The sequence below is a fragment of the Thiomonas sp. SCN 64-16 genome, assembly GCF_001725585.1.
Taxonomy (GTDB): Bacteria; Pseudomonadota; Gammaproteobacteria; order Burkholderiales; family Burkholderiaceae_C; genus Thiomonas; species Thiomonas arsenitoxydans.
Window position 1 is genome coordinate 1 of the sequence record NZ_MEGQ01000009.1, and the last position, 54,586, is coordinate 54,586.

Consider the following 54,586-nt stretch of genomic DNA (forward strand, 5'->3'; position numbering starts at 1 on the left):
GGCGAAGGATGCCGTGCCCGCGGCTGTCGAGGCGCGCAACAGCGGCCTGCTCGACAGCCTGCAGGCGATGATGCAGGGCGCCCAGGCCGGAACGGCGGATGGTGGCGGATCGCCCGGCGCCCCGTCCATCGGGATGCAAGGCGCGGCGCCGGGCGGCGGTGCCGCATGAGCCGCAAGCGCTTTGCCCGACCTTCCGACGCCGGCGGCCCGCTCGCGGCGCGCGCGGCGCTGGCGAAAGCCTATGCGCGGGTCTTCTCCGGCGAGGACGGCGAAATGGTGCTGGCCGACCTGACGGCCACGACAGGCTACTACCGCCGCCCGTCCTATGGCGACTGGCTGGCGCGAACGAAGACGCCCGAGGGCTTCGAACTGCACAGCGCGCTGAGCAATGCCCGCGCCGAAGTGGTGCGGCACATCATGGATCAGTTGATGCTGGAGGACGGAGACCTGGCCGCGCTGGAGAAGGCGGCGCGGGCGGAGGAGAGGTGAGAGCGACGGGGCACTGCTTGGCTACAATTCGCTTAAATCCACGGTAAACCGCACCGGGCTCCGTTTGACTCCCTGAGGCCAGCACTTCCTGACCGATCTCGTACCGGCCTTCGGGGTCGAGCAACGCGTCGAGCCGCGCCCGTGCACCGATGCGCAGGTGGTGGCCGCACTTCGGACAGACGTTCTGGTTGAGCTCCAGATCCGATTTGTAGAGCACCGTTTCGCAAGACGGGCACTTGATCCACAGGCCTTCGGGCACCTGGCGCCGATCCTGCGGGCTGGTCTGTTGAATTTTGGGAGGGAGGAGCTTTTCCAGCCAACTCATAGGGTCTCCTTAAGCGTCGAGCGCCTGGCGAATGTCTTGGATGAAGCCGCGCGCAACCTCTACCGCCTGTTCTGCGGGCTGCGCCTCCATCAATTCGATCAGTCGCGAACCAATGACCACGGCATCGGCCAGCTGGCCGATCGCGCGCGCAGTCTGCGCATCGCGAATGCCGAATCCTACTCCCACGGGCACCTGCACATGAGCGCGGATGCGGGGCAGCATGGCCGCCACGGCTGAGGTGTCGAGATGGCCCGCGCCCGTCACGCCCTTGAGCGAGACGTAATACACATAGCCGCTGGCGATACGGCCCACATCGGCCATGCGCGCGTCCGTGCTGGTGGGAGCGAGCAGAAAAATGGGAGCGATGTCTGCGGCCTTGAGCGCCGCGGCAAACGTCTCGCTCTCCGCCGGCGGGTAATCGACGATGAGCACGCCATCCACGCCCGCCGTCTTGGCCGCAGCCACAAAGGCCTCCACGCCGTAGCGCTCCACCGGGTTGGCGTAACCCATCAGCACCACGGGGGTGACGGTATCGGTCTGGCGGAAATCGCGCACGAAATCGAGCACCTGGGGCAGCCCGATGCCTTTTGCAATGGCCCGCTCGGTGGCGCGCTGAATCACCGGGCCGTCGGCCATGGGATCGGAAAACGGCACGCCGAGTTCGATCACATCGGCGCCGCCCTGCACCAGGGCGTGCATCACCTCGACGGTCACCGAAGGCGCAGGGTCGCCTGCGGCGATGTAGGGAATGAGCGCCTTGCGATTCTGGGCGCGAAGCTGGGCGAAGCGTTGGTCGATGCGGTTCATGTCGGTTCCGCGCGGCCGCCCCGAAGGAACCGACACCCCCTCGGGGGGAGATGAGCGCAGCGAGTCAGAGGGCTGTTTCATTTTGTGGCTCCGGACTGGCGGGCGAACAGGGTGTCGAAGCTCACGCCTTCGCGCTCGGCCACGGTGTTGATGTCTTTGTCGCCGCGCCCCGAGAGATTGACCAGAATGATCTGGTCGGGACGCATTTGCGGCGCCAGCTTGATGGCATGCGCCAGAGCGTGGCTGGATTCCAGCGCCGGGATGATGCCCTCGATACGGCACAGTTCGTGGAAAGCCGCCAGAGCCTCGTCGTCGGTAATGCCGACATACTCGGCCCGCCCGAGATCTTTGAGCCAGGCATGCTCGGGGCCGACACCGGGATAGTCGAGCCCGGCGGACACGGAATGCGTTTCGATGATCTGACCGTTGGCGTCCTGCAGCAGATAAGTGCGGTTGCCGTGCAGCACACCCGGCGTGCCAGCGGACAGCGAGGCCGCGTGCTTACCCGTGTCCAGCCCCAGACCGGCGGCTTCAACCCCGATGAGCCGCACCGATTCATGGGGAATGTAGGGATAGAAAATGCCCATGGCGTTGCTGCCCCCACCCACGGCGGCGATCACCGCATCGGGCTGGCGGCCGGTCATCTCGGGCATCTGCTCCAGGCATTCGTCGCCGATGACCCGCTGGAAATCGCGCACCATCTGCGGGTAGGGATGCGGCCCCGCGACGGTGCCGATGATGTAGAAGGTGTCTTCGACATGCGTGACCCAGTCGCGCAGCGCTTCGTTAAGCGCATCCTTGAGCGTTTTGCTGCCTGACTCGACCGGCACCACGCGCGCGCCCAGCAGATTCATGCGATAGACATTGGGCGATTGGCGCTTGACGTCCTCGCTGCCCATATACACCACGCATTCCATGCCGTAACGCGCGGCAATAGTGGCCGTAGCCACGCCGTGCTGTCCCGCGCCGGTTTCGGCGATGACGCGCGGTTTGCCCATGCGACGCGCCAGCATGGCCTGGCCGATGGTGTTGTTGATTTTGTGCGCGCCGGTGTGATTGAGGTCTTCGCGTTTGAGGTAGATGCGCGCGCCGCCGAGCTTGTCGCTCAGGCGGGCGGCGTGATAAACCGGGCTGGGACGGCCGACGAAATGCTTGAGTTCGTAGCGGTATTCAGCCAGGAACTGCGGGTCGTTTTTGTAATGGTCGTAAGCCGCCTGGAGTTCTTCCAGCGCGTGGCTCAGGGTTTCGGCAATGAAGCTGCCGCCGTAGGGGCCGAAATGGCCGCTGGCGTCGGGATAGGCATAGTCAAACATGGTGGGGTCTCGTCTGGCGCCGGGCGGAAGCTGTGCCCGGGCGCGATCTACAGGTCTGCAGCGCGAACCGCGGCGATGAACTCGGCGATGCGCTGCGCGCTCTTGATGCCCTTGGACGCTTCGACGCCGGAACTGACGTCAACCGCCCACGGACGCACCTGCCGGATGGCATGCGTCACATTTGCAGCATGCAACCCACCAGACAAAACGAGGGGAAGCGCGACGTTTGCGGGAATGCGTGACCAATCGAAAACCTCGCCGCCCCCGCCGTATCCGGGCTGATCCGTGTCCAGAACGAGAGCTTGAGAAGTGGAAAAACGAGAAACGAAGTCTAACAAATCCAGCCCTTCTCGCATGCGCGCCGCGCGAATGTAGGGGTGGCGATAGCGGGCACAGTCTTGCGGGGTTTCATCGCCGTGGAACTGCAACAGTGCGGGACGAATTTGGTCGATCACCTCTTCGACAAGATCTGGCGCGGCATTCACAAACAGGGCGACGACCGAGACAAAAGGCGGCAGGCTGAACGCGATGTCACGCGCCTGCGCGACGCTCACGTTGCGCGGGCTGGGCGGATAAAACACCAGGCCGATGGCATCTGCGCCGCTGCTCGCGGCTGCCTGCGCGTCTTCCACCCGGGTAATGCCGCAGATTTTGATGCGGGTTCGGTGGCGCGGGGCGGGCGAGGGCGACAGCGGGGGCGGCGTTTCGGACATCGGAGATCAGATCGTCAGGCCGATCTGGGTAGGTGGCGAGGGTAGGTTGAATTCTGCCGGGTAATCCGGGCCGAGGAAATAAAGCCCGTCGGGCATGAAGGTCGGCGCCGCCAGGCGGCGGTCGCGGCTGGCCAGAACTTCGGCGAGCCAACTCACCGGCTTGGAGCCATTGCCCACGGCCAGCAGGCTACCCACGATATTGCGCACCATGTGGTGCAGGAAGGCGTTGGCACGCAGGTCGAGCACCAGGGTGTGACCATGACGCGCAATCTCAATCGCATGCAACGTCTTGACCGGGCTCAGCGCCTGGCATTCGCTGGAGCGAAATGCGCTGAAATCATGCTCACCGAGCAGGCACTGCGCAGCGGCGCGCAAAAGGTCGAGATCGAGCGGGCGATGCGTCCAGCCCACCCGCGCGTGATCGAGCGCCGGACGCACGGGATGGTTGCGCAGCACATAGCGATACCGGCGTTGGTAGGCACTGCGGCGGGCGTCAAAAGTCTGTGGCAGATCGGTTCGCGCCCATTGCACCGCCATGTCACGTGGCAGAAAGGCATTGACCCCGCGCCCCCAAGAGGACGGCTCACGCTGCAAAGGCGTATCGAGGTGCACCACCTGGCCGAGGGCATGCACTCCGGCGTCGGTGCGTCCGGCGCAGACGGTGCGAGTCGGAAAGCCCAGAAACTGCGCGAGCGCCCGCTCCAGAAAGTCCTGCACACCGCAGCCGCCCGGCTGGCTCTGCCAGCCGCAGTACGAGGTACCGCCGTAACTCAGGCCCAACGCGACTCGGAGCAGAGGACGCCCGACTTTCGGGCCGGAGGAGGCAGAGGACGAATCAGCGGCCAATCTTGTCCAGCATATCCTGCGCACGTTTCTTAAGTTGCGGGTCGCCTTCGGCAATCACCTCACCCAGCAGGTTGCGCGCCGACTCGTTATCGCCGATGGCCATGCTTTCTGCCGCGAGTTCCAGACGGAGATCGAGCGAGGGCCTGGACTCGCTGAACTGCGGCTCCAGCTTGGGCGGTTCGGTATGCGATTCCTCGAGCGATTTGACTTCGTTGTCCTGCAGGGAAATGCTGCTCAGATCGAACTCAAGTGCGTTGTCATGTACGGCAGCCTTCGTGGTCTCAGCGGCAGTCTCAGCGGCACCGAGCGTCGAGGCGGGCGAGCCAAAATCGGACGGCATATTGAAGTCCAGGCCGCCCGGCAATAAGAAATCAGCATCCGCAGCTTTGCCGGGCTCTTTTTCGGGCGTCGGCGGCGCGCTGGAGAATGCCGAGGGCACCTCGATTTCGGGCAGAGAAGGAACGGCGGCTGACGCAGTCGCCGCTGCAGGAGCCGGTTCGCCCATCGGCAAGCTCAGATCCAGGTCCAGATGCTCGGGCATCGGCGTCTTGGCCGCGGCCGTTTCCACGCCCGAAAGCATTTCGGTGCTGGGCAAGGTTTGCGGAGTTAGCGCAGCCAAAGCGGTGGGGGTGGCCACCGGGAACTCTGTCTGCGGCATGGTCGACGGCGCGCCCAGCGTGCTGGGGAGCACGGTGTTGTGATACAGCGGGTTGACCGGGTCGAGACTGCGACCGAGATCTTGAGCGCGTTTCCAGTCTTCGCCCACACCCTGCGTCAACGCAAAGAGTTCTGCGGCGCCCACTTCGAAGGAGCGGGAATCCTTGCGTTTGGCGTAGATTTCCAGCAGTTTTAGCCGCGCTGCCAGACGGTCGGGGTTGGTCTTGACGGCCTCCTTGAGGATTTCTTCGGCTTGCAGATCGCGGCCGTAGGCCAGATACACGTCGGCCTCGGCGACCGGATCGACATCATTGGTGTCGAGCTGGCTGGAGGAGAAGGTGGAGCTCATATTGCCATTGCGCGTATCGACGCGCTCGCCACCCGTGCCGCCAAAAAAGCTGTCGGCCACACTCATGCGACTATCGAAGACCGACACATCGCGCTGCGACTTTGCTGCCTTCTTGCGCTGCGCCAGCCAGGCGAGCAACAGCAGCAGAATCACCAAAGCGCCGCCCACGGGCAACAGCAAGGGGTTGGAAAGCAGACTGCTGAAGAAGCTCCCCTGCTCGACAGGGGCGGGCTTGACGACCTTCGGGGGCACAGGCTTCGCCACCGGCGCGGGCGCAGGGGCGGATGCGGGAGCCGAAGCGGCCACAGGCGCCGACGCCGACTTGGCAGCCGATGCGGCATGCGCCGCCGAAGCGGTTGCGACGGCAGCGGCTGCCGCGCTGGGTGCCTCGGCCGGTTTTGCAGATGCCGAGGCAGCAACCACTGGCGCGGGCACGGGGCTCTTCACCGGTACGGTCAGCGCCGCGGCAGCCTTGCTTGCCACGGGGGCCACGGTTGCCGCGGGTGCGGCGGCTTGCGGTTTGGCCGCTGCGACGGTCTGAGCCTGCTTGGACAGCGCGCTGAGCTCGTCGACATTTTTTTGCAACTGCTTGATCTTCTGTTCGTCAAGCGCTTCCTGCTTCTTGTCGGCGATCTGCTGGGCCTTCTGCGTGCCAGCCACCTCGGCCTTGCTCAATTTGAGCTTGCTTTCAGCCTGCGCGCCTGTGGCAGCAGGCTCCTGAACCTGGGCTTGCACTTTGCCCGTCACCTCGCGTTGCGACTGCGGCTTGGCCTGCCCGCCCATTTCCGCCAGACGACGGCGGTAGGCGTTGAAACTCTCGCTCTGAGCCAGAACGAAACGGCGCGCTTCGGGCTGCGAAACGGCCTGCGCCTGTTCAGCGGTGGGCATTTGCAGCACGCTGCCCGTCTTCACCAGATTGATGTTTCCGTCGATGAAGGCCGACTGGTTGGCGCGGTAAATGGCCGTGAGCATCTGGTCGAGCGAGACGGACTGCACGCCCGACGCATTGGCGATTTTGCTCAGAGTGTCGCCCCGCTTGACCACATACTGGCCGGGAGCCGCAGCAGACTTGGTGGGCGATTTTTTCGCAATCACCGAAGGCTGCGGCGTTTGCAGCGCGGGCGCAACCGGCATCGCCGGGGTCGGGGTGTTGGCCGCATTAGCGGCATTCGACACCGAGGGCGCCACCGGCATGGCGGGCGACGGTGCGGCAGTCTGAACCGGCACCTGAGTCGGTGTGGGAGTGCTCTGGAAATTGGGCGGATCGAGCAGCAGGGTGTAGTCGCGGCTCAACTGGCCATTGGCCCACTGCGCACGGATCAACAGATCGAGAAAGGGTTCGTTGATCGGGCTGTTGGACGTGACGCGCAGATAGGCGCGGCCTTCCGGGCTGCGCTCAAGCTTGATCCGCACGCCCGACAGCGCACTGCTGTAATGCAGCTTGGCCGCCTGAAACGCATCGGGCGGCGCAACACCCACCTGCAGTGAAGACGCCTCGTCAGCGCTGATCTGGGTAATGTCGATTTCCGCCCTCAGGGGCTGGCCCAAGGCGGATTGCACCTTGATGCCCCCGAGGCCGAATGCATAAGCCTGACCAGCAGTTGCGCCCAAGGCAATTGCCAGGGCCAGACGTCGAGTGTTCTGTCGCAGCATGTCGGCTGCCCCCCAATTTTTGATCATGTCGAATGCGCGAATTTCTCTGCGGCTGCAGAACTAAATTGCGTCAAATTTCACCATATCATCAACAAATTAGGCTGACAAGTTGATGCGCCAAGACAGGCCGGTGCAAGCCCGGCGACTGTGGCATTCCGGCGATTTCGGCTGACTTGCCGTGCAAACCCGGCAGTCAACGACGCTCAAGCAGAATGCGCAGCATGCGACGCAGCGGTTCGGCCGCGCCCCACAACAATTGGTCGCCCACGGTGAACGCGCCCAGATAGTCTGGCACCATGGCCAGCTTGCGTAGCCGCCCCACCGGGATCTGCATCGTGCCGGTCACGGCCACCGGGGTGAGTTGCTGCATGGTCGCTTCGCGCTCGTTGGGGACGACCCGAACCCAGTCGTTATCGGCCGCGATCATGTCTTCGATCTCGTCGAGCGGAACGTCTTTCTTGAGCTTGAAGGTCAGCGCCTGACTGTGGCAGCGCATGGCGCCGACGCGCACGCAAAAACCATCGACCGGCACTGCAGGCGAGCCGAACCCCGCGCCCTGCCCGAGGATCTTGTTGGTCTCCGCCCCGCCCTTCCACTCTTCGCGCGACACGCCATTGCCCAGGTCTTTGTCGATCCAGGGAATCAGGCTGCCGGCCAAGGGCACACCGAAGTGCTGGGTCTGCGCGGCGTCGAGCGCCTTTTGCCGGGCCAGCACATCGCGGTCGATGGCCAGAATGGCCGAAGCCGGGTCGTCCAGCAGCGCCCGCACCGACGCGTTGAGCGTGCCGAACTGCGTGAGCAATTCGCGCATGTGCTGCGCGCCGCCGCCCGAGGCTGCCTGATAGGTCATGCTGGTCATCCACTCCACCAGTCCGGCCTTGTAAAGCGCGCCCACGCCCATGAGCATGCAGCTCACGGTGCAGTTGCCGCCGATCCAGTTGTTGCCGCCCTTGCTCATCGCCGCATCGATGACTGGGCGGTTGACCGGGTCGAGAATGATGACGCAGTCGTCGCGCATGCGCAGGGTGGAGGCGGCGTCGATCCAGTGCCCCCTCCAGCCGGAGGCGCGCAGCTTGTCGAACACCGCCGTGGTGTAGTCGCCGCCCTGCGCGGTGAGGATGATGTCGCAGCGGCGCAGTTGCTCCAAGTCATGCGCGTCCTGCAGGGTGGTTTCATTTTTCGCTTCCGCCGGGGCTTTGCCGCCCGCGTTGCTGGTGCTGAAAAAGAGCGGTTCGATCAGGTCGAAATCACCCTCTTCGCGCATGCGTTGCATCAGCACCGAACCCACCATGCCGCGCCATCCCACCAAACCCACCAAAGTCGTTGCCATCATCCGTTCCGTTATGTGTTGTCTTTCCAATGCTGCGCTCAACCCAGCGCGGTGACCACCGCGTCGCCCATTTGCGCGGTGCTGACTTTTTGCGTGCCCGGCGCGTGAATGTCGGGTGTGCGCAAGCCCTGCGCGAGCGCCTTCTGCACGGCGGCCTCGATGCGGTCGGCCTGCTCCGGCAGTCCGAGCGAATGCCGCAGCATCATGGCCGCACTGAGAATGGTCGCCAGCGGATTGGCGATGCCCTGCCCGGCGATGTCGGGTGCGCTGCCATGGCTCGGCTCATACAAGCCCTGTCCCTTTTCGTTCAGCGACGCCGACGGCAGCATGCCGATGGAGCCGGTGAGCATCGACGCCTCGTCGCTGAGAATGTCGCCGAACATATTGCCGGTGACGATGACGTCGAATTTTTTCGGCGCCTTGACGAGCTGCATCGCGGCATTGTCCACATACATATGATCGAGCTGCACGTCCGGGTACTGCTGGCCGACTTCGGCGACGATGTCTTTCCAGAACTGGAAGGTCTCCAGCACATTGGCCTTGTCCACGCTGGTCAGTCGCTTGTTGCGGCCCTGCGCCGCCTTGAACGCCACATGCGCAATGCGCTCGATTTCCGGGCGGCTGTAGCGCATGGTGTCGAAGGCTTCGGGCTGGCCAGCGAAGACGCCGTCGGGCGCGGTACGCCGTCCGCGCGGCTGGCCGAAGTAGATGTCGCCAGTCAGTTCGCGCACGATGAGAATGTCCAGGCCCGACACCACTTCGGGCTTCAGGCTGGAAGCATCGGCCAGCTCGGCGTAGAGGATAGCTGGCCGCAGATTGGCGAACAGGCCGAGGTTTTTGCGCAAACCCAAAATGGCCTGTTCGGGGCGAAGATGCCGCTCCAGAGTGTCGTACTTCCAGTCGCCCACCGCGCCGAACAGCACCGCGTCGGCCGACTTGGCCAGGCTCAGGGTGGCCTCGGGCAACGGATGGCCGCTGGCGGCATAGGCCGCGCCACCGACCGGCGCGAATTCGAAGGTGAAGTCGAATCCGTCTTGCGCAATGCGCTGGAGCACCTTGACGGCTTCGGCAATGATTTCGGGCCCGATTCCGTCTCCGGGCAATACGGCAATTTTCATGTGTGGGAGTTGCGTGGGGGTTGCGTTACAGGATGCGGTTGTCGAGCCAGGGCATGCGCGCCAGGCGCTCGGCCTCATAGGCGCGGATCTCTTGCGCATGGCCGAGGGTGAGGCCGATGTCGTCGAGCCCGTTGATCAGGCAGTGCTTGCGGAAGTCACCCACCTCGAAAGCCAGCTCGCTGCCATCGGGCTTGACCACCACTTGCCGCGGCAGATCGATGGTGAGCGTGTAGCCGACGAAACCATAGAGTTCGTCGAACAGCCGGGCCACCTGCGCTTTCGACAACACAATCGGCAGCACGCCGTTCTTGAAGCAGTTGTTGTAGAAAATGTCGGCATAGCTGCTGGCGATCAGGGCGCGAAAGCCGTATTGCTGCAATGCCCAGGGCGCATGTTCGCGGGACGAACCGCAACCGAAGTTGTCGCGCGTGAGCAGAATGCTCGCCCCCGCATAGCGCGGCTGGTTGAGCGCGAAGTCGGGGTTGGGTTTGCGCGTGGCAGGGTCTTGCCCTGGTTCGCCGTGATCGAGATAACGCCACTCGTCAAACAGATTCGGGCCGAAGCCGCTGCGACGGATCGACTTCAGGAACTGCTTGGGAATGATGGCGTCGGTATCGACGTTGTCGCGATCCATTGGCGCGACCAGTCCCTTGTGGACGACGAATTTTTCCATGGTGTCTCTCCGCGTTGCCGCGGCGTTCGGGTGTTATTTCGACTTATCAGCCGCGTTGGTGATGGCCTGACCACCTGCCTTGAGGTCCTGGCCCACGCCAGCCACGGTATTGCAAGCGGTCAGGGAAAGCAGCGTGGCGGCAAGCAAAAGAATGGACAGCAGAGGTTTCATTTCAATCTCCTGAAAAAGTAGCGCAAATCATGACAGCTTGCGCACATCGACAAAGTGACCGGCAACTGCCGCGGCCGCGGCCATCGCCGGACTGACCAGATGGGTTCGACCGCCCGCCCCCTGCCGACCTTCGAAATTGCGATTGGAGGTGGAGGCGCAGCGCTCGCCCGGCTCCAGGCGGTCGGCGTTCATCGCCAGACACATGGAGCAGCCGGGCTCGCGCCATTCGAAACCGGCGGCCTTGAAAATCTTGTCCAGCCCTTCGGCTTCGGCCTGCGCCTTCACCAACCCCGAGCCCGGCACCACCAGCGCCTGCCGCACATTCGCGGCGATATGCCGCCCGGCCAGCACCTGCGCCGCATCGCGCAGGTCTTCGATGCGCGAATTGGTGCAGGAGCCGATGAACACCTTGTCGATGCGGATATCGGTAATCGCCTTGTTCGGCTCCAGGCCCATATAGGTCAGCGCGCGTTCCATCGCCGAGCGCTTGTTGGCATCTTTTTCTTTGTCGGGATCGGGCACGCGGGCGTCGATCGGCAGCACCATTTCGGGCGAAGTGCCCCAGGTGACTTGCGGCACGAGTTCGCGGGCGTCGAGCGTGACCACGCGGTCGAACTTCGCGTCGGCGTCGGAGTGCAGGCTGCGCCAATACTGCACTGCCATGTCCCAGGCCACGCCGGTGGGCGCGAAGGGACGGCCGCGCACATAGTTGATGGTCGTGTCGTCCACGGCCACCAGCCCGGCGCGGGCGCCGGCTTCGATGGCCATATTGCACAAGGTCATGCGGCCTTCCATGCTGAGCGCGGCGATGGTGCTGCCGCCGAACTCGATGGTGTAGCCGGTGCCCCCGGCAGTGCCGATCTTGCCGATGACGGCCAGCGCGATGTCTTTGGCGCGGCAGCCCACGGGCAGCGGCCCATCCACGCGCACCAGCAGGTTCTTCATCTTGGGTGCCAGCAGGGTTTGCGTGGCCAGCACATGCTCGACTTCACTGGTGCCGATGCCGAAGGCCAGCGCGCCGAACGCGCCGTGGGTGCTGGTGTGCGAATCGCCACAAACCACGGTCATGCCGGGCAGGGTGGCGCCCTGCTCCGGGCCGATGACATGCACGATGCCCTGGCGGCGGTCGTTCATGCGGAACTCGGTGATGCCATTGGCGGCGCAGTTGGCGTCGAGCGTATCAACCTGCAGCTTTGATATCGGATCGGCGATGCCCTCGGCGCGGTCGGTCGTGGGCACGTTGTGATCGGCCACCGCCAGATTCGCGCTCACCCGCCAGACCTTGCGGCCCGCGAGTTGCAGCCCTTCAAAGGCCTGCGGGCTGGTGACTTCATGCACCAGATGGCGGTCGATGTAAAGCAGTGCGGTGCCATCTTCTTCGGTGCGCACCACATGCTCGTCCCACAATTTATCGTACAGCGTTCGGCCCATCGGCATCTCCTGCGTCTTGTTCGCGGTGTGCGCAAGACTTGTCATGAAAGGTTGATTTTAGTTGGCGCGCTTCACGCCGTGCTCGGCTGGGTTTGCAGCCATGCCACGGACAGATCGAACGATCCATCGGGCTGAACGCGCATCGCCTCGCGCGCCTCCTGCGGCGCCTGCGCCCACACGTCGCGAATGGCCTGCACGCGCAGCTCCGGGGTGCGCATGCGCGCCACCCACGAGGCGAATTCCATGGTCAGACTCCAGCCCTCCATACTCGGCGCGGCAAAGCCCGCCCGCTGCAGCAGGGCGCTCCATTCGGAAACGCGGTAATCGCGCACATGCGAAGCGTCGCGCAAGATCTCCACCGTCTGCAGCAGGGTGTCGCACAGCGGCGACTCCAGGGCCACGACGTCGATGATGACCAGCGTGCCCTGCGGCTTGATAACCCGGCGCATTTCGCGCAATGCGGCAGGCACATCGGGCCAGTGATGCGCGGAAAAGCGGGTGACCACCAGATCGAAGCTGGCATCGGCGAAGGGCAGTTTGTCGGCCGGACCCTGGCAAGTCTGCAGATCGTGCAGGCCGCGAGTTGCCGCCTCTTGCACCACGATGGCGAGCATCGCGGGCGACAGGTCGAAGGCGGTAACCTGCGCGCCCGCGGCCGCCAGGGCGAAGCTGGCGTGTCCGGCCCCGCAACCGACATCGAGCGCCCGGCAGCGGTGCTCTTTCTGCACCATCGCAGCTAGACGCTGCAGATCGTGCCCCTGCGCATGAACGGCGCTGGTGAGGTAGGCGGCGGCGCTAACGCCGAACTGATGCGCGGCCAAAGCGGGCTGTTTCAAGAGGGTGCTCCAAGACGATGCAAAGACGATAGAGCAAAAGATAGCCCAGCATTTTTCCTGGTACAAGATGACAAAACATCCTGGTATAAAAGCCTACCAGCCTGGGAACCTACCGTTGTCCTCACCTTCGCCTTCGTCTTCTTGAAAGACCATGTCGCTGCCGTCATCCTCCATGCCCTCCGATCCGCACCAGGGCAGCCGCCTTCTGGGCGATTTCATCCGTCTGCACCGCAACCGTCTGTCGCCTGCCGCAGCGGGCTTGCCTGCGACGGGGCGGCGACGAGCGCCCGGACTGCGCCGCGAAGAGCTCGCCTCGCTCTGCGGCGTCAGCGCCACCTGGATCACCTGGCTGGAACAGGGGCGGCCGGTCGCGCCTTCACCCAAGACGCTGGAGAGTGTGGCGCATGCGCTGCAACTGACCCCTGCGGAGCGCGCCTATCTGTTCGAGCTGGCGCAGCGGCGCGACCCGAGCGAACCCGCGACACCGGCAAAAGCGGTCGATGCCGTTCTGCGCAGCGTGCATGCCATAGTCCATCCCGCCTATGTGCTCAACCAGCGATGGGACGTGGTGGCGGGCAACGCTCAGGCGCAGGATCTGTTTCTCGGCTGGCAGACCTCCCCCGCCACACCAGACACCGAACCACAGGCCGAACCAGTCACTGAGGAGCCGCCCAACCTGTTGCGCTTTCTGTTTTTCAACCCGCAGGCGCGCGGGCTGATCGAAAATTGGTCGCTACGTTCGCAGCGGCTTGTGGCGGAATTCCGGGCGGACTGCGGCGGGCGCCTGCACACCTCGCCCTTGCGCGCCTTGATCGATGAACTGAGCGCGCTCAGCCCCGAGTTTGACGCGTTCTGGAAACTCAATGATGTGCAGGAGCGCGAAGGCGGCGAAAGGGGCTTTGTCCATCCCCGGCACGGCCGCCTGGTGTATGAACAACTCACCCTGCGGGCGGCGCTGCACCCGGAGTACAAACTGGTGATGCTGCTCCCCGTCGCGACACCGTAATAAACAAATCTTTGAACAAAAAAAGACCGCGCCCAGCGCGGTCTTTACAGGCAATGGATGAATGCCGACCGATCAGCCGCGCTCCGCGATGGGCTTGACATCGCGGCGCACCGACCCGGTGAACAGTTGGCGCGGACGACCGATCTTGTACTCGGGATCGGTGAGCATTTCGTTGAGCTGCGCGATCCAACCCACGGTGCGCGCCAGCGCGAAGTTGGCGGTAAACAGCGACACCGGCACGCCGATGGCCTTCTGCACGATGCCCGAATAAAAATCGACGTTGGGATAGAGCTTGCGCTGGATGAAGTAGTCGTCTTCCAGCGCGATTTTTTCCAGCGTCATCGCCAGCTTGAACAGCGGGTCGTTGTGCAGGCCCAGGGCGTCGAGCACTTCGTGGCAGGTCTCGCGCATGAGCTTGGCGCGCGGGTCGTAGTTCTTGTAGACGCGGTGGCCGAAACCCATCAGCCGCACCGAGGAGTTCTTGTCTTTGACTTCGCTGATGAACTCGCCGATCTTCGCCACGCCGCCCTTGGCCTGGATGTCGTCGAGCATGTTCAGACAGGCTTCGTTGGCGCCGCCATGCGCCGGGCCCCACAGGCAGGCCACGCCGGCCGCGATGGCCGCGAAGGGGTTGGTGCCGCTGGAGGCGCACAGCCGCACCGTCGAGGTGGACGCGTTCTGTTCGTGGTCAGCATGGAGGATGAAAATGCGGTCGAGCGCGCGCTCGATCACCGGGTTGGGCATGTAATCCTCGCAGGGCGTAGCCCACATCATGCGCATGAAGTTGGCCGCATAGCTCAGGTCGTTGCGCGGGTACATATAGGGCTGGCCCTGGTTGTACTTGTAGGCCATGGCCACCAGCGTGGGCATTTTGGCGATGAGGCGGATGGCCGAAATGTCGCGCTGCTCGGGATCGTTGACGTTGATCGAATCGGGATAGAACGCCGACATGGCGCCCACCAGCCCGGTGAGCACCGCCATCGGATGGGCGTCACGGCGGAATCCGCGCAGAAAGAACTGCATCTGCTCGTGCACCATGGTGTGCTGGGTCACGCGATCGGAGAAGGCCTTTTTCTGTTCGGCGTTGGGCAGCTCCCCGTAGAGGATGAGGTAGCAAGTCTCCATGTAATCGCACTGCACCGCAATCTGGTCGATGGGATAGCCGCGGTAGAGCAGCTCGCCCTTGTCGCCGTCGATATAGGTGATGGCCGAGCTGCAAGAGGCGGTGGACAGAAAGCCCGGGTCGTAGGTGAATTTGCCGGTCTGGCCGTAGAGCTTGCGGATGTCGATCACGTCCGGGCCGATGGTGCCTTTGTAAATCGGCAGATCGACGCTCGGTGCTCCGTCGCTGAACGAGAGCGTGGCTTTATCGCTTGAAGGGGTCATTTTGGAATCTCCGGGGACTGTGTAGTGAGGCTCCCGGAGGCAGACCCCGGGGACGGAATGACGCAAGCCCGTACTTGCGGGCTCACAAGCGCTGCAAAGTGTCAAGCAAGCCCCGGATCTGCGGTGTATTCAGTTCTTCCGGGAGCGGGGTTTTACGCATGAAAAGATCTAAAAGCGTGTTGTCGTCCAGTGCGAGCAGGGCGCCCAGCGCCGCCACCTCTTCGCTGCTGAGCGGCGTTTCGCGTTGGGCAAAGTAGCGCTGCAGAATCAGATCGTTCTCCAGCATGCCGCGCCGCGCGCGCCAGCGCAGCCGGGACAGGTCGGCGGCGTCGGCAGGGGCGTTCGCGTGCAGCATGGCAGACTCAAACGGCGCGGCGCACCATCATTTCCTTGATCTTGCTGATGGCCAGCGTGGGATTGAGCTCTTTCGGGCACACGTCCACGCAGTTCATGATGGTGTGGCAGCGGAACAGGCGGTAGGGGTCTTCGAGATTGTCGAGGCGCTCGCCGGTGGCTTCGTCGCGGCTGTCGGCGATGAATCGATAGGCCTGCAAAAGCCCAGCGGGGCCGACGAATTTGTCGGGGTTCCACCAGAAACTCGGACAACTGGTGCTGCAACTCGCGCACAGAATGCACTCGTAAAGACCGTTGAGCTCTTCGCGTTCGGCCGGGCTTTGCAGACGCTCTTTTTCCGGCGGCGGCGTGTTGTTGACCAGATAGGGCTTGATCGAGTGGTACTGGTTGAAGAACTGGGTCATGTCCACGATCAGGTCGCGGATGACAGGCAGGCCGGGCAAGGGCTTGAGCACCACCGGTTCCTTGAGGGTGAGCAGGTTGGTGATGCAGGCCAGGCCGTTTTTGCCGTTGATGTTCATCGCATCCGACCCGCACACCCCTTCGCGGCAGGAACGGCGGATGGACAGCGAATCGTCGAGTTCCCACTTGATGCGCTGGATGGCGTCGAGCAGCATCTTGTCGGTGTGCTGCAACGTCACCTCATAGTCCTGCATGTAGGGCTTGGCGTCTTTGTCCGGGTCGTAGCGGTAGATCGAAAACTTCATCTTGCGCGTGTCGTTCATATGCGCTCCTCATGCCTGCCGTGCGCAGGCTGTTGATCCATCAGAAAGTGCGTGCCTTGGGCTTGAAGGACTCGACGGTCAGCGGCTTGAGCTTCACCGGCTTGTAGCTCAGGCGGCTGCCCTCGCGCCACCACAGGGTGTGCTTGAGCCAGTCCTGGTCATCGCGTTCGGTGTGATCGTTGTGATAGTGCGCGCCTCGGCTTTCCTGGCGGGCTTCGGCCGAGACCATGGTGGCCTTGGCGACTTCGATCAGGTTGTCAACCTCCAGCGCCTCGATGCGCGCGGTGTTGAATACCTTGGATTTGTCTTTGAGGTGGATGCGGTCAACCTGCCCCGCGATATCGGCAATCGCCTGCACGCCCTCGGCCATGAGCTTTGCGTTGCGGAACACGCCGCAATGCGTCTGCATCGCCGCGCGGATGGCGTCGGCCACCACATGGCTGCCGTCTCCGCTCTTGGAGGCGTCGAGCTGGGCCAGGCGCGCCAATGAGCGGTCTGCGGCGTCCTTGGGCAGGGGTTTGTGGCTGCGCTGATGAATGCCGCTGTTCACGATATGGTTGCCCGCCGAGCGGCCGAATACCAGCAGGTCGAGCAGCGAGTTGGTGCCCAGGCGGTTGGCGCCGTGCACGCTCACGCAAGAGCATTCGCCGATGGCGTAGAGCCCGCCCACCACGGCCGCAGGATCGTCGCCCTGCGGCATGACCACCTGGCTGTGGATGTTCGCCGGAATGCCGCCCATCTGATAGTGAATGGTCGGCACCACCGGAATGGGCTCTTTGATCGGGTCGACGTTGGCGAAGCGGATGGCGATTTCGCGGATGGAGGGCAGCCGCTTCATGATGGTTTCGGCGCCCAGGTGATCGAGCTTGAGCAGCACATGATCCTTGCGCGGCCCGGCGCCACGACCTTCCTTGATCTCCTGGTCCATCGAGCGCGAGACAAAGTCGCGCGGCGCCAGGTCTTTGTAGGTCGGGGCGTAACGCTCCATGAAGCGCTCGCCGTTGGCGTTGAGCAGAATGCCGCCCTCGCCGCGCACGCCCTCGGTGATCAGCACGCCCGCACCCGCCACGCCGGTGGGGTGGAACTGCCAGAACTCCATGTCCTGCAGCGGCAGCCCGGCACGCGCGGCCATGCCCAGGCCATCGCCCGTGTTGATGAAGGCGTTGGTCGAAGCGGCGAAGATGCGCCCTGCCCCGCCGGTGGCCAGCACCGTGGCCTTGCCCTCGAAAACCGTCACGTCGCCGGTTTCCATCTCCAGCGCGACCACGCCGAGCACGTCGCCTTCGGCATCGCGAATCAGATCGAGCGCCATCCACTCCACGAAGAAATGGGTGCGGGCTTCCACGTTTTGCTGATAGAGCGTATGCAGCATGGCATGGCCGGTGCGGTCCGCCGCAGCGCAGGCGCGCTGTACCGCTTTTTCGCCGAAGTTGGCGGTATGGCCGCCGAACGGTCGCTGGTAAATGGTGCCGTCGGGGTTGCGGTCGAAGGGCATGCCGAAATGTTCGAGTTCGTACACCGCGCTGTTGGCCTCGCGGCACATGAACTCGATGGCGTCCTGGTCGCCCAGATAGTCCGACCCTTTGACGGTATCGAACATATGCCAGTACCAGTCGTCTTCACTCATATTGCCCAGCGCAGCGGAGACCCCACCTTGCGCCGCCACCGTGTGCGAGCGGGTGGGAAACACCTTGGAGAGCACCGCCACGTCCAGCCCGGCACGCGTGAGCTGCAGCGCGCAGCGCAACCCGGAGCCGCCCGCACCCACCACCACCACATCGAATTTTCGGTTACTGACCTGCATTTACGCTCTCCACAACACTTGCAGGGCCCAGCCCGCGCAAGCCAATAGCCACAAAATGGTGCCGATCTGCAGCAGCAGTCGCACGCCGACCGGTTTGACGTAATCCATCCAGATGTCGCGCATGCCCACCCAGACGTGGTAGATCAGCGCCAGCACCGTCACGAAGGTCAGCAGCTTCATCCACTGCTGGGCGAACAAATCGTGCCAGCGCTCGAAGCTCAGCGGGCCGGGCGCGAGAAAATACACCAGTAACACCAGGGTGAACACTGCGATGACGGCGGCGGTGACGCGCTGCGCCATCCAGTCGCGCAGGCCGTAGTGCGCGCCGACGACCAGGCGCTTGTTTCCAATCTTGTCGGCAGCCATGTCAGTACACCCCCAGCAGCTTGAGGCCGAACAGCGCGGTGAGACCGAGCGACACCGCAAAAGTGATGAGGGCCAGTTGCAGGCCCTGCGCCTTGCTCACGGCATGAAACGCATCCATCCACAAATGCCGCACCCCGGCCACGAGGTGATGCATCAGCGCCCAGAACAATCCGAGCAGAATGAGTTTGACGAACCAGTGCGAAAGAAATTGCGTGATGGTCGCATGACTGTCGGCGCTGCGCAGACTGTCGTCGAAAGCCCAGAGCACCAGCGGCAGCGCCAGGAACATCACCGCGCCGCTGATACGGTGCAAGATGGACACCAGGCCCGCCAGCGGCAGGCGGTAGCCCACGATCTGGCTGATGTGAATGTTGCGGTAAACCGGCCGGGCCGGTGGCGAAGCAGGTTTTGTCATGACACTGTCCTCGTTGTGATCGGTTGTTATCGCAGGTTTTCGGATCGGCACATCAACCCGGCAAGAGGTAGATGCATGAACGAAAGCTGCTTTTTGTTTTGAAGTCTATTGCATCGCAGCAAAACAGCCGGACGGCTAGGCTGGCAACTGCGATGCTTTCGGGGTCACTAATTCAACTCATTGCGATAGTGATGATGCCTCGTGTTGTACAGCCCGCGGCGGTATTCCGCAGGCAGTTCACCATAACTGAATGACAGCCGTTCGACGAGTAGCAGGGCTTCGGCCTCGCGCACCCGCAGAAGCTGCGCCTCCTGCGCGCTGGCATTCACCGCACGCAGCTTTTCTTCCGCCCGCACCATGCGGGTGGAAAACTCGGACTCGAACAAAGCGTAAAGCGGGCCGCGGTAACTTTCCAGCCGCTCCGCGGTCAGGCCGCGAAACGCCGGGCCGGGCAGATAAATATCTTCGTACACCACAGGCTCGCCCGCCAGCAGCAGCAAGCGGCGAATCTGCGTCACGCTCTCGCCGACCTTGATGCCCAGGGTGCGCGCCACCTCTTGTGAGGCGCGGGAGCGCTTGCATTCCAGAAATTGCCGCTCCATGGGCTGCGGCACAGGGCGCGCGCCATCGGCTGCGGCATCGGGCACGATGCGCAGGAAGCGGAATTTCACCCGCTCTTCATGGTGCGTGGAAACAAACGTGCCGCGACCTTGACGTCGCAGCAGCAGACCTTCGGCCGCGAGTTCATCCACCGCCTTGCGCACGGTGCCCTGGCTGACGCCGAAGCGCCGCGCCAGATCGGCTTCGCTGGGGATGAGCTCTCCCGGCTTCCAGTCCCCCTGTTGCAGGCTGCGCGTAATCAAACCCTTGATCTGCCGATACAAAGGGCTGAAACTCGGGTTGGACGCCAATTTGGATGCCGATTCGGACACATGGGCGGCCTGCAACTCGGTCGCTGGAGTGGGGGCGGGGCGGGAAGCCATCATGTCGTGCATTGCAGCATAGGCTGCCCCGCCTTGTCCAGCTTTTGATAAAAAACATCTTATATAAGATAGAAGAGTGATTGACGCCCGAACGACCTCGGCCTACACTTCCCTCGCATATTGCGGCGCACAAAGGGCCGCAAAGAGTCACAACCCTGAGCTGTCCCGCTGTGTTGTTCTGCTGAGTTGTTTTATTCACGCAGGCGCCTGCTCCATCAACCCCTACCGACCAGGAGTTTCCCCATGTCCAAAGCCCCCGTACGCGTGACTGTCAGCGGAGCCGCTGGCCAGATCGGCTATGCCCTGCTGTTTCGCATCGCCTCTGGCCAAATGCTGGGCGCCGACCAGCCGGTGATTCTGCAACTCCTGGAGATTCCCGACGAAAAGGCCCAGAAGGCGCTGGGCGGGGTGATGATGGAGCTTGAAGATTGCGCCTTTCCGCTGCTGGCGGGCATGAGCGCGCACGGCGACCCCATGACCGCCTTCAAGGATGTGGACTATGCCCTGCTGGTGGGCGCCCGCCCGCGCGGCCCCGGCATGGAGCGGCGCGACCTGCTGTCGGCCAATGCGCAGATTTTCACGGCGCAGGGCAAGGCGCTCAATGCCGTGGCCAAGCGCACGGTCAAGACGCTGGTGGTCGGTAATCCGGCCAACACCAATGCCTATATCGCGATGAAATCCGCGCCTGATCTACCGGCAAAAAATTTCACCGCCATGCTGCGCCTGGATCACAACCGCGCACTAAGCCAACTCGCTGCCAAAACCGGCAAGGCAGTGGGCGAAATCGAGAAGGTCTGCGTCTGGGGCAATCACTCCCCGACCATGTACGCCGATTACCGCTTCGCCACCGTTGGCGGCCAGTCGGTGAAAGACATGATCCATGACGACGCCTGGAACCGCGACGTGTTCCTGCCCACCGTCGGCAAGCGCGGCGCGGCCATCATCGAAGCGCGCGGCTTGAGCTCCGCCGCGTCCGCCGCCAACGCCGCCATCGACCACATGCACGACTGGGCGCTGGGCACCAACGGCAAGTGGGTGAGCATGGGCATTCCATCGGACGGGTCTTACGGCATTCCCGAGCAGACCGTGTTCGGCTTCCCGGTCACCTGCGCGGGCGGCGAATACCAACTGGTGCGCGATCTGCCTATCGACGCGTTCTCGCAGGAGCGCATCAACAAAACCCTGGCCGAGCTCGAAGAAGAGAAGGCTGGCGTGCAGCATCTGCTCTGAACGGCTATGACGACCCAAACTGCAGGCGAGCGCTTCCGTCTCGCACTCCAACAGGAAAGCCCGCTGCAGATCGTGGGCGCGATCAACGCCAACCACGCCTTGCTGGCCCAGCGTGCGGGCTTCAAGGCTATCTACCTCTCGGGCGGCGGCGTGGCGGCCGGCTCGCTGGGCATGCCCGATCTGGGCATCAACACGCTGGACGACGTGCTCACCGATGTGCGCCGCATCACCGATGTCTGCGACCTGCCCCTGCTGGTGGACGTGGACACCGGCTTCGGCCCTAGCGCCTTCAATATTGCGCGCACCGTCAAAAGCCTCATCAAATTCGGCGCCGCCGCGCTGCACATCGAAGACCAGGTGGGCGCCAAGCGTTGCGGCCACCGGCCCGGCAAAGAAATCGTCAGCAGCGGCGAAATGGTCGATCGCATCAAGGCCGCGGTGGACGCCCGCACCGATCCCGCCTTCTACCTCATCGCCCGCACCGACGCCATCGCCGTCGAGGGGCTGGACGCGGCCATAGCCCGCGCCCGCGCCTGCGCCGAAGCCGGGGCCGACGCCATCTTCGCCGAAGCCGCGCTCGATCTCGACACCTACCGCAAGTTCGGCGCCGCCGTGGGCGTGCCCTTGCTGGCCAATATCACCGAATTCGGCGCCACGCCGCTGTTCACCGTGGAAGAGTTGCGCAGCGCCGGTGTGGCCATGGCGCTCTACCCGCTCTCGGCGTTTCGCGCCATGAACAAGGCGGCGCAGACGGTGTACGAAACCCTGCGGCGCGACGGCACGCAAAAGGCGGTGGTGCCGCTGATGCAGACCCGCGCCGAGTTGTACGAGAGCATCGGCTACCACGCCTACGAGCAGCGGCTGGACGCCATTTTTTCCGGCAAACCCCAATCCTGAAGCAGGCGTGAACCGATTCGCAAGCTGCTAACTGAATTGAATACCGAGGAGACAAACCCATGAGCGATGACGCAGCCCCCGCTGGCATGACTTTCAAGCCGAAAAAATCGGTGGCGCTTTCCGGGGTGACCGCAGGCAACACGGCCCTGTGCACCGTCGGCCGCACCGGCAACGATCTGCACTACCGCGGCTACGACATTCTCGACCTGGCCGAGGCTTGCGAATTCGAAGAGATCGCCCACCTGCTGGTGCACGGCAAACTGCCCAACACTGCCGAACTCGCGGCCTACAAGACCAAGCTGCGCCGTCTGCGCGGCCTGCCCGCCGCGGTGAAAGCCGCGCTGGAGCAACTGCCGCCTTCGGCCCACCCGATGGACGTGCTGCGCACCGGCGTCTCCGTGCTGGGCTGCGTCATGCCCGAGAAAGACGATCACAACGTCGCCGGTGCCCGCGACATTGCCGACAAGCTCATGGCCTGCCAGGGTTCGATGCTGCTGTATTGGTGGCATTACGCTGCCAACGGCCGCCGCATCGAAGTCGAGACCGATGACGATTCCATCGGAGGCCACTTCCTGCATCTGCTGCACGGCCACAAGCCCAGCGCCTTGTGGGAACGGGCGATGCACACCTCGCTCATCCTCTACGCCGAGCATGAGTTCAACGCTTCCACCTTCACCGCCCGCGTCATCGCCGGAACCGGCAGCGACCTGTTCAGCGCCATCGCCGGGGCCATCGGCGCCCTGCGCGGCCCCAAGCATGGCGGCGCCAACGAAGCGGCGCTCGACATTCAGCGGCGCTACGCCAGCCCCGATGAAGCCGAGGCCGACATCCGCAGCAGGGTCGCCAACAAGGAAGTGGTCATCGGCTTCGGCCATCCGGTCTACACCATCGCCGACCCGCGCAACAAGGTCATCAAGGAAGTTGCCCGCCGGCTTTCAGCCGATCAGAAAAACATGCACCTGTTCAACGTGGCCGAGCGTCTGGAGACGGTGATGTGGGACGTGAAAAAGATGTTCCCCAATCTCGACTGGTTCAGCGCCGTGAGCTACAGCCTCATGGGCGTGCCCACCGCCATGTTCACCCCGCTGTTCGTGATTTCGCGCACCAGCGGCTGGAGTGCGCATGTGGTGGAACAGCGACAGGACAACAAGATCATTCGACCCAGCGCGAATTACACTGGCCCGGAAAATTTGCAGTTCGTGCCGCTCGCACAGCGTCCTTGACTCGTCCCGCGCACTTCTCGCCATGCCCACGCGCCCGGCTTGTCACTCGCCTCGACCTGGAGCGGTTTTTTTCCGTGTTCCAGTTCGTGGAGTGTTCAAGATGAAACGTCAGTTCTTTTTCCTGTCCGGAGTGGTCGGTCTGTCCTGCGCGCTTGCCCTGTCTGCCCATGCTCAAACGCATGCCAGCAAGGAAAAAACGGCGGATGCCGCAACCGCCGTTACTCACGGCACCACCAAGGCCGAGCCGACGGTCGTGGCAACCGCCGCCACCGCCACCCCGGCCTTGCTGACCAGCGATGCCCCCGGCGCCCGCGTGCCCGGCACGGAAAACGGCTTTCCCGATGTAAACCCGGTGTTCGCACTCAAGGCCGGTCGCATGGTGTGCGGCAGCCGCCGCCTGCCGATGGACGTCAAGATCGAAGGCGCCGACGACCAGGCCGTGCTGCTGACCTGGAACCGGAAAAGCTACATCCTCAAGCGCAAACCCACCTCCACCGGCGCTTACCACTTCGACGATGCCAAGGCTGGCTTCGTCCTCATTCAGATCCCGACCAAGAGCATGCTGTTCGACAAAAAGAACATGACGCGACTGGCCGACGACTGCGTTCCATCGCCCTGACGGGCTCTCCCTTACCCACGATCCATGTCCTCAGCGATTTCCAACGTCCGCCCCGCCCCCGATCAAGTTCTGGCTGACATAGCCGACTACGTCCTCAAAACCGATCTGCAAAGCGCACTGGCGTATTCCACGGCGCGAAACTGTTTGATCGACACCCTGGGCTGCGGACTGGAAGCGCTGGAATACCCGGCCTGCACCAAGCTGCTCGGCCCCATCGTGCCCGGTACCGTGGTGCCGCACGGCGCCAAGGTGCCCGGCACCCAGTTCCAGCTCGACCCGGTGCAGGCCGCGTTCAATATCGGCGCAATGATCCGCTGGCTGGACTTCAACGACACCTGGCTGGCGGCCGAATGGGGCCACCCGTCCGACAATCTGGGCGGCATCCTGGCTGTGGCCGACTGGCTCAGCCGCAACGCCGTGGCCGCGGGCAAGCCGCCGCTGACCATGCGCGACGTGCTCACCGCCATGATCCAGGCGCATGAAATCCAGGGCGTGATCGCGCTGGAAAACAGCTTCAACAAGGTCGGCCTCGATCATGTGGTGCTGGTCAAGGTGGCCACCACCGCCGTGGTCGCGCGCATGCTGGGTCTGTCGCGTGACGAAATCATCAACGCCGTGTCGCTGGCCTGGGTGGATGGGCAGAGCCTGCGCACCTACCGTCACGCGCCCAACACAGGCAGCCGCAAGAGCTGGGCCGCGGGCGACGCTACCAGCCGCGGCGTGCGTCTGGCGCTCATCGCCAAGACCGGCGAAATGGGCTACCCCAGCGTGCTCACCGCCAAGACCTGGGGCTTTTACGACGTGAGCTTCGGCGGCCAGCCGTTCAAGTTCCAGCGCCCCTATGGCAGCTATGTGATGGAAAACGTGCTGTTCAAGATCAGCTTCCCGGCCGAGTTCCACAGCCAGACTGCGGTGGAGGCGGCCATGACGCTGCACCAGCAACTTCGCGCTGCGGGCAAGAGCCCGGAAGACATCGCCAGCATCGTCATCCGCACGCATGAGGCCTGTATCCGCATCATCGACAAGAAGGGCCCGCTGAACAACCCGGCCGACCGCGACCACTGCATTCAATACATGGTGGCGGTGCCGCTGCTGTTCGGCCGCCTCACTGCGGGCGATTACGAAGACACGGTCGCCGCCGACCCGCGCATCGATGCCCTACGCGAAAAAATCGTCTGCGTCTAAGACCCGCAATTCCCCCGCGACGACCACGACCCGGAAAAGCGGTCCATCGCCAATGCCCTGACCGTGACCCTGAAGGACGGCTCGGTGCTGCCCGAGGTGGCCGTGGAATATCCCATCGGCCACAAGCGCCGACGCGCCGACGGCATCCCTCTGCTCGAAGCCAAGTTCCGCACCAACCTGGCACGGCGCTTTCCGGGCAAACAACAAAAAGCCATTCTCGACGTGTCGCTGGATCAGAACTTGCTCGAATCCATGCCTGTGCACGACTACGTTGATCTGTACGTCATCTGACCTCGGAGACCTCCATGCCCACCAAACCCGCCAGCGCCGCGCCCGCCCACGCCTACGCCAAAACGCGCAAGACCTTCAAGACCGCTTCGGGCAAGTCCGCATCGTTCTATTCCCTGCCGCAACTCGCCAAAGAACTGGGCACGGATCTGTCTCGGCTGCCGGTGTCCATCCGCATCGTGCTGGAGTCGGTGCTGCGCAACTGCGACGGCAAGAAAGTCAGCGCCGAGCATGTGAAACAGGTCGCAAACTGGAAGCCCAACGCCGCCCGCACCGATGAAATTCCTTTCGTCGTCGCCCGCGTGGTGCTGCAAGACTTCACCGGCGTGCCGCTGCTGGTCGATCTGGCCGCGATGCGCAACGCCGCCGCGCAACAACACAAAAACCCCAAGTCCATCGAACCGCTGGTGCCAGTCGATCTGGTGGTCGATCACTCGGTCATGGTAGACAACTACGGCACCAAAAAGGCGCTCGACCTGAACATGCAGATCGAGTTCCAGCGCAACCGCGAGCGCTACCAGTTCATGAAGTGGGGCATGCAGGCGTTCGACACCTTTGGCGTCGTGCCGCCGGGCTTCGGCATCGTGCACCAGGTCAACCTCGAATACCTCGCCCGCGGTGTGCATCAAACCAAGGACGGCGTCGCCTACCCCGATACCCTGGTGGGCACCGACAGCCACACCACCATGATCAACGGTATCGGCGTGGTGGCCTGGGGCGTGGGCGGTATCGAGGCCGAAGCCGCCATGCTCGGTCAGCCGGTTTACTTCCTCACCCCCGACGTGGTAGGCGTGGAACTCAAGGGCCAGCTGCGCGGCGGCGTCACCGCCACGGATCTGGTGCTCACCCTCACCGAAATGTTGCGCAAGGCCAAGGTGGTCGGCAAGTTCGTCGAATTCTTCGGCGAAGGCACGGCCAGCCTGTCGGTCACCGACCGCGCCACCATCGGCAATATGGCTCCCGAATACGGCGCGACCATGGGCTTTTTCCCGGTGGACGACAAGACCCTCGACTACTTCAAGGGCACCGGCCGAACCAAAAGCGAAATCGAGCTGTTCGAGGCCTATTTCAAGGCGCAAAAGCTGTTCGGCGTGCCCAAGGCCGGGCAGATCGATTACTCGCAGACCCTCACCCTCGATCTCGGTACGGTCGAGCCCTCGCTGGCCGGCCCCAAACGGCCGCAAGACCGCATTGCGCTGAGCGAAGTCAGCCACCAGTTCGACAAACTGTTTTCGGCGCCGGTGGCCGACAACGGCTTCAACCAGCCTGCAGACCGCCTGAGCCGCACCTTCAAAACCAGTGAAGGCATCGACATCGCCGATGGCGACGTGCTCATCGCCGCCATTACCTCCTGCACCAACACCTCCAACCCCAGCGTGCTGCTGGCCGCCGGGCTGCTCGCCAAAAAGGCCGTCGAAGCCGGGTTGAAGGTGAAAAAACATGTCAAAACCTCGCTGGCCCCCGGCTCGCGCGTGGTGACGGAATATCTCGAAAAGGCCGGCCTGCTGCCCTACCTCGAAAAGCTGGGCTTCTACCTTGCGGGCTACGGCTGCACCACCTGCATCGGCAATGCCGGACCGCTCGCGCCCGACATCGAGTCCACTATCACCGCCAATAATCTGGTGTGTACCGCTGTGCTGTCGGGCAACCGCAACTTCGAAGCGCGCATCCACCCCAATATCAAGGGCAACTTCCTCGCCAGCCCGCCGCTGGTCGTGGCCTATGCCATTGCCGGCACGGTGCGCCGCGACCTGATGACCGAACCCGTGGGCTATGGCAAGGGCGGCAAGCCGGTCTATCTGGGCGACATCTGGCCGAGCAGCGAAGAAATCGACAAGCTGATGAAGTTCGCCATGAACCCCAAGGTGTTCCGCGAGAACTACGCGCAGGTCGCCACGCAGCCGGGCAAGCTGTGGAAGAAGATCGAAGGCGTCAAGGGGCAGGTATACGACTGGCCCAAGAGCACCTATATCGCCGAACCGCCGTTCTTCGCCGGGTTCGGCATGCAGCCTGCGGCCACATCGCTGCAGGTGCAGGGCGCACGCGCGCTGGCGCTGTTCGGCGACTCGGTGACCACCGATCACATCTCGCCCGCAGGCCCGATCAAGGAAACCTCGCCCGCCGGGCAATGGCTGCAGGCCAACGGGGTGCTCAAGGCCGACTTCAACTCCTACGGCTCTCGCCGCGGCAACCACGAGGTGATGATGCGCGGCACCTTCGCCAATGTGCGCATCAAGAATCTGATGATTCCGGCCGGGGCCGACGGCTCGCGTGAAGAAGGCGGCGTGACCCTGTTCCAGCCTTCTGGCAAGAAGATGTTCATCTTTGATGCCGCGATGCAGTACATCGCCGAAAGCACGCCCACGGTCATCTTCGCTGGCGAGGAATACGGCACGGGTTCCAGCCGCGACTGGGCGGCCAAAGGCACTCAGCTTCTGGGAGTGAAGGCTGTGGTGGCGCGCAGTTTCGAGCGCATCCACCGCTCCAATCTGGTGGGCATGGGCGTGTTGCCGCTGCAGTTCCTCGGCAATGATTCGTGGGAGTCATTGGGCATCAAGGGCGACGAGACCTTCGCCATCGATCTGGGCGATACCCTACGGCCGCAGCAGGACGCCCAGCTGACCATCACCCGGGCGGACGGCAGCAAGCAGCAGGTCAAGCTCAAGCTGCGCATCGACACGCCGATCGAGGTCGATTACTACCGCAACGGCGGCATCCTGCCCTTCGTGCTGCGGCAGCTGCTGGCGGCCTAAGCGCTCTCGCCACAGCGCACCCGCATGACAGACGCCGCACCGATCCCCGACGTTCTCGTGGTCGGATCGGGCCCGGCGGGCGCCATGGTGGCGCGCGATCTGGCCCGCGCTGGTGCGCGGGTGCGCATTCTGGAACAGGGCTCGGGGCCGCCTCCCGGCACCAATCTGCTCAAACTCCTGCGCCGCAAAGAGGCGATGCACATCGCGCCCGGTGTGGTGCTGCTGCGCAGCCTGCGGGTGGGCGGCGGATCGGTCACCTTCTATCACACCGCCACGCCTCCGCCGCTGGCGATGTTTGCCCGTCACGGCATCGACCTTGCCGCCGCGCTCGAACGGGTGCAGTCCGAACTGCCGCATGCCCCTTTGCGTGACGATCTGCTCACGCCGATTCCTTCCCTGCTGATGCAGGCTGGAGAGTCTCTGGGTCTGCCCTGGCAGCCGTTGCCCAAGATGATCGACCAATCGCGCTGCGCACAGGGCATCTGCCCGCCGGAGGCCTTCTGGTCGGCGCAGACGCTGTTGCAGCAGGCGATCCGCCACGGCGCGGATCTGCAGACCGGCGTTCGGGTCACGCGCGTGCTGTTCGACCAGGGCCGGGCCATCGGGGTGCAAGCGCAACACCAGGGCGGCGCGGCGCAAATCTTCCGCGCGGGACGGATCATTCTGAGCGCCGGCGGCATTGCCAGCCCGGCCATCCTGCAGCACAGCGGCGTGGAGCAGGCGGGTGACGGTTTTTTCTGCGACCCGCTGCGCATTGTCATGGGCCATGTGTCGGCCCCGCGACGCGCGCACGACATCTCCATGTCGGCGGGTTATTTCAACGCTGACGCGGGCTACATGCTGTCGGACATCACGGTTCCGGCCAATTTTTTCCGCGCCTTCACTTGGGCGGCCGGTCGGCCCGATCAGTTGCTCAGCTACGGCCACACGGCGATGATCATGGTGAAAATCCGCGACGACATCGAAGGCCGCATCGACCCGCACGGGCGCCCCTGGCGGCGCTTCGGGCCGGGCGATCGGCTGAAAATGCGCGCGGGCGTGGAGCAGGCGCGCGCGGTGCTGAAGGCCGCCGGTTCGGGCAGGCCTTATGTGTCGCCCTGGGTGGCGGCGCACCCCGGTGGCAGCGTGCGTCTGGGCGAGATGCTCGACGAAAACCTGAGTTGCCACAGCCCGAATCTGCATGTGTGCGACGCCTCGGTCATTCCCGAGCCCTGGGGGCTGCCGCCCACCCTCACCCTGCTGGCGCTGGGCAGTGAACTCGCCCGGCGTTTGTTATGAGAAAAGCTTCAAAAACGGGATAGCGCGGCGCGCCAGGCGGCTTCGTCAAACCCGACCAGAAGCTGCCCGCCCGTCTCGACCACGGGCCGTTTGATGGCGCTGGGATGCTGCGCCAGAACCGCCACCGCGCTGGGCGCATCGACCACGCGGGCCTGCGTAGCCGCATCGAGCTTGCGCCAGGTGGTGCCGCGCTTGTTCAGCAGCGCCTCCCAGCCGACGGTCTCGGCCCAGGCTGAGATCTGCGCGGCAGTGGGCGGGGTTTTCTTGAAATCGACAAACTGAAAATCCACGCCCTGCGCCTGCAGCCACTGCCGCGCCCGCTTGACGGTGTCGCACTGGCTCAAACCGTAAACCGTTAAAACCGGCGATGCGTTCATGCGGAAACCTTGTCGCGGCGGAAAACCCACTGATCGATCTTGGAGGCCTCGGGCACGAAGCGGTAGCCGTCGCTGTCGAACGCCTTGAGCGCATCCACCTGAATCAAGCGATGCTCAATGACATAGCGCGCCATCAGCCCGCGCGCACGCTTGGCGTAAAAGCTCACGATTTTGTAGCCAGTCTGCGGCGTGCCGTCCTGAAACACCGGCTGCACCACGCGCGCCTTGAGCGCTTTGCGATCCACGCTGCGGAAGTATTCGTCGGAAGCCAGATTCACCAGCACCGGCTCGCCCTTGCCGCCAGCCAATTCGGCGTTGAGGTTTTCGGTGATCTGCGTCCCCCAGTAGGCGTACAAATCCTTGCCCTTGGCGTTGGGCCAGGCCGTGCCCATCTCCAGGCGGTAGGGCCGCATGAGATCGAGCGGGCGCAGCACGCCGTAAAGCCCGCTGAGCACGCGCAGATGCTGCTGTGCCCATTGCAGATCGGCTTCACTCAGGCTGCGGGCATCGAGCCCTTCGTACACATCGCCATTGAATGCCAACACCGCCTGCTTGCTGTCTTGCGGGGTAAAGCTGGGCTGCCATTCGGCAAAGCGTGCGGCGTTGAGCGCGGCGAGCTTGTCGGAAATGCCCATGAGCGCGCTGAGCTGCTGCGGGCTTTGCTTGCGCAGACCGTCCACCAGCACCTTGGCCTGCAGGGTGAACTGCGGCTGGGTGGCGATGGACGTCGTGGGCGGGGTGGTGTAGTCGAGCGATTTGGCGGGGGACAGGACCATCAACAGCATGTCGGTTCTCACAAAGTCAGAGTGCTGCACAAGTGTATCGACGGCCTGCCCCGCGCAGTTATCCCATCAGGCGGCCACGGCTTCGGCCATCTGCGGCGCCGGGGTGCGGATGAGATAGTCAAAGGCGCTGAGCGCGGCCTTGGCGCCATCACCCGCGGCGATGACGATCTGCTTGTAGGGCACGGTCGTCACGTCGCCCGCCGCCATGACGCCGGGCACCGAGGTCTGGCCTTTGGCATCCACCACAATTTCGCCGAATCGGCTGAGTTCGACCACGCCCTTGAGCCACTCGGTGTTGGGCACCAGGCCGATCTGCACGAACACGCCCTCCAACTCCAGATGATGGCTGGCGCCGCTGGCGCGGTCGGTATAGGTGAGGCCGTTGACCTTGCTGCCGTCGCCGGTGATTTCGGTGGTTTGCGCGTTGGTGTGAATGGTGACGTTGGGCAGGCTGCGCAGCTTGCTCACCAGCACCGCGTCAGCGCGTAGCTCGGGCGCGAATTCCAGCAGAGTGACATGCGCCACCAGACCCGCCAGATCGATGGCGGCTTCCACGCCCGAGTTGCCCCCGCCGATCACGCTCACCCGCTTGCCCTTGAACAGCGGGCCGTCGCAATGCGGGCAGTACGCCACGCCCTTGTTGCGGTACTCGGCTTCGCCCGGCACGTTCACATTGCGCCAGCGCGCGCCGGTGGAGAGGATGACGCTGCGCGCCTGCAGGCGGCCGCCATGGGCAAACTGCACACCGATCAACCCACCTTCGTGCTCCGCGGGAATGAGCTTTTCGGCGCGCTGTTGATTGAGAATCTCCACGCCGTATTGCCGCACATGCGCTTCGAGCGCCATGCCGAATTTCGGGCCATCGGTTTCCAGCACCGAGATGTAGTTTTCGATCGCCAATGTGTCGTTGACCTGTCCGCCGAAACGCTCGGCTGCCAGCCCCACGCGAATGCCCTTGCGCGCCGCGTAAACCGCAGCCGCCGCGCCAGCGGGGCCGCCGCCCACAATCAGCACGTCGTAAGGCGCTTTGGCGTTGAGCTTGGCGGCGTCGCGCTGCGCAGAGCCGCTGTCGAGCTTGGCGACGATCTCCTCCACATCCATGCGCCCGCTGCCGAACAGCTCGCCATTGAGATACACCGTGGGCACCGCCATAATCTGCCGCGACTCGACCTCGCTCTGATACAGCGCACCGTCGATCACCACTGTTTGCACGCGCGGGTTGAACACCGCCATGAGCGAGAGCGCCTGCACTACGTCCGGGCAGTTATGGCAGCTCAGCGACATATACACCTCGAAGCGATAGTCGCCGTCGAGCTGGCGAATCGCTTCGAGGGTCTCGGCCTCGACCTTGGGCGGATGGCCGCCGGTCCACAGCAACGCCAGCACCAGCGAGGTGAATTCATGGCCCAGCGGAATCGCGGCAAACCGCAAATGCTGCGGCTGGCCCGAGACACGCTCCAGAGCGAAGGACGGGCGCCGCGCGTCGGTGCCGTCGAATCGCACCGAAATCTTGTCGGACAGGCTCGCGATCTGCTCCAGCAGGGTGCGCATCTGCGCCGCGTTCTCGCTATCGTCCAGAGAGGCGACCAGCGTGAACGGCTGAGAGACGCGCTCCAGGTAAGCCTTGAGTTGGGAAAGCAGGGTGTCGTCGAGCATGGCGTGCTCCTTCGGGGTGCAGGTGAGGGTCGGGCGGCAATAGGCTGTTGTTTTGCCCGGCAGATTGCCGTGCGCCGCGTGCCGATTCAAAGAGACGCGGCCTGACCCAAAGACTACTGACTACTGGGCCAGGCTCTACGAGGGGCTGAAAATCAGATCTTGCCGACCAGATCCAGCGAAGGCTTGAGCGTGGCCGCGCCTTGCTTCCACTTGGCCGGGCAGACTTCGCCCGGATGCGAGGCCACATACTGCGCGGCCTGCACCTTACGCAGCAGTTCCTTGGCGTCGCGGCCGATGCCGTTGTCGTGGATTTCGCACAGCTTGATCACGCCTTCCGGGTTGATCAGGAAGGTGCCGCGCAGCGCCAGGCCTTCTTCTTCGATCATCACATCGAAGTTGCGGGTCAGCGCGCCGGTCGGGTCGCCGATCATCGGATAGTTCACCTTCTTGATCGCTTCGGAGGTGTCGTGCCAGGCTTTGTGGGCGAAATGCGTATCCGTCGAAACGCTGTAAATTTCCACCCCAAGAGCCTTGAAAGTGTCGTAGTTGTCGGCCAGGTCTTCAAGCTCGGTCGGGCAGACAAAGGTGAAGTCGGCGGGGTAGAACACCACGACCGACCATTTGCCCTTCAGGCTGGCCTCGGTCACGTCGAAAAACTTGCCATTCTGGAAAGCGGTGGCCTTGAAAGGTTTGACTTCAGTGTTGATCAAAGACATGTGAAACTCCTTGAGGTTGCTGTTGACGTTCGGCTGTCGCCGACCTTGTAGAGAAGGTTTTACCTTCATTTATGTTGCAGTGCACACTGTAGAGAACGCGTCCCTGAACGTCCAATGGACACTTTCAATTCAGGCTATAGAAGGCCCCTATGCCTTCCTTATCCTTGCTTATGCCGCTCGCCCTTTCGTCCACCTTTGCCGATATTTTGAGGCCGCGAAGCAAAAGGCAAACCAAACTCTAACTGGTCCGACATGACGACTTCAATTGCTTTCATCGGCCTGGGTGCCATGGGTGCGCCCATGCTGGGCCATTTGCTGCAACTGGGCTGCAGCGCCAAAGCCTATGCCCGCAGCGACAGCAGCCGCGCTGCCGCGGCCGAGCTGGGCGTTCACCTCTGCACCAGCCCGGCAGAGGCCGCGCGCGGCGCCGAGTTCATTTTCACCAACGTCACCTCGACAGAAGACGTGCGCAACGTGCTCTGCGGCCCGGAGGGTGCTTTGCACGGCGCACAGCCCGGCGCGGTGTGCGTCGACCACAGCACCATCTCACCGGAAGGGGCGCGTGAAATCGGGCAGGCCCTGCAGGCCGCCGGGCTGCATTTTCTCGACGCCCCCGTGTCGGGCGGCGTGAACGGCGCGAAGCAAGCCAGCCTGAGCATCATGGTCGGCGGCGATGCCGGGGTTTTCGCCCGCGCCCTGCCCTTGCTGCGCGCCCTCGGCCAAAACGTGCGCCACGTCGGGCCCAGCGGCAGCGGCCAGGTGGCCAAGGCCTGCAATCAACTCATTCAGGTCGTCACCATCGAAGCCATCGCCGAGGCTTTGCTTTATGCCACGCGGCAAGGCGTGGACGCCCACGCGGTGCTCGGCGCCATTTCCACAGGTTTTGCCGGCAGCCGCATGCTGGATCTGATGGGCCCGAAAATGGCGCAGCGCGATTTCGCCGCGGGCATCGAAGCCCGGTTGCACGCCAAGGATTTCGGCCTGATCGCCGCATCGGCCCAGGCCGCCGGGCTGCATCTGCCCGCACTGGAACAGGTACAGCGCCAACTCGATGCGCTGATGAAATCCGGGTGGGGACGGGACGACACCTCCAGCCTGCTGCGGGCGCTGGAGTCGCAACAGGACGGGCTCAATCGGCCGGAGTGAGGTCTTGCGCTGTGTTGGCAGCGTCGGCCGTTTCGCTCACGCGCTCGCGCTCTCGCGTCCCGATCAGATCCCACAGACGGCTGTGCAACGCAGACCCCGGCTGCGCCAGCGCGTCCAGCGCCGAAAAGTGATGCGCGCCCGGAACGACCAGCGTCTTGCCCGATCCGGGCCAGTGGCGGTGCATCAACCGGGCCTGCGCGTGAAAAGCCTCAGACTCGTCAGCGCCCAGCGCCAAGGCCAGCGCAGCCGGCCCGGCGGGAGGCAACCACGCCGGCGACATCGCCCGCGCCGAATGTTGCGTGAGCTTCAGGTCGCGCTGCAAAAACGCCGTCTTGCGCACCGCCTCCAGGTCGTACACCCCCGACAACGCGAGAGCCCCCGCCGGAATCTGGGCCGGCAGATCGTCGCCGTACCAATCGAAGCGGCAGGCCAGCATCATGGCCGCCAGATGCGCACCCGCAGAATGCCCCGCCAACACGATGCGCGAACGATCCACGCCAAAGTCTTCCGCCCGGCGCCAGACCCACGCCAGCGCCTGCACCACATCGCCCACGATCTGCTGCAACGTCGCCCCGGGGGCAAGCGCGTAATTCACCACCACCACATGCACTCCGCGCGCCACGAACGGCGGCGCGATGAAACTGTGATCAGCCTTGTCCAGCGAACGCCACCAGCCGCCGTGGATGAACACCAGACAGGGCGCCAACCCCGTCGCGGCCGGGGCGAACCAGTCCAGCGTCTGCGCAATCGAATCGCCATACGGCAGATCGAGCAGGCAGGGCCAGTTCAACCGCGCCTCCTGCGAGTCGCGCTTCCAGCGCGCGAGATAATCGGCCCAGTCGGGCACCAGCTCACGATTGTTGAATTGGCGGTCGAGCACCGCAGCGTCGTAACGCATCATCCCACCCCACCGGGTTCGAATACGGATTTATGACGGCTTGATGGTAGGCCGGGAAGTCGCACCTCACCACCTGAGATACCGTTCGTTACCAATCACCCCACCCCCGGCAATCGATCCCGCTTCCCGGCGTCGGTTATGATTTTGGTTTTCGGGCCGATAGCTCAGCTGGGAGAGCGCTGCGTTCGCAATGCAGAGGTCGGGAGTTCGATCCTCCTTCGGTCCACCAAACACCCAAGCCCAGGCCAGCGCCTGGGCTTTTGTTTTGCGCGTCGGGCGCTCGGCAATCGTGAAAGAATTGTGACCTTCTGAAATGAGCCTGGCGCATGGCGCGGGCTTTACTGTCATGCAAACCGCCGCAATGCAAACCGAACAGGTCCGCTCTTACCTTCTCGATCTCCAGGCCCGCATCCTCGAAGCGCTTCAAGCTGCGGACGGTCAGCCCTTTCGCCGCGATACGTGGACGCGCCCCGCCGACTCGCCGCTGCAGGGCGAGGGCATCAGCAGTCTGATCGAGTTTGGCGGTCTGCTCGAGCGCGGGGGCTGCAACTTTTCGCATGTGCGCGGCCCCAAGCTGCCGCCTTCGGCCACGCAGCACCGGCCCGAACTGGCGGGAGCGCCGTTTGAGGCGCTGGGCATTTCGCTGGTGTTCCACCCGACCAACCCCTATGTGCCGACGGTGCATATGAATGTGCGCATGCTCATGGCCGAGCCCGAAGGCCAGGCGCCGGTGGCGTGGTTCGGCGGCGGCATGGATCTCACGCCTTATTACGGCTTCGAAGACGACGCCCGCCACTTTCACCGCACCTGCCAGGCCGCGCTTGCGCCGTTTGGCGATGACCACTATCCGCGCTTCAAGGCGTGGTGTGACGAATACTTCTTTCTCAAGCATCGCAACGAGCCGCGCGGCATCGGCGGTGTGTTTTTTGACGATTACAACGAGGGCGGCTTCGAGCAGGGTTTCGCCCTGATGCGCGCCGTGGGTGATGCCTTCCTGCCGGCCTATGTGCCCATCGTCGAGCGGCGTCGCGCCCTGCCCTACGGCGAACGCGAGCGCGACTTCCAGGCCTACCGCCGCGGGCGCTATGTCGAGTTCAATCTGGTGTGGGACCGCGGCACGCACTTCGGTCTGCAGTCGGGCGGGCGCACCGAATCCATCCTCATGTCGATGCCGCCTATCGTGAAGTGGCGCTACGACTGGCACCCCGAGGCGGGCTCGCCCGAGGCGCAGCTGTACGACACCTTTCTCAAGCCGCGGGACTGGGCCGCTGCATGAGTGGCGCCGCCTCGGCAACGCCCCGGCGCATCGGTTTGCTCGGCGGCAGTTTCGACCCGATTCACAACGCGCACCTGCAACTCGCGCAGAGCGCCTGCACCGAGTTGGCGCTCGACGCTGTCTGGTTCATCCCCGCCGGGCAGCCTTGGCAGCGCGATCCGCTGGCGGCGAGCCCGCAACAGCGTTGGGACATGGTGAATCTCGCCATCGCGGGACGCACCGGCCTGCGCGCCTGCGACATCGAGCTCAAGCGCCAGGGGCCGAGCTACACCATCGACACCGTGCGCGAGTTGCGCGCCGCGCACCCAGACGCGGCGTTCACCTTCATTCTGGGCGCCGATCAGTTGCGCAACCTCCCGACCTGGAACGGCTGGGAAGATATCGTGTCCGAGGTCGATCTGGCCGCCGCGCGGCGACCGGGCTACGACGACAAGGCGCCGTCCGAACTGCTCGAGGCACTGACCGCCCAAGGCCATCAGTTGCACCGCCTGTCCATGCCCGAGATCGATCTATCGGCCACGCGCATCCGCCGCCATCTCGCCCAAGGCGAATCGCTCGCCGGGCTGGCGCCTGCCGCTGTGGCACACTACATTGATCAACATCGCCTTTACACGCACTCATAACGCACTCATCAGCATGGATATCCGCAAACTGCAACGCACCATCGTCGACGCTCTGGAAGACGTCAAGGCCCAGGACATCGAGGTGTTCAACACCGAAGAACTCACCAGCCTGTTCGACCGGGTCATCGTCGCCAGCGGCACGTCCAACCGCCAGACGCGCGCGCTGGCCAGCAGTGTGCGCGACAGCGTGAAAGCCGCCGGATTCGATGTGCGCAACCCCGAAGGCGAAGAAACCGGCGAGTGGGTGCTGGTGGACTGCGGCGCCGCGGTGGTGCACATCATGCAGCCCGCGATCCGTGCGTATTACAAGCTCGAAGAACTCTGGGGCGCCAAGCCGGTGCATCTCAAGCTCGGCGGCGCCAAACGGGTCGGCGCGAAAGTGGCCGCCAAGGGTCCGGACAGCCGCCCCGACAAGCCCGAAGACGACACCAAGGCGCCAGCTCGCAAAACCGCGGCCCGCAAGAGCGCGGCCAGCAAAACCGTCGCCCGCAAGCGTCCGGCCGCCAAGAAGGCCGCGGCGAAAACCGCCCCCGCGCGCACCTCGCCGTATGGCGAAACCAGCACCGAGAAAAAACGCGTGACCCGCGTGGTCGGCACGGCTGCGGGCGCTCGCTCCGCCCCGGTGGCTCCGGCCCGCAAGCGGGCACAGCCTGCTGAGGCACCGGTTGCCGCCAAACGACCCGCCGCGCGCAAAACCACCGCCGCTGCGGCCAAGCGCCCCGCGGCCAAGAAAGCCGCGTCCTCGGCTCCGACCAAGCGCGTTGCGGCCAAAAAGCGGGCTTCTTGACCGCCTCGCGGCTGGCTGACCCGCCGTCGGGCTCCGCATGAAACTCTGGCTGCTCGCCGTGGGTCAGCGCATGCCGCGCTGGGTGGACGAAGCCTATGCCGACTACGCCAAGCGCCTGCCGCCTGAAACGCCCCTGCTGCTCAAGGAGATCAAGGCAGAGGCGCGCAGCTCCAGCATCAGTGCCGAAGCGGTGATGGAACGCGAGGCCCAGCGCATCGAGGCCGCCATGCCTGCGGGCGCGCGCCTCGTCACTCTCGATGAACGCGGTCAGCGCCTCACCACCGCCGCGCTGGCTGAAGCCTTGCAGCAGTGGCGCCAGGAAGGCCGCGATGTCGCGCTGGTCATCGGTGGCGCGGACGGACTGGCCCCGCGCCTTAAACAGAAGGCCGACACCTTGCTGCGACTCTCCGATCTCACCCTGCCCCACGGCCTCGTGCGGGTGCTGCTGGCCGAGCAGCTCTACCGCGCCCACAGCCTGCTCAGCGGCCATCCCTATCACCGCGCCTGACGGCCTGCCGCCGCGCCGCGCACGGCGATAATCGGGGCTCGACTTCGCTGCTCAAAATCATGCCATCCCCTAACGCCGACTCTCTCTGGGCCGATGTGCTCGCCGTGCGCCAGCAACAACCGCTGGTGCACAACATCACCAATTTCGTGGTGATGAATTACAACGCCAATGCCCTGCTGGCGCTGGGCGCTGCGCCGGTGATGGCGCACGCCCGCGAAGAGGTGCGCGACATGGCCGGCATCGCTCAGGCGCTGGTGCTCAATATCGGCACTTTGTCGCCCGAGTGGATCGAGGCCATGGTCATGGCGCTGCAGACGGCGCGCGGACGCGGCATTCCGGTGGTGCTCGACCCGGTGGGCGCCGGGGCTACGCCTTACCGCAACCGCGCCGTTGCCGAGTTGCTCGCCGCAGGCAGCCCCACGGTGCTGCGCGGCAACGCCTCGGAGATTCTCAGTGTCGCCGGGGTGGAGGCGGCCACCCGCGGCGTGGATAGCGCCGCCGCGTCGGACGACGCGGTGCAGACCGCCCGCACGCTCGCCGCCCGCCTGGGCGCTGTGGTCTGCGTGAGTGGCGCGACCGACCACATCCTCGCGCCCGATGGCCGTCATGTGCGCCTGTCCAACGGGCATGTGTGGATGACCCGAGTCACGGGCGTGGGCTGCTCAGCCACAGCGCTGATCGGTGCTTTCTGCGCCGTGCAGCCCGACGCGTTTCACGCCACCGTCGCCGCGATGGCCTATCTCGGTGTGGTCGGCGAAGTCGCCGCCGAGCAAGTGCAAGCGCAGGGCCGCGGCGTCGGTCAGTTGCAAATCGCCCTGCTCGACGGCCTGCAACTTCTGGACGCCGAAACCTTCCACGCCCGGCTGCGCCTGCAAGCCGATGACTGAAGCTGCCCGTCGCTGGCCCCTGGCCGCGCTGCGGCTGCACCTGGTCACCGACGCCGCCCTGTGCGGCCCGCGTGGCGTTGAGGCCGTGGTCGCCGCAGCGGTGAGGGGCGGGGCCACCTGCGTGCAGTTGCGCGAAAAGCAGCTCGACACCCGGCCTTTCGTCGAACGCGCCCGCGCGCTAAAGGCCCTGCTCGCACCGCTGGGGGTGCCGCTGATCATCAACGACCGGCTCGATGTGGCGCTGGCCGCGGGCGCAGACGGCGTGCATGTCGGCCAGAGCGATCTGCCGCCCGAAAACGTGCGACGGTTGATGCCGCACGCCCTCATCGGCCTGTCGGTCGAAAACCCCGAGCAGGTGCGCGCGGCGGCCGACATGCCGGTGGATTACCTCGGCGTCAGCCCGGTGTTTTCCACCCCGAGCAAACAAGACACCGCCCCCGCACTCGGCCTCGAAGGGCTGCGGGCGATGCGTGCCCTCACCGATCTGCCCCTGATCGCCATTGGCGGCATTGATCTGAACAATGCGGCGCAAGTGCTGGCCGCAGGCGCCGATGGCTTGGCCGTGGTGCGGGCGCTGTGCGCCGCGCCCGACCCCGCTGCCGCCGCGCAAGCCTTGCGCCAGCTCACCGACTCGTCCACCTTCGTCCATTCATGAACGCGACCGAACCCCTGCAAGACACCCCTGCCGTCGCACGCTACGCACGCGTGCTGAGCATCGCTGGCTCCGACAGCGGCGGCGGCGCCGGCATCCAGGCCGACCTCAAAACCATGGCCGCGCTGGGCTGCTATGGCATGACGGCCATCACCGCCATCACGGCGCAGAACACGCAAGGCGTGCGCGCCATTCAGGCGCTGCCGCCCGAATTGCTCGCGCAGCAGATCGACGCCGTGGTCGAAGACATCGGCGTGGATGCGGTGAAAATCGGCATGCTGCACGATGTGGGCGTGGTGCGGGTGGTGGCCGAGGCCATTCGCCGCCATCGCTTCACTCATGTGGTGCTCGACCCGGTGATGGTCGCCACCAGCGGCGACAAGCTGATCACCGAATCCACCGTGGACCGGCTCGTTGATGAGCTCTTTCCCCTCGCCACGCTGATCACCCCCAACCTCGACGAAGCCGCCTGGCTACTGCGGCTGGGCACCATAAACGCCGACGCGCTGGAAGACACGGCCAATCTGCTGCACGTGCTGGGCGCTCGCGCGGTGCTGCTCAAGGGCGGCCACTTGCCCGGCCCGCAGCTCACCGACTTGCTGCGTCTGCCCGATGGAGAAGTGCGGCGCTGGGAAGCGCCGCGCATCCCCACGCGCAACACCCACGGCACGGGCTGCAGCCTGTCATCGGCCATCGCGTGTTATCTCGCCCTGGGTGAGACGCTGGCCGATGCCGTGGCGCATGGTCGGGACTATGTGCGACAAGCGCTGCTCGCCGGAGCCGACATGCAACTCGGCCACGGCCACGGCCCGCTCAACCACGGTCACGCACCTTTGGCGACGAAGCGCCTGCCGCTCTAAGCCGCCGCGGGCGCCCGCGCCTCGCGCCAGCGCAGCACCCCCGCCGCCAGCAGCGTGAAGGCCAGGCTGGGCAGGGCCGAGCCCCAATTCGGCCACCAGACCGTGCCCAACTGAAACACGCCGATGCCCAGTAACCACACGCTCATCGGCCCCCAGCGCCAGTTGCTCTGCGGCGGCAAACCCGGTGCCAGCTGCGCGATCACCACGCCGAACAGCGGCACGAAAATTGAACTCAGGGTGAGCAGAAAGGGCTCAAGCGCGTGCATCGGCAGCGCCAACGCCGCCGCGGTGGCCAGCAGCACCAAGGTCATGCCAATACGACGAATGCTCCAGCGGCTATTGAGAAAGTTGGTCGATACCGCACCCGAATGCACGTCGCCGTAGGCGTTGTCCACCTCATCCACCAGAATGAAACCCAGTGCAATCAATCCGCCCTGAGCCAGCAGCAGGGTGCTGAGCATGTCGATATCGGCAGGCGACACGCTGATGACCAGCACGCCCAGGGCGTAACACCAGATATTCGCCGCGGCATAGCCGAGCCAGGTGCCGCGCGCCGTGGCGCCGGCGTGGCGTCCGTAGCGGGCATAGTCGGCCACCAGCGGCAGCCACGACACCGGCATGGCGATCACCAGATCCACCGCCGCCAGCAAGCTCATCGAACCATCGCCCGGCTGCGCCCACAGCGCGGCAAAGCCGTGTTGCCAGGCCTTGAGTCCGAACTGATAGCTCAGCCACAGCAGCGAGGCGACGATCAGCGGCATTGCCGCGCGGCTGACGAAACGCCGCACCAGCCCGATCATCCGCCCGCTGGCCAGCACCAGCAGCAGCGAGCCCCAGGCCAGCGTCGCCACCACGGGCACCCAGGCCCCGCGTGCACCGAACACCTGCTCGACGATGGTGCGGGTGCCGTCGCGCATGATCACCAGCTCGAACGCCGTCCAGCCCAGCAGTTGCACCACATTGAGCGCCACCGGCAGCATGGCGAAGCGCTGCCCCAGCGTGCGCCCGATCAGCGCCGAACTCGACAGACCGTGCCGGCTGCCGATCCCCGCCACCCAGGCCAGCAAACCCGCGCCCAGCAAGGACCCCAGCGCAATCGCCCCGGCCGCCTGCGGCAGGCTCAAGCCTGGCCGCAGATACGCGCCCACCTGCATGACCAGCAGCCCCACCCCCAGACTGAACCACAGCGCGGCGGCATCGGTGAAGGTGAAAATGCGTTCCGCCACGGGAACCGAGGCATTGGACGCGTGCGCCGCGTCACTTGAAGTTGTGTGTGTTGCCATGGCCCATTTCTGCGTGCTCGCGCAGAAACCCGGCCGGGCCATGCGCGCCATAGCACGCGCTGCCCACCCTGCTTCCCTGCGCGAGGATGACCTCAATCAGGTTCAAAGGGACTCTCTCAGCGAAGCTGCCTACTGCCGCAGCCCCGCACCCCCAGCGTTGCGCCGCAGGATTGCGACACGGCGTCGATTGTAGGCAGGATGACGCCTACAAGCCGCACCACGCCAGCGCCGGAGCAAGGCTAAGCTATGCCGCCTGACCCGTGTCCACCCATGCGCCCGATCCGCACTCGCCGCCTGACCTTGGCCGCACGCCTGCTCTGGGCCGCACCCTATTCGGTGCTCGGCCTGCTCGCCGCCCTACCCGCCTGTGCGCTGGGCGCTCGGCTGCGCCGCAGCGGCCACACCCTGGAATGCACGGGCGGCCAACTGGTTCGCTGGATGCAGCGCCTGCCCAACCGCCATCGCCTCGTCGCCCTCACTCTGGGGCATGTCATCCTCGCGGTCGACGCCCCCGCCATGCAGCGCTTGCGCGCTCACGAACGCGTGCATGTGCGGCAATACGAGCATTGGGGCCCATTCTTCGGGCCCGCCTATTTGCTGGAGAGCCTGTGGCAAACCCTGCGCGGGCGCGATGCCTACCTCGCCAACCGATTCGAGCGGGAAGCCTATGCGAAGGGCGGACCATTTCTCACGAAAACTCATGATCAGTAAGCCCGCCGCGCTGGGTACCGAAAACGAACGCAGCGGCGGCGCTCCGTGCTCGCGCAATCGCTTGATCGGCCCTGAAGTTGCGCGCCCAAATTATTGACGCGCATCAATCCCCGTGTTTCGCAAACGCCTAGCCTGACTGCGAGTCAACCTTGACTCAAAACTTTTTCAGGAGAGTGCCATGATTGCCACCAAGCCATTTTTGACTGCCTTGTCTCTCAGCATCCTGCTCGCAGGTGGAGGGCTGACCGCAACTTCTGCCTACGCTCAAACCCAAAAGCAGGAAACCATCTACGGTAGCCAATTGATGACGCAGAAGGAGCGTCGTGAATACCGACTCAAAATGCGCGAGGCGAAAACCACAGAGCAGCGGGAACAGATCCGGGCAGAACATCACAAGCTGATGCAGGAACGTGCGAAGGAGCGCGGCGTCAAGCTGCCTGATGCACCCCCGGCGCAAGGCATGCATCAAGGGATGGGCTCAGGTGGCGCCATGGGTCCTGGCGGCGGCGGCATGGGGCCGGGCGGCGGCATGGGGCCGGGCGGCGCAGCGAAACCCTGATTCAGCTCAGTCGGCCTTCTCAAGGAAACGCCGGGCCGCCCCAAGTTTCCTTGACCCCCACGGGGGGGGGGCTGGGCACAGCCCAGCCTTGGGGGCGCTCAAGGAGGCGCGACTTTCCGGTAAACCTGCGCAAACCGTCCCTGCTCAACCACGCCGTAATCGCCTGGCGCGTATTGCAGCAGCCAGTCGCCGGGGCTGCCGCGCAGCAGATCGCCGCCAGCGCTGCGGGCCATGCGAAACGGTGTGGGCATCTGCCGCGCCAGAACGGGAATAGGCTGGTTGATGTAAGCGCCATTCTGTCCCATGGACGTCGGCGCGAGGGCTTGGTAGCGCGCCTCGAAACGGGCGCGCGACACGCTCCAGCGGTCGCCGGTGGCGCCGGTGATGATGGCATCGCCCGCTGCGTAACGATTGGGGCCTTCGCGGCTGGTCAATTCACCGGAATCGACGGCGAATTGCACCTGCACGGTTTCTCGCTTGATGTAGGTGGCTGCCAGCGGGTCGGTGCGCAAATCGACGTTTTGCAACAACGGCGCGCTGGGATCGTTTTCGGTCATGGCTGATTTGTTCACCATCTCTCACTTGCCATCGAGCACTTCCCAGCGTTCCAGGGCGTGGAGCAGTTCTTCGTCGATCTGCGCGTAACGTTCCTGCATCTCGCTGATACGCATCGTGGCAGAGGTATAACTCGCCGGGTCGGCCAGTTGATCGGAAAGCGATTTCTGCTCTGCCTCCAGGGCGGCTATGCGGCCGGGCAGTTCCTGCAGCTCGCGCTGTTCCTTGTAGCTCAGCTTGCGCTTGGCCGGTGCGGGGGGAATGGGCGGCTGTGCATGAGCCGATTTGGTAGGCGCCGCGCCGCGTTTGTCCGCCCCGCCTGCGGCCGATTTATTCAGCTGCGCCTGCAAGGCGCGGGCACGCTGCGATTGGGTGAGCCAGTCGGAGACGCCGCCTTCGTATTCGCGCCAACGGCCAGGGTCTTCCGGCGTGGCCTCGCTCACTATCGTGCTGGTGACCACATTGTCGAGAAAGCGACGGTCGTGGCTGACCAGAAACACGGTACCGGGAAAGTCTTGCAGCAACTGCTCCAGCAGTTCGAGGGTGTCGATGTCGAGGTCGTTGGTCGGCTCGTCGAGCACCAGCACATTGGCCGGGCGGGCGAACAACCTAGCCAGCAGCAAACGGTTGCGCTCCCCCCCTGAAAGCGACTTGACCGGCGAGTTGGCCCGCGCGGGCGAGAACAAAAAATCGCCCAGATAACTCATCACATGCTTGCGCTGCCCGGCCACCTCAACCCATTCGCTGCCAGGGCTGATGGTGTCGGCCAGGGTGGCGTCAAGGTTGAGCACGGCGCGCATCTGATCGAAATAGGCGATCTGCAAGCGCGTTCCCTGCCGCACGGTGCCGCTATCGGGTTCGATCTCGCCCAGAATGAGCTTGAGCAGCGTGGTTTTGCCCGCGCCGTTGGGCCCAATGAGGCCGACCTTGTCGCCACGCAGAATCGTGGCGGAGAAATCGCGCACCAGTACCCGCTCGCCATAGGCCTTGTTGACGCCTTGCAGCTCGGCCACGATCTTGCCACTGGACTGACCGCCATCCACCTCAAGTTTGACGCGCCCGAGCGAATCGCGCCGCGCCGCGCGTTGGCTGCGCAGCGCTTCCAGGCGGTTGATGCGGCTCACGCTGCGGGTCCGCCGCGCTTCTACGCCCTTGCGTATCCACACCTCTTCCTGCGCCAGAAGCTTGTCGGCGCGGGCGTTCATCACCGACTCATCGGCCAGTTCCTGCTCCTTACGCGCCTCATAAGCGGCGAAATTGCCGGGATAACTGCGCAACGTGCCGCGATCGAGTTCGACAATGCGGGTCGCCACATCGTCGAGAAACGCCCGGTCGTGGGTGATGAGAATCAGGCTGCCGCGAAAGCCGGTGAGCAGTTCTTCCAGCCAGGCGATGGCATCGAGATCGAGGTGATTGGTCGGCTCGTCGAGCAGCAGCACGTCGGGCGCCGCCACCAGCGCCTGCGCCAGCGCCACGCGCTTTTGCATCCCGCCGGACAGACTACCCACGAGCGTCGTGCCGTCGAGTTGCAGGCGCTGCAGTGTTTGATCGACGCGCGTCTCCCAGTTCCAGCCGTCGAGCAGTTCAATGCGGGTCTGCAGGGCGTCGAGGTCGTCTTCGGGCGCGTGCTGCTCGAAACGGTCGCGCAGGGCGCGGGCTTCGGCCACGCCTTCGCTCACCACATCGAACACACTGGCCTGGGCAGAAAAGTCCGCCTCCTGTGGCACATACACCCGGCGCAGACCCTGCTGCACCTGCACCAGGCCATCGTCGGGCGGCTCCAGCCCGGCCAGAATACGCAGCAGAGATGACTTTCCGGTGCCGTTGCGACCGATCAGGCCCACCCGCTCGCCCACCTCCAGCGCCATGGCGGCATGATCGAGCAGGGCCACATGGCCGAAAGCGAGCGACAAATCTGAAACGGAGAGGACGGCCATGCGTAGCGTTTGTTGAAGAAAGACGCTCATTGTGCCAGTCGGTCGCCGCTACCATACTCTGATGGACTCCCTGCGCGCTGAACTCGCCGTGCTGGCCGCGCGGCTGATCGTCGAAGACGGTCTGGACTACGGCACGGCCAAGCGCAAGGCCGCCAAGCGCCTGCTGGGCGAACGCGTGGCGCACGATCTGCTGCCCAGCAACGATGAAATCGAGCAGCAGGTACGCGAAGAACTCGCCCTGTTTCATGCTGACACCCAACCCGCGCAATTGCTGCAGTTGCGCCGCGCCGCGCTGACGCTGATGGAAGCGTTTGCGGCGTTCAATCCGCATCTGGCCGGGGCTGTCTGGCACGGCACCGCCAACGAACACACCGATCTGCATGTGCTGCTGTTCACCGACGACAGCAAGGGCGTGGAAATTCACTGCATCGACCACGGCATCGCTTTTCAGGTCGGCGAAGCCCCGCACTACGCCGGGCGCGGCCGTGTCGAACAACTCACCCTGCACTGGCCCCCGCATGACCGTCAAGCCGTGCTTGCCCATCTGAGCCTTTACCCGGAAAAAGACGTGCGCGGCGCCCTGCTGCCTGATGCGCAAGGGCGCACGCCCAGAGGCACGCTGCGTGCGCTCAGGCAACTCCTGAGCGCCCCCGCCAGCGATGGGGAAAACCCGAGACTCTGAAGCTTTTCCCCGGCCATGCACAATGCGAGCAGTCTGATTGCTACACCACAACCCCATGAACAAAGTCAATATCTGGATTTCTGCCGCCATCATCCTCCTCATCGCTGCGGTGCTCGGCAATGCCTGGTTTCAGCGTGAACGCAGCGTGCCCATTGCGGTTGAAAACAATGCGGTCAAGTCTTTTTTCGCTGACAAACTCGACGATCTGCAGGGAAAATCCATCGATCTGTCGCAATACCGCGGAAAACCGCTGGTGATCAATTTCTGGGCGAGCTGGTGCCCGCCTTGCATCGCAGAAATGCCCGACTTTTCGAAGTTTTATCAGCAGAACAAAGACAAAGGCATCGAGATGGTCGGCATTGCGCTCGACAACCCCACTGCGGTGCGCAATTTCCTGAAAGAGCATCCGGTGAGCTACCCCATTCTGCTGGGCGGCATGAATGGCATCGCCCTGAGCACCAGCCTGGGCAATAAGCAGGGGGGCCTGCCATTCACCGTGGTGCTCGATGGCAAGGGCGACGTGGTGTTTCAAAAGCTGGGAAAAACCTCTCTCGACGAACTGAAAGAAGCGGTACCCTCCGGTCATTGAGCCCGCGCATCAGAGTTGCGTTCAACCATCGTTCATCCCACCCTGTTCAATCGCCCTTCCATGACCCGCATCCTTGTTCTCCACGGCCCCAATCTCAACCTGCTGGGGCAGCGTGAACCACATATCTATGGCGCGACCACGCTGGACGATATCAATCAGTCGCTGCAAACCCTTGCCGCCGAACTGGGGGTGGAGGTGCAGACTTTCCAGAGCAATCACGAAGGCGACCTGATTGATCGGTTACATGCAGCTCGCCTGGACGGCACGCGCTACATCATCATCAACCCTGCGGCCTATACCCACACCAGCGTTGCCCTGCGTGACGCCATCGCGGCCACCGATCTGCCCTTCATCGAAGTGCATCTGAGCAATGTGTACCGCCGCGAACCGTTCCGCCATCACTCCTACTTTTCCGATCTGGCCACCGCCGTCATCAGCGGTTGTGGTGCTCACGGCTACACACTGGCCATGCGCCATGCCGTAGTCGATCTTGGGAATCGTAAAAATTGATGGTCTAATGCGACACTTATCAGCGACTTAACGACAGATCATGGATTTACGCAAACTCAAGACTTTGATCGACCTGGTCTCCGATTCCAACGTCTCCGAGCTGGAGATCACGGAAGCCGAAGGCACGGTCAGAATCGTCAAGGCGCAGCCGCAGCCCATCATTCAATACGCGCAGATGCCCGCTCAGTTGGCATCTCAGGCTCCGATGCAATATGCCGCGCCCCAGGCCATGCCCGCTCATGCTCAGGTATCCGCCGCCGAACCAGCCCCCGCCCCGGAGGCGCAAGGGCATGTGCTGAAGTCGCCGATGGTCGGCACGTTCTACCGCTCTTCTTCTCCGGGGGCGGCGCCGTTCGTTGAGGTGGGCGACACGGTCAAGGTCGGCCAGACGCTGTGCATCATCGAGGCGATGAAAATTCTCAACGAAATCGAATGCGACAAAGACGGCGTGATCAAGGCCGTGCTGGGCGAAAACGGCCAGGCCGTCGAATTCGGCCAGCCGTTGTTCGTGATCGAGTAATGGCTTTTTCAGGAGAGCGCAGAGCCGCTTCCGGTTTCTTGACTCCCCCAGGGGAGCAAACCCAGGCAGTACCGAGGCACACATGAGCGCCCGCTCCTGACCACGGCTCCTGCGCTCAACGGGCGCTTCCGCCCTTCCCTGTCATTGAACGGACAACGCGCATGTTCAAAAAAATCCTTATCGCCAACCGTGGCGAAATCGCCCTCCGGGTGCAGCGTGCCTGCCGCGAACTCGGCATCCAGACCGTGGTGGTCTATTCAGAAGCGGATCGTGAAGCGAAGTATGTACGGCTGGCCGACGAGGCCGTATGCATAGGCCCGGCGCCCTCGGCGCAGAGCTATCTGCATATGCCGGCCATCATTTCCGCTGCCGAAGTGACGGATGCCGAGGCGATTCACCCCGGTTACGGCTTTCTGTCGGAGAACGCGGATTTCGCTGAGCGGGTGGAGAAATCCGGCTTCGCCTTCATCGGCCCGCGTCCCGATTCCATCCGGCTGATGGGCGACAAGGTCAGCGCCAAGCAGGCCATGATCCGCTCTGGCGTGCCCTGCGTGCCGGGCTCGGAGGGGGCGCTGCCCGACGATCCGCGTGAGATCACCCGCATCGCTCGCTCGATCGGCTATCCCGTCATCATCAAGGCCGCAGGCGGCGGCGGCGGCCGCGGCATGCGCGTGGTGCACACCGAAGCCGCGCTGCTCAACGCCGTGACCATGACGCGCAGCGAAGCGGGGGCGGCGTTCGGCAACCCGGCGGTCTATATGGAGAAGTTTTTGCTCCAGCCGCGGCATATTGAAATCCAGGTGCTGGCCGACACCCACGGCAACGCGCTGTGGCTGGGCGAGCGCGATTGCTCGATGCAGCGCCGCCACCAGAAAGTTCTCGAAGAAGCGCCGGCCCCCGGCATTCCGCGGCGGTTGATCGAGCGTATCGGCGCCCGCTGCGCGGATGCCTGCAAAAAAATCGGCTACCGCGGAGCGGGCACCTTCGAGTTTCTGTATGAAAACGGCGAGTTCTACTTCATCGAGATGAACACCCGCGTGCAGGTCGAGCACCCCGTCACCGAACTCATCACCGGCATCGACATCGTGGTCGAGCAGATCCGCATTGCCGCGGGCGAGAAGCTGACCGTGCGCCAGCGCGGCGTGCAGCTCAACGGCCATGCCATCGAGTGCCGCATCAACGCCGAAGACCCCTACAAGTTCACCCCGTCGCCCGGCCGAATCACCATGTGGCACACCCCGGGCGGCCCGGGCGTGCGGGTCGATTCGCACGCCTATGCCAACTACTTCGTGCCGCCCAACTATGACTCGATGATCGGCAAGATCATCGTGCATGGCGCCACGCGCGAGCAGGCGATTGCGCGCATGCGTATTGCCCTGTCGGAAATGGTGGTGGACGGCATCCAGACCAATATCCCGCTGCACCGCGAACTCATGGTGGATGCGCGCTTCATCGAAGGCGGCACCAGCATTCACTACCTCGAGGAATACCTCGCCGCGCGGCATACCGCCTGATAGGGTTTGAACAAATCCGCCATGACCTACCGCGAAGTCACCCTCCCTGTCAGCGAAGAGCAGGCCGATCTCCTCTCCGATGCGCTGATGGAGCTCGGCGCTTTGAGCGTGAGCGTCGAAGACCGTTTCGGCGACACCGCACAGGAGCAAGCCTTGTACGGCGAGCCGGGCATGCCGCCGCCCAAGGGCGCCTGGGCACAATCGCTGCTTCGCGTGCTGTTCGCCGACGAGGCCCAGGCCGACGCTGCGCTGGCCGCCCTGCTGGCCGAAGACATCCTGCCCGATCTGCAAGAGGTGCAACAGTCCACGGTGGAAGATCAGGACTGGGTACGGCTGACGCAGTCTCAGTTCCAGCCGGTATCGATAGCCGACGCGCTGTGGATCGTGCCGAGCTGGCATGAGCCGCCCGAGGTTGCGGCGCCCATCATCCGTCTCGACCCTGGGCTGGCCTTCGGCACCGGCACCCACCCCACCACGCGGCTTTGTCTGGAGTGGCTGGCGCGTCAATCGCCAAGCCAACTCAGCGTGCTCGATTACGGTTGCGGTTCGGGCATTCTGGCCATTGCCGCGGCCAAGTTCGGCGCCGGCCCCGTGGTCGGCGTGGACATCGATCCCGACGCGGTGCTGGCCACCGAAGCCAACGCTGCGGCCAATGACGTCACCGTGCAGGCCGGCCTGCCCGACAAGGTGGCTGAAGCGCGATTCGACATCGTCGTCGCCAATATCCTGTCTGCGCCGCTCAAACTGCTGGCGCCCGCGATTGCCGCGCATGTGAAGCCCGGCGGCTGGCTCGTGCTCAGCGGCATACTCGACCGGCAGGCCGAAGAACTCATCGCCGCCTACGCGCCCTATTGCGCGCTGCAGATCGACAAGACGCTCGATGGCTGGGTCTGCCTCGCGGGCCGCGCCCACCCCTGAACAGCGCATGGCACAGGCCACCCGCTGCCCCCACTGCCAGACCGCCTTCAAGGTGGTGCGCGACCAGCTCTTGCTGCGCGAAGGCTGGGTGCGCTGCGGCCATTGCGGCGAACCGTTCAACGCCCTCGATCACCTGATCGATCTCACCCCGGCGCCGCCGCCCGTCCCCGCCGAGCCCCTGGCCACAGCAGAACCATCACTGCCGCCCGAAGTACCGCCCGAGCCGCAGGCAAGCACCGTGCCCGTGACGGCGGGCCTGCGCTGGAGCAACATTCCACTCGATCAGCCGACTTATCAAGGTTTTCTGCCGCTGACGGTTCAGGCCTACGATCTGGCGCCCCGGGCTCCGGCCGAACAGAAGCCGGAGCCGGTGAGCGGCGAAGAGGTCGAGCCTGACGAAGCGTTGGCACCCGCAGAATGGCCCGCCGACCTGCTACCCGAGGATGATCTTGTGGCGAACGAGATCTCGGCCTCCCAAGCCGCGCTCGACCCCGACGCCGCACCGCTGTCCGAGTTCAACCTGAACGACGCGCTCAACTATCAATTCGAGAGCGAGGACGTCCGACAAAACGCGCCCGCGCTCGCCGCAAAACCGGTGGAAGCGGAGCCCGAATTTATCCGCAAAGCCCGCCGCCAGGCCTTCTGGAGCAGCACGCCTGCCCGCGCGGCGCTGGCCTTCATCAGCCTGCTGCTGCTTCTGGCACTCGCCGCTCAGGCCGCGCTGACTTGGCGCGACACCCTGGCGCAGCTATACCCGATGAGCCGCCCTTGGCTGCAACAGCTCTGCCAGATGACCAGCGGCTGCGAACTGGCCGCTCCGCGCAACCTCGATGCCTTGGTCATCGACTCGTCCGCGCTCAGCCCGGCCGACAGCGGCTTGCAACTCAGCGTGTTGCTGCGCAACCGATCCGACCGCGCCGTGGCCTGGCCTGCGCTGGAGCTGACCCTGACCAATGCGCAGGACATGATTTTGCAACGCAAAGTGGTGCAAGCCGCGCAATACCTCCCCGAAGCGCAGGCCACCCATCGCACCCTGACAGAGGGCCTGGCCGCCGGCCAGCAGGTGCAATTGCTGCTGCACCTCGAGGTCAAAGGCGCCGCCCCGGCCGGTTACAAGCTGGTGTTGTTCTACCCCTGACGGCTATTTTTGGCCCGCCGGGCTTGGCAGGTTGAAAACGTCGTCGAGCGCGGCCCGGTAGCTGTCGCTCACCATGAGCTCGTCCCATTGCAAGGGAGGCTGGGTGGGCAGCAGATCGAAGCGGCGCTGGGCGCTGCGGACATCGGGCGTCCACTGCCCGCGCTCCAGTGCCTGATCAAGCTCGCGCAGCAGCACATCGAGCGGTCGGCCGTTATCGACCACGCTCTGGTTGCACACCAGCACGGCGTCGCATCCGGCCTGCAAACCCTGCAGTGCGGCCTGGCTGAGACTTTGGCCCTCGGCCCGCGCCGCGGCCATGCCGAGGTCGTCGCTGAGTATCGCGCCGGTAAAACCGATGCGCTCGCGCAGCACGTCCCGCAGCCAGACGGAGCTGAACCCTGCGGGCAGCGCATCCACCTCGGGGTAGATCACATGCGCCGGCATGACCGCGCGCAACCCGGGCGCCAGCCATCGATAAGGCGCGGCATCGGCGCTCAGAATGGCGTCGAGGGTGCGCGCGTCGTGCGCCACGGCCAGATGCGTGTCGGCACGCACATAGCCGTGGCCGGGGAAGTGCTTGGCGCAATGCGCCATCCCAGCACGCGCCAAACCCAGCATCAGGCTTTGCGCCAGCACCGTCACCACCCGCGCATCGGCGTGAAACGCGCGATCACCGATTACGCTGGAGCCGCCCCAGTCGAGATCGAGCACGGGCGTGAAGCTGAAATCCACCCCGCAAGCCCGCAGCTCCGAAGCCAGCACGAAACCGCACGCCGCCGCGCGCCGCATGGCGCCTGGGGCATCAGCCATCCAATGCGCCCCAAGCTCGCGCATGGCCGGAAGTGCCGTGAAGCCATCGGTGCGAAAGCGCTGTACCCGCCCGCCCTCGTGATCGACCGCGATCAGCAGATCAGGGCGTACCGCCTTGATCTGCGCGCACAGCGACAAGAGCTGCCCGCGGCTCTCCCAGTTGCGCGCAAACAGCACCACCCCGCCCACCAGAGGATTCCGTAGGCGCTTGCGATCGGCGGCGCCGAGTTGCAGCCCGGCCACATCGAGAATCAACGGGGAGTGCATCAGCAGTTGCATGTCTTTCGCCTCAGTCAGGCCGAGTCACTTCGGCTACAACCATGGCCAGCGCGGTATCGGCCTCATCGGACACCGAGACCAGAAACCGCAGCGAACGGGCCTCGCACCAGTCTTTGAGCGCGTCATGCAGCACGATGATCGGCTGCCCACTCGGGAGTTTGAGAATCTCGCAATCGCGCCAGCGCATGGGGCTATGAATGCCCAGGCCGATGGATTTGGAGAACGCTTCCTTGGCGGCAAACCGCGTGGCCAGGTAGTTGATGCCACGCTGGCGCACCTTGGCCATGCGGCGCTCATACTCGGCCAGCTCGCCTTCGCCGAGCACCCGTTGCGCGAAACGGTCGCCGTTACGCTGCACCGCGGCGCCCATGCGCGCAATGGAGCAGACATCGGTGCCGATGCCGTAGATCATGAATGCGTTGCCACCGCGCGCGCGATCACCGCCTGAAAGTCACGCACCGATTGCTTCAGCCCGACGAACACCGCATGACCGATGAGCGCATGGCCGATGTGCAGCTCGCTCACTTCAGGCAGTGCGGCAATGGCCGGCGTGCTCTGCAGACTCAGGCCGTGGCCCGCGTTGGTCTGCAGGCCCAGGCTGCGCCCCAGCTTCAGGCCCGCGACGATGCGATCGAATTCGCGTTGCCGCGTGGCTTCGTCTGCGGCATCGAAAGCGTTGGCGTAAGCGCCGGTGTGCAGCTCGATGCAGGGCGCACCAGCCTGGGCGCTGGCCTCGATTTGCCGGATGCTGGGCTCGATGAACAGGGAAACGCGGCAGCCGAAATCGGCCAGACGGGCGCAGGCCTCGCGCACGCGGTCGAACTGCCCCGCCACATCCAGCCCGCCCTCGGTAGTCACTTCCTGCCGACGCTCGGGCACCAGGCAGACCATCTGCGGACGTACTCGGCAGATGATGTCGAGCATCTCCGGGGCGAGCGCAGACTCGAAATTCAGCGGCGCCGAAAGGGTGGCTTTGAGCCGCTCGACATCGGCATCGCGGATGTGGCGACGGTCTTCGCGCAGGTGGAAGGTGATGATGTCCGCCCCGGCTTCGACCGCCTGCTGCGCCGCCAGCACGGGATCGGGAAAACTGCCACCGCGCGCGTTGCGCAGCGTGGCGACATGGTCGATATTCACCCCGAGCAGCGGCGCAGCATCGGAGGGGCAAGCCATTGGGTTCATAACTTGTGGAGATCAATAAGCAGCTGGCGGGTGCGCAGCATCTGTCCCGAAAGATGATAGTGAAGCAGGCTGCGCATCAGCGTCTTCGCGGCCCGCGCCAGTGCAACATCGCCTTCTGCCGGCGGGCCTTCGCGCAGCGCCAGCAACACCTCGCCGCGCACCGCCAGGGCATCGGAAGCGGAGCAGGCCGACACGCCATGATCCGGGTCGACCCGGTAAAACGCATCGGGCAGCACCGGCTCGGAGGTCGCCCCTTCGAGGTGCAGGTCGGGCAAAAAACCCAGTTCGCGCAACAGCGAAAACTCAAAGCTGCGCAGCACCGGCTCCAGCTCGCCCGCCGTCGCATGGGGGCGTTGCGCCAGCGCGGCAATGCCGGCGTGATAGGCGTCGAACAGACCTTCGTGAGCGTCTTCGCGAGCCAGCAGACGCACGAGCAGTTCGTTGAAATAAAAACCGCAAAGCAGGGGCAGGCCCGACAGCGGCGCCAGCCCACCCGCCCACTCGGCCCGGGTCAGGGTGCGCACCTCGCCGCGGCCGCTCCAACTGGCGTGGCAGGGCTGAAAACCCAGCAGCACGGCGCGCAGCGCGGAAGTCGGCCGCTTGGCGCCCTTGGCCACCAGCGCCAAGCGACCATGGCGGCGACTGAACACGTCGAGCAGCAGGCTGGTTTCCTTCCACGGGTAACTGTGCAGGACGTAGATGGGCTCTTCCTGCACGCGCTCCACCGAGACGCCGCGCCTGGGAGCGCGCGGCACGGGGCGCACGGCAGCCGGTTCGACGCTCAGCTCAGTCCTCATAGCCGAAGGCACGCACGGCGGCCTGGTCGTCGGCCCAGCCCGAACGGGTCTTGACCCAGACCTCCAGAAAAACCGGGCCGTCGAACAAGACCTGCATGTCCTGCCGCGCTTCGGTGGAGATGCGCTTGAGGCGCTCGCCCCCCGCGCCGATCACCATGGCCTTGTGTCCGTCCCGATCGACGATGATGGCCGCGGAAATGCGGCGCAG

Annotated in this window: 57 protein-coding genes, 1 tRNA gene and 2 pseudogenes (1 of these 60 cut by a window edge); 27 read left to right on the plus strand and 33 right to left on the minus strand. The window is 64.5% G+C overall.

The features are described from left to right. Positions 1-165 precede the first annotated feature (165 nt). The gene (locus ABT24_RS03660) at positions 166-489 is read left to right on the plus strand and encodes a Bbp19 family protein (RefSeq protein ID WP_286737349.1); all 324 of its coding nucleotides are present in this window, start codon (positions 166-168) and stop codon (positions 487-489) included. Between the two features lie 79 nt (positions 490-568). Here the strand turns inward: ABT24_RS03660 and ABT24_RS03665 are convergent. The 12 genes and pseudogenes from ABT24_RS03665 to ABT24_RS03720 all read right to left on the minus strand — a co-directional run. Next, positions 569-814, minus strand: a pseudogene (locus tag ABT24_RS03665) (acetyl-CoA carboxylase, carboxyltransferase subunit beta); the annotation flags it as partial. 9 nt (positions 815-823) lie between these two features. Next, on the minus strand, positions 824-1,621 hold the full coding sequence (trpA, locus tag ABT24_RS03670; protein WP_276726958.1) for a tryptophan synthase subunit alpha: 798 nt from the start codon (positions 1,619-1,621) through the stop codon (positions 824-826). A 77-nt stretch (positions 1,622-1,698) separates the two neighbouring features. After that, a complete protein-coding gene (gene trpB, locus ABT24_RS03675; protein WP_276726956.1) occupies positions 1,699-2,934 on the minus strand; it encodes a tryptophan synthase subunit beta in 1,236 nt (411 codons plus the stop codon). Between the two features lie 47 nt (positions 2,935-2,981). Then, complete coding sequence (locus ABT24_RS03680) at positions 2,982-3,647, minus strand: phosphoribosylanthranilate isomerase (protein WP_276726954.1); 666 nt, start codon at positions 3,645-3,647, stop codon at positions 2,982-2,984. A 6-nt stretch (positions 3,648-3,653) separates the two neighbouring features. Next, the gene (gene truA / locus ABT24_RS03685) at positions 3,654-4,427 is read right to left on the minus strand and encodes a tRNA pseudouridine(38-40) synthase TruA (protein WP_276726952.1); all 774 of its coding nucleotides are present in this window, start codon (positions 4,425-4,427) and stop codon (positions 3,654-3,656) included. A 55-nt stretch (positions 4,428-4,482) separates the two neighbouring features. Further along, positions 4,483-7,179: a motility hub landmark protein FimV gene (locus ABT24_RS03690; protein ID WP_276726950.1), complete on the minus strand. Its 2,697-nt coding sequence runs from the start codon at positions 7,177-7,179 to the stop codon at positions 4,483-4,485. Positions 7,180-7,345: 166 nt separating this feature from the next. Further along, complete coding sequence (gene asd / locus ABT24_RS03695; RefSeq protein WP_286737350.1) at positions 7,346-8,482, minus strand: aspartate-semialdehyde dehydrogenase; 1,137 nt, start codon at positions 8,480-8,482, stop codon at positions 7,346-7,348. Positions 8,483-8,520: 38 nt separating this feature from the next. Further along, on the minus strand, positions 8,521-9,600 hold the full coding sequence (gene leuB / locus ABT24_RS03700; RefSeq protein ID WP_276726946.1) for a 3-isopropylmalate dehydrogenase: 1,080 nt from the start codon (positions 9,598-9,600) through the stop codon (positions 8,521-8,523). Between the two features lie 25 nt (positions 9,601-9,625). Then, positions 9,626-10,273, minus strand: a complete 648-nt coding sequence (leuD, locus tag ABT24_RS03705; RefSeq protein ID WP_013123866.1) for a 3-isopropylmalate dehydratase small subunit — start codon at positions 10,271-10,273, stop codon at positions 9,626-9,628. 33 nt (positions 10,274-10,306) lie between these two features. Further along, complete coding sequence (locus tag ABT24_RS03710) at positions 10,307-10,444, minus strand: entericidin A/B family lipoprotein (RefSeq protein ID WP_013106604.1); 138 nt, start codon at positions 10,442-10,444, stop codon at positions 10,307-10,309. A 27-nt stretch (positions 10,445-10,471) separates the two neighbouring features. Next, a complete protein-coding gene (leuC, locus tag ABT24_RS03715; protein ID WP_276727154.1) occupies positions 10,472-11,875 on the minus strand; it encodes a 3-isopropylmalate dehydratase large subunit in 1,404 nt (467 codons plus the stop codon). A gap of 71 nt (positions 11,876-11,946) precedes the next feature. Continuing rightward, positions 11,947-12,711, minus strand: coding sequence for a class I SAM-dependent methyltransferase (locus tag ABT24_RS03720; protein ID WP_276726944.1), 765 nt, complete (start codon positions 12,709-12,711; stop codon positions 11,947-11,949). 151 nt (positions 12,712-12,862) lie between these two features. Here ABT24_RS03720 and ABT24_RS03725 point away from each other — a divergent pair, with 151 nt between their 5' ends. After that, the gene (locus tag ABT24_RS03725; RefSeq protein ID WP_276726942.1) at positions 12,863-13,717 is read left to right on the plus strand and encodes a helix-turn-helix transcriptional regulator; all 855 of its coding nucleotides are present in this window, start codon (positions 12,863-12,865) and stop codon (positions 13,715-13,717) included. Between the two features lie 72 nt (positions 13,718-13,789). On the opposite strand, the gene gltA is transcribed toward ABT24_RS03725, so the two are convergent. The 7 genes from gltA to ABT24_RS03760 form a co-directional block, all read right to left on the minus strand. Next, a complete protein-coding gene (gene gltA, locus ABT24_RS03730) occupies positions 13,790-15,103 on the minus strand; it encodes a citrate synthase (RefSeq protein WP_276726940.1) in 1,314 nt (437 codons plus the stop codon). Positions 15,104-15,185: 82 nt separating this feature from the next. Continuing rightward, a complete protein-coding gene (locus ABT24_RS03735; protein WP_276726938.1) occupies positions 15,186-15,458 on the minus strand; it encodes an FAD assembly factor SdhE in 273 nt (90 codons plus the stop codon). Positions 15,459-15,465: 7 nt separating this feature from the next. Next, complete coding sequence (locus tag ABT24_RS03740; protein WP_013106610.1) at positions 15,466-16,182, minus strand: succinate dehydrogenase iron-sulfur subunit; 717 nt, start codon at positions 16,180-16,182, stop codon at positions 15,466-15,468. A 40-nt stretch (positions 16,183-16,222) separates the two neighbouring features. Continuing rightward, a complete protein-coding gene (gene sdhA / locus ABT24_RS03745) occupies positions 16,223-17,986 on the minus strand; it encodes a succinate dehydrogenase flavoprotein subunit (protein WP_276726936.1) in 1,764 nt (587 codons plus the stop codon). Continuing rightward, a complete protein-coding gene (sdhD, locus tag ABT24_RS03750; protein WP_013106612.1) occupies positions 17,987-18,352 on the minus strand; it encodes a succinate dehydrogenase, hydrophobic membrane anchor protein in 366 nt (121 codons plus the stop codon). A gap of 1 nt (position 18,353) precedes the next feature. Then, positions 18,354-18,767: a succinate dehydrogenase, cytochrome b556 subunit gene (gene sdhC, locus ABT24_RS03755; protein WP_276726934.1), complete on the minus strand. Its 414-nt coding sequence runs from the start codon at positions 18,765-18,767 to the stop codon at positions 18,354-18,356. A gap of 167 nt (positions 18,768-18,934) precedes the next feature. After that, the gene (locus ABT24_RS03760) at positions 18,935-19,762 is read right to left on the minus strand and encodes a GntR family transcriptional regulator (protein WP_156054642.1); all 828 of its coding nucleotides are present in this window, start codon (positions 19,760-19,762) and stop codon (positions 18,935-18,937) included. Positions 19,763-19,993: 231 nt separating this feature from the next. Here ABT24_RS03760 and ABT24_RS03765 point away from each other — a divergent pair, with 231 nt between their 5' ends. From ABT24_RS03765 to ABT24_RS03795, 7 genes and pseudogenes are all read left to right on the plus strand, one after another. Beyond that, on the plus strand, positions 19,994-20,980 hold the full coding sequence (locus tag ABT24_RS03765; RefSeq protein WP_156054641.1) for a malate dehydrogenase: 987 nt from the start codon (positions 19,994-19,996) through the stop codon (positions 20,978-20,980). A 6-nt stretch (positions 20,981-20,986) separates the two neighbouring features. Beyond that, on the plus strand, positions 20,987-21,877 hold the full coding sequence (gene prpB, locus ABT24_RS03770) for a methylisocitrate lyase (protein WP_276726931.1): 891 nt from the start codon (positions 20,987-20,989) through the stop codon (positions 21,875-21,877). A gap of 59 nt (positions 21,878-21,936) precedes the next feature. Continuing rightward, complete coding sequence (gene prpC / locus ABT24_RS03775) at positions 21,937-23,100, plus strand: bifunctional 2-methylcitrate synthase/citrate synthase (RefSeq protein WP_276726929.1); 1,164 nt, start codon at positions 21,937-21,939, stop codon at positions 23,098-23,100. A 100-nt stretch (positions 23,101-23,200) separates the two neighbouring features. Beyond that, entirely contained in the window at positions 23,201-23,719 is a 519-nt protein-coding gene (locus tag ABT24_RS03780; RefSeq protein WP_276726928.1) for a hypothetical protein, read from the plus strand. A 24-nt stretch (positions 23,720-23,743) separates the two neighbouring features. Then, a pseudogene (locus tag ABT24_RS03785) lies at positions 23,744-25,195 on the plus strand (bifunctional 2-methylcitrate dehydratase/aconitate hydratase). 14 nt (positions 25,196-25,209) lie between these two features. After that, positions 25,210-27,945, plus strand: a complete 2,736-nt coding sequence (gene acnA, locus ABT24_RS03790; protein WP_276726925.1) for an aconitate hydratase AcnA — start codon at positions 25,210-25,212, stop codon at positions 27,943-27,945. 24 nt (positions 27,946-27,969) lie between these two features. After that, positions 27,970-29,223, plus strand: a complete 1,254-nt coding sequence (locus ABT24_RS03795) for a GMC family oxidoreductase N-terminal domain-containing protein (RefSeq protein ID WP_276726923.1) — start codon at positions 27,970-27,972, stop codon at positions 29,221-29,223. 8 nt (positions 29,224-29,231) lie between these two features. On the opposite strand, the gene ABT24_RS03800 is transcribed toward ABT24_RS03795, so the two are convergent. The 4 genes from ABT24_RS03800 to ahpC form a co-directional block, all read right to left on the minus strand. Continuing rightward, on the minus strand, positions 29,232-29,600 hold the full coding sequence (locus ABT24_RS03800; RefSeq protein ID WP_276726921.1) for an arsenate reductase: 369 nt from the start codon (positions 29,598-29,600) through the stop codon (positions 29,232-29,234). Further along, positions 29,597-30,382 carry a peroxide stress protein YaaA gene (gene yaaA, locus ABT24_RS03805; RefSeq protein ID WP_276727152.1) on the minus strand — a complete coding sequence of 262 codons (786 nt, stop codon included), beginning with the start codon at positions 30,380-30,382 and terminating at the stop codon, positions 29,597-29,599. Before yaaA ends, ABT24_RS03800 begins: the two co-directional genes overlap by 4 nt. Positions 30,383-30,451: 69 nt before the next feature. Further along, positions 30,452-32,041 carry an alkyl hydroperoxide reductase subunit F gene (gene ahpF / locus ABT24_RS03810; RefSeq protein WP_276726918.1) on the minus strand — a complete coding sequence of 530 codons (1,590 nt, stop codon included), beginning with the start codon at positions 32,039-32,041 and terminating at the stop codon, positions 30,452-30,454. Between the two features lie 152 nt (positions 32,042-32,193). Beyond that, the gene (gene ahpC, locus ABT24_RS03815; protein ID WP_013106625.1) at positions 32,194-32,757 is read right to left on the minus strand and encodes an alkyl hydroperoxide reductase subunit C; all 564 of its coding nucleotides are present in this window, start codon (positions 32,755-32,757) and stop codon (positions 32,194-32,196) included. A gap of 252 nt (positions 32,758-33,009) precedes the next feature. On the opposite strand from ahpC, the gene ABT24_RS03820 reads away from it, so the two are divergent. Then, positions 33,010-33,903: an NAD(P)-dependent oxidoreductase gene (locus ABT24_RS03820; protein WP_276726915.1), complete on the plus strand. Its 894-nt coding sequence runs from the start codon at positions 33,010-33,012 to the stop codon at positions 33,901-33,903. On the opposite strand, the gene ABT24_RS03825 is transcribed toward ABT24_RS03820, so the two are convergent. Then, positions 33,887-34,801, minus strand: a complete 915-nt coding sequence (locus ABT24_RS03825) for an alpha/beta hydrolase (protein WP_353743821.1) — start codon at positions 34,799-34,801, stop codon at positions 33,887-33,889. The genes ABT24_RS03820 and ABT24_RS03825 overlap by 17 nt on opposite strands. A gap of 153 nt (positions 34,802-34,954) precedes the next feature. Between ABT24_RS03825 and ABT24_RS03830 the strand changes: the two genes are divergently transcribed. The 8 genes from ABT24_RS03830 (at position 34,955) to thiD (ending at position 40,394) form a co-directional block, all read left to right on the plus strand. Further along, a tRNA-Ala gene (locus ABT24_RS03830) sits at positions 34,955-35,030 on the plus strand. Positions 35,031-35,147: 117 nt separating this feature from the next. Next, complete coding sequence (gene hemF, locus ABT24_RS03835) at positions 35,148-36,077, plus strand: oxygen-dependent coproporphyrinogen oxidase (protein ID WP_276726909.1); 930 nt, start codon at positions 35,148-35,150, stop codon at positions 36,075-36,077. Next, on the plus strand, positions 36,074-36,700 hold the full coding sequence (nadD, locus tag ABT24_RS03840; RefSeq protein ID WP_276726906.1) for a nicotinate-nucleotide adenylyltransferase: 627 nt from the start codon (positions 36,074-36,076) through the stop codon (positions 36,698-36,700). Before hemF ends, nadD begins: the two co-directional genes overlap by 4 nt. Before the next feature lie 13 nt (positions 36,701-36,713). Then, positions 36,714-37,487, plus strand: a complete 774-nt coding sequence (gene rsfS, locus ABT24_RS03845) for a ribosome silencing factor (protein WP_276726904.1) — start codon at positions 36,714-36,716, stop codon at positions 37,485-37,487. 37 nt (positions 37,488-37,524) lie between these two features. After that, entirely contained in the window at positions 37,525-37,995 is a 471-nt protein-coding gene (gene rlmH / locus ABT24_RS03850; protein ID WP_276726901.1) for a 23S rRNA (pseudouridine(1915)-N(3))-methyltransferase RlmH, read from the plus strand. Positions 37,996-38,054: 59 nt separating this feature from the next. Beyond that, entirely contained in the window at positions 38,055-38,882 is an 828-nt protein-coding gene (thiM, locus tag ABT24_RS03855) for a hydroxyethylthiazole kinase (protein WP_276726898.1), read from the plus strand. Then, a complete protein-coding gene (gene thiE / locus ABT24_RS03860) occupies positions 38,875-39,537 on the plus strand; it encodes a thiamine phosphate synthase (protein WP_276726895.1) in 663 nt (220 codons plus the stop codon). The genes thiM and thiE overlap by 8 nt, the downstream gene beginning before the upstream one ends. Beyond that, positions 39,534-40,394, plus strand: a complete 861-nt coding sequence (gene thiD, locus ABT24_RS03865) for a bifunctional hydroxymethylpyrimidine kinase/phosphomethylpyrimidine kinase (RefSeq protein WP_276726892.1) — start codon at positions 39,534-39,536, stop codon at positions 40,392-40,394. Before thiE ends, thiD begins: the two co-directional genes overlap by 4 nt. Here the strand turns inward: thiD and ABT24_RS03870 are convergent. Together ABT24_RS03870 and ABT24_RS15640 are read right to left on the minus strand one after the other, a co-directional pair. After that, positions 40,391-41,677, minus strand: a complete 1,287-nt coding sequence (locus tag ABT24_RS03870; RefSeq protein WP_276726889.1) for a purine-cytosine permease family protein — start codon at positions 41,675-41,677, stop codon at positions 40,391-40,393. The genes thiD and ABT24_RS03870 overlap by 4 nt on opposite strands. Next, complete coding sequence (locus ABT24_RS15640) at positions 41,652-41,783, minus strand: hypothetical protein (RefSeq protein WP_422125536.1); 132 nt, start codon at positions 41,781-41,783, stop codon at positions 41,652-41,654. The genes ABT24_RS03870 and ABT24_RS15640 overlap by 26 nt, the downstream gene beginning before the upstream one ends. 164 nt (positions 41,784-41,947) lie before the next feature. Between ABT24_RS15640 and ABT24_RS03875 the strand changes: the two genes are divergently transcribed. Next, positions 41,948-42,388 (plus strand): signal peptide prediction, encoded by a 441-nt coding sequence (locus ABT24_RS03875; protein WP_276726887.1) that lies wholly within the window; start codon positions 41,948-41,950, stop codon positions 42,386-42,388. 178 nt (positions 42,389-42,566) lie between these two features. Continuing rightward, positions 42,567-42,947: a hypothetical protein gene (locus ABT24_RS03880; RefSeq protein WP_276726884.1), complete on the plus strand. Its 381-nt coding sequence runs from the start codon at positions 42,567-42,569 to the stop codon at positions 42,945-42,947. Positions 42,948-43,045: 98 nt separating this feature from the next. Here the strand turns inward: ABT24_RS03880 and ABT24_RS03885 are convergent, their stop codons facing one another. After that, positions 43,046-43,504 (minus strand): PGDYG domain-containing protein, encoded by a 459-nt coding sequence (locus ABT24_RS03885; protein WP_276726882.1) that lies wholly within the window; start codon positions 43,502-43,504, stop codon positions 43,046-43,048. 21 nt (positions 43,505-43,525) lie between these two features. Then, positions 43,526-45,370: an ATP-binding cassette domain-containing protein gene (locus tag ABT24_RS03890; protein ID WP_423837791.1), complete on the minus strand. Its 1,845-nt coding sequence runs from the start codon at positions 45,368-45,370 to the stop codon at positions 43,526-43,528. A 130-nt stretch (positions 45,371-45,500) separates the two neighbouring features. Here ABT24_RS03890 and ABT24_RS03895 point away from each other — a divergent pair, with 130 nt between their 5' ends. The 7 genes from ABT24_RS03895 to ABT24_RS03925 all read left to right on the plus strand — a co-directional run bounded on the left by ABT24_RS03895 (position 45,501) and on the right by ABT24_RS03925 (position 51,310). Further along, positions 45,501-46,121: a hypothetical protein gene (locus ABT24_RS03895; protein WP_013123900.1), complete on the plus strand. Its 621-nt coding sequence runs from the start codon at positions 45,501-45,503 to the stop codon at positions 46,119-46,121. A 55-nt stretch (positions 46,122-46,176) separates the two neighbouring features. Then, positions 46,177-46,710, plus strand: coding sequence for a TlpA disulfide reductase family protein (locus ABT24_RS03900; protein WP_013123901.1), 534 nt, complete (start codon positions 46,177-46,179; stop codon positions 46,708-46,710). Between the two features lie 60 nt (positions 46,711-46,770). Beyond that, positions 46,771-47,220: a type II 3-dehydroquinate dehydratase gene (aroQ, locus tag ABT24_RS03905; protein WP_276726876.1), complete on the plus strand. Its 450-nt coding sequence runs from the start codon at positions 46,771-46,773 to the stop codon at positions 47,218-47,220. A gap of 40 nt (positions 47,221-47,260) precedes the next feature. Further along, complete coding sequence (gene accB / locus ABT24_RS03910) at positions 47,261-47,740, plus strand: acetyl-CoA carboxylase biotin carboxyl carrier protein (RefSeq protein WP_276726874.1); 480 nt, start codon at positions 47,261-47,263, stop codon at positions 47,738-47,740. A 161-nt stretch (positions 47,741-47,901) separates the two neighbouring features. Further along, positions 47,902-49,254, plus strand: coding sequence for an acetyl-CoA carboxylase biotin carboxylase subunit (gene accC / locus ABT24_RS03915; RefSeq protein ID WP_276726871.1), 1,353 nt, complete (start codon positions 47,902-47,904; stop codon positions 49,252-49,254). A gap of 21 nt (positions 49,255-49,275) precedes the next feature. Next, on the plus strand, positions 49,276-50,172 hold the full coding sequence (prmA, locus tag ABT24_RS03920; RefSeq protein WP_276727150.1) for a 50S ribosomal protein L11 methyltransferase: 897 nt from the start codon (positions 49,276-49,278) through the stop codon (positions 50,170-50,172). Beyond that, positions 50,135-51,310, plus strand: a complete 1,176-nt coding sequence (locus ABT24_RS03925; protein ID WP_286737354.1) for a zinc-ribbon and DUF3426 domain-containing protein — start codon at positions 50,135-50,137, stop codon at positions 51,308-51,310. The genes prmA and ABT24_RS03925 overlap by 38 nt, the downstream gene beginning before the upstream one ends. Positions 51,311-51,313: 3 nt before the next feature. Here ABT24_RS03925 and nagZ read toward each other — a convergent pair whose 3' ends face one another. The 5 genes in view from nagZ to era are tightly spaced (at most 10 nt apart) and all read right to left on the minus strand, a layout consistent with a single transcriptional unit that may run on beyond the window. Next, positions 51,314-52,399, minus strand: coding sequence for a beta-N-acetylhexosaminidase (nagZ, locus tag ABT24_RS03930; RefSeq protein ID WP_276726867.1), 1,086 nt, complete (start codon positions 52,397-52,399; stop codon positions 51,314-51,316). Between the two features lie 10 nt (positions 52,400-52,409). After that, positions 52,410-52,811 (minus strand): holo-ACP synthase, encoded by a 402-nt coding sequence (acpS, locus tag ABT24_RS03935; protein ID WP_276726865.1) that lies wholly within the window; start codon positions 52,809-52,811, stop codon positions 52,410-52,412. Continuing rightward, entirely contained in the window at positions 52,808-53,572 is a 765-nt protein-coding gene (locus tag ABT24_RS03940; RefSeq protein ID WP_276726863.1) for a pyridoxine 5'-phosphate synthase, read from the minus strand. Before ABT24_RS03940 ends, acpS begins: the two co-directional genes overlap by 4 nt. Positions 53,573-53,577: 5 nt before the next feature. Then, complete coding sequence (recO, locus tag ABT24_RS03945) at positions 53,578-54,378, minus strand: DNA repair protein RecO (RefSeq protein ID WP_013106663.1); 801 nt, start codon at positions 54,376-54,378, stop codon at positions 53,578-53,580. Then, positions 54,368-54,586, minus strand: the final stretch of a protein-coding gene (era, locus tag ABT24_RS03950; protein ID WP_276726860.1) for a GTPase Era. It continues 687 nt past the right edge of the window; 219 of the gene's 906 nt are visible here — the last part of the coding sequence; its start codon lies beyond the right edge, outside the window — the gene reads right to left on this strand; the stop codon is at positions 54,368-54,370. The genes recO and era overlap by 11 nt, the downstream gene beginning before the upstream one ends.

What these genes read in the sequence shown, in the direction of transcription:
- ABT24_RS03660 (WP_286737349.1), top strand. Translation starts at nt 166, where the DNA reads ATGAGCCGCAAGCGCTTTGCCCGACCTTCCGACGCCGGCGGCCCGCTC.
- trpA (WP_276726958.1), bottom strand. Translation starts at nt 1,621, where the DNA reads ATGAACCGCATCGACCAACGCTTCGCCCAGCTTCGCGCCCAGAATCGC.
- trpB (WP_276726956.1), bottom strand. Translation starts at nt 2,934, where the DNA reads ATGTTTGACTATGCCTATCCCGACGCCAGCGGCCATTTCGGCCCCTAC.
- ABT24_RS03680 (WP_276726954.1), bottom strand. Translation starts at nt 3,647, where the DNA reads ATGTCCGAAACGCCGCCCCCGCTGTCGCCCTCGCCCGCCCCGCGCCAC.
- ABT24_RS03690 (WP_276726950.1), bottom strand. Translation starts at nt 7,179, where the DNA reads ATGATCAAAAATTGGGGGGCAGCCGACATGCTGCGACAGAACACTCGA.
- asd (WP_286737350.1), bottom strand. Translation starts at nt 8,482, where the DNA reads ATGGCAACGACTTTGGTGGGTTTGGTGGGATGGCGCGGCATGGTGGGT.
- leuB (WP_276726946.1), bottom strand. Translation starts at nt 9,600, where the DNA reads ATGAAAATTGCCGTATTGCCCGGAGACGGAATCGGGCCCGAAATCATT.
- leuD (WP_013123866.1), bottom strand. Translation starts at nt 10,273, where the DNA reads ATGGAAAAATTCGTCGTCCACAAGGGACTGGTCGCGCCAATGGATCGC.
- ABT24_RS03710 (WP_013106604.1), bottom strand. Translation starts at nt 10,444, where the DNA reads ATGAAACCTCTGCTGTCCATTCTTTTGCTTGCCGCCACGCTGCTTTCC.
- leuC (WP_276727154.1), bottom strand. Translation starts at nt 11,875, where the DNA reads ATGGGCCGAACGCTGTACGATAAATTGTGGGACGAGCATGTGGTGCGC.
- ABT24_RS03725 (WP_276726942.1), top strand. Translation starts at nt 12,863, where the DNA reads ATGTCGCTGCCGTCATCCTCCATGCCCTCCGATCCGCACCAGGGCAGC.
- gltA (WP_276726940.1), bottom strand. Translation starts at nt 15,103, where the DNA reads ATGACCCCTTCAAGCGATAAAGCCACGCTCTCGTTCAGCGACGGAGCA.
- ABT24_RS03735 (WP_276726938.1), bottom strand. Translation starts at nt 15,458, where the DNA reads ATGCTGCACGCGAACGCCCCTGCCGACGCCGCCGACCTGTCCCGGCTG.
- ABT24_RS03740 (WP_013106610.1), bottom strand. Translation starts at nt 16,182, where the DNA reads ATGAACGACACGCGCAAGATGAAGTTTTCGATCTACCGCTACGACCCG.
- sdhA (WP_276726936.1), bottom strand. Translation starts at nt 17,986, where the DNA reads ATGCAGGTCAGTAACCGAAAATTCGATGTGGTGGTGGTGGGTGCGGGC.
- sdhD (WP_013106612.1), bottom strand. Translation starts at nt 18,352, where the DNA reads ATGGCTGCCGACAAGATTGGAAACAAGCGCCTGGTCGTCGGCGCGCAC.
- sdhC (WP_276726934.1), bottom strand. Translation starts at nt 18,767, where the DNA reads ATGACAAAACCTGCTTCGCCACCGGCCCGGCCGGTTTACCGCAACATT.
- ABT24_RS03760 (WP_156054642.1), bottom strand. Translation starts at nt 19,762, where the DNA reads ATGCACGACATGATGGCTTCCCGCCCCGCCCCCACTCCAGCGACCGAG.
- ABT24_RS03765 (WP_156054641.1), top strand. Translation starts at nt 19,994, where the DNA reads ATGTCCAAAGCCCCCGTACGCGTGACTGTCAGCGGAGCCGCTGGCCAG.
- prpB (WP_276726931.1), top strand. Translation starts at nt 20,987, where the DNA reads ATGACGACCCAAACTGCAGGCGAGCGCTTCCGTCTCGCACTCCAACAG.
- prpC (WP_276726929.1), top strand. Translation starts at nt 21,937, where the DNA reads ATGAGCGATGACGCAGCCCCCGCTGGCATGACTTTCAAGCCGAAAAAA.
- ABT24_RS03780 (WP_276726928.1), top strand. Translation starts at nt 23,201, where the DNA reads ATGAAACGTCAGTTCTTTTTCCTGTCCGGAGTGGTCGGTCTGTCCTGC.
- acnA (WP_276726925.1), top strand. Translation starts at nt 25,210, where the DNA reads ATGCCCACCAAACCCGCCAGCGCCGCGCCCGCCCACGCCTACGCCAAA.
- ABT24_RS03795 (WP_276726923.1), top strand. Translation starts at nt 27,970, where the DNA reads ATGACAGACGCCGCACCGATCCCCGACGTTCTCGTGGTCGGATCGGGC.
- ABT24_RS03800 (WP_276726921.1), bottom strand. Translation starts at nt 29,600, where the DNA reads ATGAACGCATCGCCGGTTTTAACGGTTTACGGTTTGAGCCAGTGCGAC.
- ahpF (WP_276726918.1), bottom strand. Translation starts at nt 32,041, where the DNA reads ATGCTCGACGACACCCTGCTTTCCCAACTCAAGGCTTACCTGGAGCGC.
- ahpC (WP_013106625.1), bottom strand. Translation starts at nt 32,757, where the DNA reads ATGTCTTTGATCAACACTGAAGTCAAACCTTTCAAGGCCACCGCTTTC.
- ABT24_RS03820 (WP_276726915.1), top strand. Translation starts at nt 33,010, where the DNA reads ATGACGACTTCAATTGCTTTCATCGGCCTGGGTGCCATGGGTGCGCCC.
- ABT24_RS03825 (WP_353743821.1), bottom strand. Translation starts at nt 34,801, where the DNA reads ATGCGTTACGACGCTGCGGTGCTCGACCGCCAATTCAACAATCGTGAG.
- hemF (WP_276726909.1), top strand. Translation starts at nt 35,148, where the DNA reads ATGCAAACCGCCGCAATGCAAACCGAACAGGTCCGCTCTTACCTTCTC.
- nadD (WP_276726906.1), top strand. Translation starts at nt 36,074, where the DNA reads ATGAGTGGCGCCGCCTCGGCAACGCCCCGGCGCATCGGTTTGCTCGGC.
- rsfS (WP_276726904.1), top strand. Translation starts at nt 36,714, where the DNA reads ATGGATATCCGCAAACTGCAACGCACCATCGTCGACGCTCTGGAAGAC.
- rlmH (WP_276726901.1), top strand. Translation starts at nt 37,525, where the DNA reads ATGAAACTCTGGCTGCTCGCCGTGGGTCAGCGCATGCCGCGCTGGGTG.
- thiM (WP_276726898.1), top strand. Translation starts at nt 38,055, where the DNA reads ATGCCATCCCCTAACGCCGACTCTCTCTGGGCCGATGTGCTCGCCGTG.
- thiE (WP_276726895.1), top strand. Translation starts at nt 38,875, where the DNA reads ATGACTGAAGCTGCCCGTCGCTGGCCCCTGGCCGCGCTGCGGCTGCAC.
- thiD (WP_276726892.1), top strand. Translation starts at nt 39,534, where the DNA reads ATGAACGCGACCGAACCCCTGCAAGACACCCCTGCCGTCGCACGCTAC.
- ABT24_RS03870 (WP_276726889.1), bottom strand. Translation starts at nt 41,677, where the DNA reads ATGGCAACACACACAACTTCAAGTGACGCGGCGCACGCGTCCAATGCC.
- ABT24_RS03875 (WP_276726887.1), top strand. Translation starts at nt 41,948, where the DNA reads ATGCGCCCGATCCGCACTCGCCGCCTGACCTTGGCCGCACGCCTGCTC.
- ABT24_RS03880 (WP_276726884.1), top strand. Translation starts at nt 42,567, where the DNA reads ATGATTGCCACCAAGCCATTTTTGACTGCCTTGTCTCTCAGCATCCTG.
- ABT24_RS03885 (WP_276726882.1), bottom strand. Translation starts at nt 43,504, where the DNA reads ATGACCGAAAACGATCCCAGCGCGCCGTTGTTGCAAAACGTCGATTTG.
- ABT24_RS03890 (WP_423837791.1), bottom strand. Translation starts at nt 45,370, where the DNA reads ATGGCGCTGGAGGTGGGCGAGCGGGTGGGCCTGATCGGTCGCAACGGC.
- ABT24_RS03895 (WP_013123900.1), top strand. Translation starts at nt 45,501, where the DNA reads ATGGACTCCCTGCGCGCTGAACTCGCCGTGCTGGCCGCGCGGCTGATC.
- ABT24_RS03900 (WP_013123901.1), top strand. Translation starts at nt 46,177, where the DNA reads ATGAACAAAGTCAATATCTGGATTTCTGCCGCCATCATCCTCCTCATC.
- aroQ (WP_276726876.1), top strand. Translation starts at nt 46,771, where the DNA reads ATGACCCGCATCCTTGTTCTCCACGGCCCCAATCTCAACCTGCTGGGG.
- accB (WP_276726874.1), top strand. Translation starts at nt 47,261, where the DNA reads ATGGATTTACGCAAACTCAAGACTTTGATCGACCTGGTCTCCGATTCC.
- accC (WP_276726871.1), top strand. Translation starts at nt 47,902, where the DNA reads ATGTTCAAAAAAATCCTTATCGCCAACCGTGGCGAAATCGCCCTCCGG.
- prmA (WP_276727150.1), top strand. Translation starts at nt 49,276, where the DNA reads ATGACCTACCGCGAAGTCACCCTCCCTGTCAGCGAAGAGCAGGCCGAT.
- ABT24_RS03925 (WP_286737354.1), top strand. Translation starts at nt 50,135, where the DNA reads ATGGCTGGGTCTGCCTCGCGGGCCGCGCCCACCCCTGAACAGCGCATG.
- nagZ (WP_276726867.1), bottom strand. Translation starts at nt 52,399, where the DNA reads ATGCAACTGCTGATGCACTCCCCGTTGATTCTCGATGTGGCCGGGCTG.
- acpS (WP_276726865.1), bottom strand. Translation starts at nt 52,811, where the DNA reads ATGATCTACGGCATCGGCACCGATGTCTGCTCCATTGCGCGCATGGGC.
- ABT24_RS03940 (WP_276726863.1), bottom strand. Translation starts at nt 53,572, where the DNA reads ATGGCTTGCCCCTCCGATGCTGCGCCGCTGCTCGGGGTGAATATCGAC.
- recO (WP_013106663.1), bottom strand. Translation starts at nt 54,378, where the DNA reads ATGAGGACTGAGCTGAGCGTCGAACCGGCTGCCGTGCGCCCCGTGCCG.